A 52,276-nucleotide genomic window follows, 5' to 3' on the forward strand; every position below is an offset into this window, starting at 1 on the left:
ACGGACGGCTGGACGGTCAACCGGGCGAGCTACCAGGACAAGCCGGTCTTCGCCGGCCGGACGTGGATCCCGATGGGCGACATCGCGCGGTTCGACGTGATGGACGTCTCCTCGAACCGGGTGCTGGTCACCGTCAAGGTGCCGAGCTGAGGCGGGCGGAAGGAATCCGGGGCCGCCGTGGTTGCACCTGGCGATGACAGGCGTGTGGGTGGTGCTGGTCGTGCTGGCGCTCGGTACGGGGATCGGGGTGGTACGGCTGCGCCGCGACGGACGCATGCGCGACAGGGCCGGCGACCGGCTCACGGCCGACGTGCTGGGAGCACCCCTGGGGCCGAGGGCGACGCTCGTGCAGTTCTCCACCGCGTTCTGCCAGCCGTGCCGCGCGACGCGGCGGATCCTGGCGGACGTGAGCGCGCTCGTGCCGGGGGTCGCGCACGTCGAGATCGACGCGGAGTCACGCCTGGACCTGGTGCGGGAGCTGGACATCCTGCGCACGCCGACGGTCCTCGTCCTCGGCCCGTCGGGGGACATCGTGAAAAGGGCCTCCGGCCAGCCGCGCAAGGCCGACGTGCTGACCGCCCTCGCCATCGCCGTGCCACCGGGCGAAACGCCCTCCGGGACGCCGTCGTCTCAGGAATCGGACGAGATGTGACAGATGGCGAGACGACGAGTAGTGTCGTCGGCATGAACCTTTCGACAGAGCTGCTGACGAAGCGGCGGGCAGTTGATTTCTGCCGCGTCGCGACCGCGCTCTGTCGCGCTGCCTGAGGACGGTCTCGCGCGGACTTCCGATCCGCCCCAACCCGACCCCCTTCAGGGAGCATCTCTCGATGCGTGCCGACCCTAGAGCGCTGCGCTTCGGCGCGGCCGTCACCACCCTGGTCCTCGCTCTCGTCCTCGTGACGGGTAGCGCCTGGCTGCTCGCCGCGCAAGCGGTGGTGTTCGCGCTGGGTGTGGCCGGTCGCTCGCCGTACGGGATGGTCTTCCGGGCGCTCGTCAGGAGCGCGCCGAAGGTGACGGAGGACGCCCGCCCGCCGCGTTTCGCGCAGGGGGTGGGGCTCGTCTTCGCGGTCGCGGGACTGGCCGGACTTCTCGCCGGGATCACGCCGCTGGCCCTCGGGGCCACGGCAGCGGCTCTCCTCGCCGCATTCCTCAACGCAGCCTTCGGACTCTGTCTCGGCTGCGAAACGTACCTGCTGATTCGCCGTCTATCGCCCGCCGCCACATGGGAGGTTCACCAATGAGCCGCGCCGCCGTCCTGGTGGATGCCGACTGGGTCGAGGCCAACCTCGACACGCCAGGTGTCGTTCTCGTCGAAGTCGACGAGGACACCAGCGCCTACGACAAGGGCCACATTCGTGGCGCTGTCAAGATCGACTGGAGGCAGGACCTCCAGGACCCCGTCCGCCGTGACTTCGTCGACAAGACCGGGTTCGAGACGCTGCTGTCCGAGCGTGGCATCTCCAACGACGACACCGTCGTGCTCTACGGCGGCAACAACAACTGGTTCGCGTCCTACGCCTACTGGTACTTCAAGCTCTACGGCCACGACAACGTCAAGCTGCTCGACGGCGGCCGCAAGAAGTGGGAACTCGACTCCCGCGAGCTGGTCAAGGACGTCCCGCAGCGCGACAGGACGCAGTACGTCGCCCAGGACCAGGACGCCGCGATCCGCGCCTTCCGCGACGATGTCGTCTCGGCCATCGGCAAGCTCAACCTGGTCGACGTCCGCTCGCCCGACGAGTTCACCGGCAAGCTGCTCGCGCCCGCCCACCTGCCGCAGGAGCAGGCGCAGCGCGGCGGCCACGTGCCGACCGCCCGCAACATCCCGTGGTCCAAGGCGGCCAACGACGACGGCACGTTCAAGGCCGACGACGACCTGCGCGCCCTCTACCAGGAGGCCGGCGTCGACTTCGGCAAGGACACCATCGCCTACTGCCGCATCGGCGAGCGCTCGGCGCACACGTGGTTCGTGCTGCACGAGCTGCTCGACCAGGGCAACGTCAAGAACTACGACGGTTCGTGGACCGAGTACGGCTCGCTCGTGGGCGTGCCGATCGAGCTGGGGGAGGCCCGATGACCACCGCGCAGGGATGCGGAGCCCCGGAGCAGACGATCGCTCTGCCCGCCGGCATCGACCTGACCAACCAGGCTGTGATCCAGGGTGTGGTCACGGGCGTCGGCACGGCCTACGCCCGGCTGCTCGACCACTCCGGCGAGTTCACGGGTGAGGTCGTCGTGTCCGACGACGGCGTCTTCCGGTTCTTCGCCGCGCCGGGCGACTGGACCGTGCGCATCATCGCGGGCGGCGGCGTCACCCGTGACGTCCAGGTGGAGGCCAAGCTGGGCGAGGTCTCCCAGCTCGCCGTAGCCGTCTGAGCTCTTTGAACGCCGGCTGAGCCCGGTGAACGAAGGACCCGCGCCGACACCGGCGCGGGTCCTCTCGGTTTTCCGGCTCGGTTTTCCGGCGAAACAGCGGGTGCCGGGTGCCACCGAACGGGTCGTGGCGGTGTTCGTGTAGATGTGAGTCATATGGACTGTCTCGACCCGGTGCAGAAGGCGCTGCTCGACGACCTCGACGCGGGCTTCGCCGAGCTGTACGGCGCCCACCGCGACGTCGTCTTCTCGACGGCGCTGCGGCTGAGCGGGCGCTGGGCCGACGCCGAGGACCTCACGGCCGAGACGTTCCTGCGCGCGTACCGGGCGCTGGCCGGCTACGACCGGGAGCGTGTCGCGGCACTGCGGACGCGTCCCTGGCTCCTGACCATCCTCATGAACATCTGGCGCAACTGTGCCCGCGCCAGGTCCCGCAAGCCGCCACCCGACCTCCGTGAGGAGCCCGTCGACGTCGTCGATGCCCGTGAGGGCGTCGAGGACGCGGCGGTGCGCCGCGAGACCGGCGAGGAGCTGGCGGGGCTGCTCGCGCTGCTGCCGGACGAGCAGCGCGCCGCGGTGGTGCTCCGGCACGTCGCCGACCTGCCGGTCAGCGAGATCGCCACGATGCTGCGGATCCCGCAGGGCACGGTCAAGTCACACGTGTCGCGCGGGCTGAAGCGGCTGCGCGCGCTAGGAGGTGCCCGATGAACCAGGATCCCCTGCTCGACGAACTCGCCGGCCTGGCCGTGGAGGCGCCCGCGGGGCTGCTCGACCGGATCGCGGCGCGCTGGACGGTGCTGCCGAGCCCGATCGGGGAGCTGTCCGTGGCCTGGACCGGGCAGGGCGTGGCCTACGTGCACCACGGCGACGGGTTCGCCGCGGCCTTCCGGTCACGGTTCGGCCGGCCGCTGGTGGCCGCCGCGAGGCCGCCGGCGGGGCTGGGGCCCGCGCTGCGCACCGGGCGGCTGTCGGGGCTGCCGCTCGACCTGGGAGGGCTGGGCGGCTTCCAGAGGGACGTGCTGCGGGCCGTCCAGGAGATCCCGCGCGGCGAGGTCAGGCCGTACGCGTGGATCGCGGCCCGTGCCGGCCGGCCCAGGGCGGTGCGCGCGGTCGGCACGGCGCTCGCCCGCAACCCCGTGCCGTTGCTCATCCCCTGCCACCGGGTGACGCGCTCGGACGGGGTCGTGGGCGAGTACGTCTTCGGTGCGGCGGCCAAGGAGCGGCTGCTGCTGGCCGAGGGCGTGGACCTGGGGCGGCTCGGCGGGCTGGCCAAGGAGCGGGTGTTCTACCTGGCCAGTGACACCACGGGCGTGGTGTGCTTCCCGACCTGCCACAACGCCCGGCGCATCACGGCCGCGCACCGGCACGGCTTCCGCACGCTCGACGCGGCCCGCACGGCCGGCTACCGCCCGTGCCGCACGTGCCGTCCGGACGCCCTGGCCGGCTGAGCGCCGGCGGGGCGGCCGGGGCGGGCTGAGGGCGGACTGGGGGCGGTTGGGCGCGGGCTGGGGCTGCGGCGAAGGGGGCAGGCCGCTACGATTCACCAGATGTCAGGTTCGTCTGGTGTGGCGGCACCACCCCGACCTGCGCCTTCACCGGCCCGGAAGCTGCCGTCGCCGTTCTCGCTGCCCGTGCACGCCCTTCGCCTGCTCGGGCGCTGCGTGCTGCCACTCGTGCTGTGGTTCGCGGCGGGGGAGGCCGTCCGCTTCGCGCTGCTGTACGGCGCCACCGAGGTGGCCTACGGCGACTTCCGGCAGGTCCGGCTGGTGGCCACGATCACGCTGCTCACCCTGGTCGTCCTGGCGGCGCTGACCGTGGTCACGGGCATGCTGCACACACTGCGCGGCGCCCTGTGGGAGATGCGCGCACGGACCGCCGAGGGCGCGGAGGACGAGCGGTTCTTCACCGCCCTGGACCGGGTCGCCCCCGCCTTCGCCGTGCTCTACATGGCCTGGGGCTTCCAGACGGAGGACGCCCGCGACCTCCAGCAGATGGACCTGTTCCACCACTTCTACGACATGACCGACGCCGCGTTCTTCGGCGAGAAGTCGAGCGTCGGCCGCAGCCTCCTCGACCTCGACTGGCGGGTGTCGGTCGGCACGATGGTGGTCGCGTTCGGGCTGAAGACGCTGTTCGCCCGGCTGGTGGAGAAGGGCGGCGGGCGTTTCTACGGCTTCGCCGCCGCGTTCTCCGAGTTCGCGTTCGTCTTCTACGGGCTCAACGCCACCGTGGCCGTCGCGGACGCGCGGTCGGAGTGGGTGGACCACCGCACCGTGGTCGTCGGCACCGAGAGCCTCTGGACGAAGGCGCAGGACGCCGTGCCCGTCCTGAAGGCCGTCACGACCTGGTTCGGCGACGTGTGGCCGTTCCTCCTCGACTCCATCGCCATCCCGCTGGCCTGGCTGACCGTGGCGATGCTGGTGTTCGGCGCGTACGCCGACGACACCCGCACCATGGTCAGGGGGACCCGGTTCGAGCGCGGCATCGACCGCCTGGAGAGCAGCCACGACCTGACGAAGCGGTCGTTCGAGCGGGTCACCGGCGGGTTCCAGGAGCGCTGGGTGCCGCTGGTCAACTCCCTGCGACTGGTGATCAGGGGCGGGGCGCCGCTGTTCGGCATGATGTGCCTGTGCTACGTGGCCGTCGCGGTGGGCGCGCAGTACGCCGACCGCGCGGTCCGCACGCTCGTCGGGTCGGAGGTGGAGTGGGCGTGGGCCTACCTGGAGCCGCCGCTCTCCTTCGGCCGCGACCTGCTGGTGACCGTGGTCACCATGGCGCTGCTGGCCGCCACCTTCGACCTCGCCGCCACCCGGGCCCGCCTGCGCGGACAGGCGTTCACGACGGAGTGAGCCGCTAGCGCCGGAACCGCAGCACGTCCACGTCCGGCTTGGACGTCCTCCGCTTGAACAGGTCCTTGGTCGGCGTGTCGGCGCGGTAGCCGCTGGGCCGGAACGACAGCTCCACCTCGCCGGCCACCCCGGCGGGCACCACGGCGAGCCCCTCCAGCGCGTACTCCTTGCCGACCTCCAGCCGGTCGGTCGGCCGGTCGCCCGCCGCGAGCTCCACGACCCAGGTGCGGCCCGCGCGGTCCTGGAGCCGCACCTCGTCCGGCTTCGCGGTCATGGTGGCGCTCCCGGGGTCCACGACCTTCTCCGAGATGTCCACCTTGAGCCAGGCGACGCTGTCGCCGTGCTTGCTGCCCGGCGGGGCCTCGGTGGGCGCGAGCGACGCCTTCCACTCGATGCCGTACACGGTGCCGGCCTGCCCGGGCGCCACCGGCACGAGGCGCGTCTCCGTGGACGCGACCTTCTCGTAGAACAGGTAGCCGTCGTACGTGGTCGCGCCCACCGCCACGGCGACGCTCACCAGCGCGGCGGCGGCCACCAGCAGGAGCCGGCCGCGCCTCCGGGGACGCGACGCGGCCTCCTGGGGCGGGCCCTCCGGGGACGGGGCCTCCCGGGGCGGCGCCGGAGGGAGGCGAGGCGGAGGAGGAGGCGGGAGGGGCAGGCTGTCCGGTACGGCCGGCAGCGGCTGGGTGACCCCCTCGACGGGCTCGGGCGGCACCGGCGGCCACACCTGCCGGTCGGGCCAGATCCGCGACCCCGACCCGGGCCTCGGCCGCGCGGGCCGCAGCCCGCCTCCCTGACCGGGCGGGGCAGGCCGCGGCGGCATCCCCTGGGGCGGCATCCCCTGGGGCGGCGGTCCCTGGCCGTTCCGGGCCGCCCCGTTGGCGGGGCGGGGGTTGCGGGGCGCGAACCAGTCGCGGTCGTCTGCGCTCATGTGCCCGATCACTTCTTGACGAGGGAGTAGACGTCCTGGGGCTTGGCGGCGAGGTCGCGGGCGGCCTTCTCGTCGAGCCCCAGGTCGATCTCCACTTCCGGCTGGTACGGCTCGACCACGACCGACGGCGGCAGCCCGAACACCACCTTGGCCCCCGGCAGCGCCGAGGCGGGCACCTCGAAGAAGTACCGCCCGGTGACCCAGATGTCCGGCTGCACCCAGGTGGCGGCCATCGTGAGCGTGCCGTCCACCCGGTCGGTGGCGTCGAAGCGGTGGCCGTCGGCGGTCAGCAGCGTGGGCTGGCCGAGGTGGTACGGCTTGAGGCTGGACTTGGCGGCGGCGTTGACGACGAGGAACAGGTTGTCCGTCTCGACGGTCTCGGTGCTGCGGGTCTGGATCGCCCTGGCGACGGTGAAGGAGTCGAGCCGAACGTGGAAGCGCCGGGCGTCCACGTCCTGCCCCTTGTCGCCCGTGTACGTCAGCGGGGCCCCGGTGTCGTTCTCCGTCAGCGCGAGGGTCTGCAGGCCCACGGCGCCGCCGGCGAGGAGCAGGCCGAGCAGCGTGTTGAGCGCCCGCGAGCCGCCCCGCCCGGAGCCGGTGCGGCGGGCGCCCCGGCCGTCCGAGGCCGCCGCGCGGGGCTGGACGGCCGTCATGCCGTGGCGTCTTCCTGGACGGGCAGGGTCACCTGCGCCTTGACCTCGGGGACGAGCTTGTCCCCCTCGTCCTGGGTGATCATCGTCCACCTCTCGGACGGGTCGTTGAACCCGGCCACGTACTCGTACGAGCCCACGTCCAGCGTGACCTTCTCCGGCGGCTTCCGGCCATCCTTGAGCTGGTACCGGACGATGACCGTGGTCTTGATCCCCGGGTGGAGCTGCCCGGTCTCGCCGCCCTTGGCCAGGGCGAAGGCGAACGGCCCGGAGTCGGCCGGGAAGGGCGGGCTGATCTTGACCAGCGAGCTGCCGAACGAGTCGCCGTAGCCGGCGTTCTCCTGGCTCGGGGGCACGCCGACGGAGGCGGTGTCGTCGCCGCGGTTGGTCACCTCGAAGACCAGCTCCACGAACCGCTTGTCCTGGTCGAACTGCGTCTGGGCCTTCTCCAGCCGCACCCGCGACTCGACGAAGCGGGTGGCGAACCGGCCCTGGTCGAGCACGGCGCCCTTGCCGAGCTGGGGAGGGGCGTCCGGAGCCTCGCTGAGGCCGCCCGCGAGGGCGGTGACGCCGAGGGCCGTGACCAGCACCAGGGCCACCGCCGGCACCACGACCGGGCGCCTGGGCCTGCCGCTGCCGCCGGAGGGTTCGGTCATGGGTAAGGATGGTAATAGGTCACGCTTGTCCCATCCGCCGCTATCCTCCCAACGGGCCGGTCCAATTGCCGAGAACCCTGCCGTAGAAGGGGTTCTAGCTCATACGCTGTCACGGAGCGGGCGGGACAAGCCTCTACTACTAACGACATATCGCGGCCGGAGGGTCACGTGGTGGACGTGCATCCTGAGCATGCGCAGCTCCAGGCGGACCGCATCTACCTGGGCTGGCAGTACATCCTGCTGCACCCGGACCCCGGTCCGCCACCGAAACGCCCCTCGCCGGCCGAGGAGCCGCCGCCCGCGCGCCCCGACCCCGACGTGGCCCGCCGCAAGCGCATGCAGGAGGACATGCTCAACCGGCCGGTACGGGTCTTCCGGCTGTTCATGGTCGTGCTGACGCTGCTCATCCTCGCGCTGGCCGTGGCCGGCCTCCTCCAGTGGAAGTTCGCGTTGCTCGGCCTGGTCGCGGCCTGCGGCGTGGCGATCATCTGCAGCTACGCGCTCGTCCAGGGCGACCGGGCGGTCCGCTACCGGATCAGCGAGCAGCAGGCCCGCGATGACCGCCGGCGACAGGAACGTGACAAAGAGCTGTTCCGCGCCCAGGAGGAGCACGCCCAGCGCTACCGCGAATGGCAGCGGCTCAAGGAGCGCCATGACCGCCAGCTGAGCTGGTACGCCGTCGCCGTGCCCGACGAGATCGACCGCATCGACGTCGCCGGTGGCACGCTGCCCGGCTGGTCGGCGCTCGTCACCCTGCTCGGCGCCACCCGCCTCTACAGCGGCGGCCATCTGACCGTGCTCGACCTGTCCGAGGGCGCCATCGCCAAGGACCTCGTCGAGCTGGCCCGCCGGGGCGGCGACGACCCCCTGGTCTGGGTGCTGCCCGTGGACCTGCCCCGCCTCGACCTGGGGGCCACCCTCAAGCCCGAGGCGTTCGCGGACGTGCTCGCCCACGTCGTCAGCGTCAGCGAGGAGCACCGCACCACCCGCGACCTCAGCTTCGACAACGCCATCCTGGAGCGCGTCCTGGAGGTCCTGGGCGAGAACGCCACGATCAGCCAGGTCACCGCCGCGCTGCGGGCCCTGGCCCAGGTCGGCGACCCGCGCGACGACCTCAGGTACGGGCTGATCACCGCGACCCAGCTCGAACGCATCGGCACGCTGTTCGGGCGCGGCGTCAGCGACCGCGTCGTCATCGAGCGGGCCTGGGCGCTGGAGTCACAGCTGCGCAAGCTGGAGACGCTGGGCACGGAGGCCGTGCGGCTGCCGCCCGCCCGGCTGCGGGTGGTCAGCATGGACCGGCAGGCCGGCGTTTTCGGCAACCGGGTGCTCGGCACGTACGTGGCGACCGCGCTCACCCACATCCTGCGGCAGTCGCCCGCCTCCGACCGGCCCTGGTATCACACGATCATCGTCGCGGGGGCCGACAAGCTCCGCGGTGACGTGCTCGACCGGCTCATGGACGCCTGCGAGACCTCCCGTACGGGGCTCGTGCTGACGTACCGGTCGCTGACGCCGCCCGTGCGGGAGCGGCTGGGGCGCGGCCACGCCGCGGTCGCGTTCATGCGTCTCGGCAACGCCGAGGACGCCCGGGTGGCGAGCGAGCACGTCGGCACCGAGCACCGGCTGGAGCTGGCCCAGCTCACCGAGACGATCAGCGAGTCGCTGCCCGGGGTGGACGGCGGCTACACCTCCACGATCGCCGAGGTCGAGGGCCGGCACGAGGAGCACGGCGACAGCGCCACCGACCTGGCCGAGGACATCACCGAGTCCACCGAGTGGGGCCGCACGACCGGCAAGATCGGCGAGAAGGAGCGGGTGCTCCAGCGCTCCCGGGAGTTCCTCGTCGAGCCGCACCAGCTCCAGCAGCTCCCCACCACCTCCGTCATCGTCACCGACGCCACCGCGCAGGGCCGGCGGGTCCGCCTCGCCGACGCCAACCCGGCCATCCTGACCTTCCCCAAGACGACGCTCGGCGAGCTGGACGACGTGCGCGACGCCGTGCTGGCCCTCGACGGCGAGCCGGGGACCGGGGAGGGGCACCAGGAGGCCGGGCAGGAAGGCCGGCAGGGGAAGCCGCAGCGCGGCGCCGGGCGGCCGAGCGAGCACGCGGGGACGCCCGGACGCGACGCCTCCGAACCGCCGCCGAACCTCGGTCCGCCCCCGCCACGCCTCGACTGGCGCAAGGGCAGGCAATGAGATGGTCAATGTCAAGGCGACGGGCTGACGGTCGGCCGATTTTACTAAGAGCCGTCTGTGGGGGGATGCAATGCAGCCGAGTGTTTCGCTGAGCGGGCCGTGGTATCGGATCCAGTCCATCGCCGCACCCTCACGAAGCTCGTCGGCGGAGTGGGACTTCGTCACCGTGCTTCCCGCCGTGCTGTCCGCCGCCCAGCGGGACCGGCCGTTCGCCATCGGATGGCTCTCCCGCGGCTCCGGCGCGCCCCTGGAGCTCATCACGAACGCGGGCCCGCTGTCGCCGCCCCGGCAGCCGCGCCGCGCCACCGACACCCCGGAGGCGCCGACAGGGCCGCAGCCGCTGCTGTTCCCCGGCGGGGCGCGCGGGGTCCAGCTCGGCGAGGAGTACCTGGCCGACCTCGCCGACCTGGTGTGGACGCCGTGTCCGGGCCGGCAGGCGCCGCCGCTGGGCGGACGCCGGGAGTTCGACCCCGACGAGCTGAAGCGGCCCACGCTGTTCGAGTCGACGCTGATCACGCTCATGTCGCGGCCGTTCGCCTGGCTGGTCGTGGCGGAGCCGACCGGCCTGCTCGACGCCGAGGTGGCCCACCTGCGCACCCAGCTCAACGTGCTGCGCCAGTACGGCGACGCCTCCGAGCGCTCCCGCTTCGACGCCGAGCGGGCCGAGCGGCGCATGCAGGAGCTGGACGCGTTCCGCGAGGCCGGGCTGTGGAACGTCCGGGTGCTGGCCGGCGGCGCGACGGCCGAGGAGCTGCGGCAGATCGCGCCCGTCCTCGTCGGCTCCGTCGAGATGAGCCACCACCCCTACCGGCTGCGCAGCGCCCAGGGGGCCGTCCACACGCTGGCCGAGGCGCTGGCCATCACCATGCAGGACCCCGCCGACGGGGCCGCCGCGCCGTTCGCCGCCACGGCCGGGGCACTCGCCGCGCTGGCCGGGCTGCCCAGGCGCGAGGTGCCCGGCGTGCGGGTGCTCGACTCGGGCTTCTTCGACGTGACGTCCGAGGCCGACGGCGGGGAGCTGGAGCTGGGCGAGATCCTCGACGGGCAGGACCGGGGGGTCGGCTCGTTCCGGGTGCCGCTGGCCACGCTGAACCGGCACGCGTTCGTCACCGGCGCCACCGGCTCGGGCAAGTCGCAGACCGTCCGGCACCTGCTGGAGCAGCTCAGCGGGGCCCGCATCCCCTGGCTCGCGATCGAGCCCGCCAAGTCGGAGTACGCCGCCATGGCCGGCCGCGTCGAGCAGTTCGGGCCCGTCACCGTGATCAACCCGTCGGCGCCCGCCGGCGTGCCGTTCAGCATCAACCCCCTCGAACCCGAGCCCGGCTACCCCGTCCAGGCGCACATCGACATGGTCAGGGCGCTGTTCATGGCCGCCTTCGACGCCGAGGAGCCGTTCCCGCAGATCATGTCGCTGGCGTTGCAGCGCGTCTACGAGGCCACCGGCTGGGACGTCGTGACCGGCGGCGCCGTGCCCGGCTCCAAGGTGCCGCCCAGCGTGCCGACCCTGGAGCTGCTCCAGCAGCACGCGATGGACGTGATCAAGGAGATCGGCTACGGCCGCGAGGTCCAGGCCGACGTCGAGGGCTTCATCTCGCTGCGGCTGCGCTCGCTGCGCGTCGGCTCGGCCGGGCGCTTCTTCGAGGGCGGCCACCCGGCCGACATCGGCGGTCTGCTCCGGCGCAACGTGGTGCTCGCCATCGAGGACGTGGCCAACGACGAGGACAAGGCGTTCCTCATGGGCACGCTCATCATCCGCATCGTGGAGCACCTGCGGATGCGCGCCCGGCAGGAGAAGTCCACCGGGCTGCGCCACGTCATCGTCATCGAGGAGGCGCACCGGCTGCTGCGCGACCGCGGCGCCGGCCGGGCCGCCACGCACGCCGTGGAGCTGCTGGCCGGCATGCTGGCCGAGATCAGGGCGTACGGCGAGGGCATCGTCGTGGCCGAGCAGATCCCCACCAAGCTCGTCGCCGACGTGGTCAAGAACACCGCCCTCAAGGTCGTCCACCGGCTCCCGGCCGAGGACGACAGGCAGCTCGTCGGCGCCGCCATGAACCTCAGCGAGGAGCAGTCCCGCCAGGTCGTCTCGCTCCAGCCGGGCTCCGCGGCCGTGTTCGCCGACGGCATGGACCGGCCGCTGCGCGTGCGGGTGCCGCTCGGCGAGTCGCGCGAGCGGCTGGTTGCGAGCCCGCCCCCGCCGATACGGGGACGCCGGTCGGCCGCGTGCGGCAGCCAGTGCCGTACCGGGCAGGCGTGCACGCTCGTCGAGCTGCGCGAGGCCGACGTGCTGGCCGACGCGCCCGACTGGGCGTGGCTGCGCGTGTGGTGCGACACGGTCGTGCTCGCGTTCGTGACGAACCGCCCGATGCCCGGCGTGCCGCGCGCGCTCGCCGCCGCCTGGTCGGAGCTGCCGGTGCGGCGCGGCGAGTGCCTGCTCGCCACGCTGGTCGAGCGGTCGGTGCGGCGGCGCGCCTGGTCGCTGCGGAGCTGGCTCGACCCCGCCCTGCTCACGGAGAAGGCCGCGGAGCGCGCCACGCGGTTGCTCGCCGCGCTGGACCGGGGCGGCGAGCGTCCCGGCACGGCGTGGGTGATCCCGCAGGTGCGCTGGCTGCACGAGGTGGACCGCCTCTTCCCGTACGGCCGGCCCGCGCCGGACCTGCGCAGCCCGGCGCCGCCCATGGAGTACGCCCTGTTCGGCGACACGCCCGGCGGCACGTCCCGTGACACATTCCCCGGGACGCCCAACGGGACGCCTGCCGGCACGCCCAGGGACACGCCCGACGGAGTCGCCGGGAACCCCGCCGCGAGAGCCTCGGCGGTGGCCACCGCGGTGGCCGGCGCGGTGGCCGCCGTCCCGGGCGCCGCCGCCCCGCACGGCGAGCTGCTGGGCCACCGCGCCAAGGCGCTGCGCCACCACCCCCTGTCCATGGCCATCGAGCACAACAGGGCCCTGGCCTGGCGGGTCATCCTCGGCGACGACGAGAACGAGGGTTTCCAGCGCGACATCATGAACGTCGCGATCGGCATGGAGCCCGCCGCCCGGCTGCGGCACGTGGGCCAGACCATGGGAGCCGGGTGGCTGGAAGGCGTGCTGTCCTGGCCGGGCCGCTTCGTGCTGCCGTTCGACCACGGAGGCGTGCCCGAGCTGCCCTTCGCCGGCACGCCCTAGCCGTGACTCGCCGGACACGCCTCGCGCTCGCGGCTGTCCGGCTCCGGCCGCGCCGGGCCGCGTTTTCGCGTGCGTATCCAGACCAACGGCCGACGCGGACTAGGATTCTGTGCCATGACCCAGCTTCCACTGCGGGCCCAGCTCGCGAGCGCCCTGGGCCGCAGCGCCGCCACGCTGTCCAGGATGACCGGGCGCGGTGACGGCTCGGTGATCGGCGGCCGGGTGGGCCTCATGCTCGAGCCCGACCTTCTCCGCAAGCTGGCCCGCGACCGCAAGCTCGCCCTGGTCAGCGCCACCAACGGCAAGACGACCACCACCCGGCTGATCACCTCCGCGCTGCTGGAGATGGGCGAGGTCGCCACCAACGTGTACGGCGCCAACATGCCGGCCGGCCACGTCTCGGCGCTGTCGCAGCACAAGGACGCTCCCTACGGCGTGCTGGAGGTGGACGAGAAGTACCTCCCCGAGGTCCTCGACACCACGGGCGCCAGCGTGGTGTGCCTGATGAACCTCAGCCGCGACCAGATGGACCGCGCGGCCGAGATCTGGCTGCTGGCCCAGAAGTGGCGGCGGGCGCTGTCCGGCAAGCCCACCCACGTCATCGCCAACTGCGACGACCCCCTCGTCACCTGGGGCGCCTCCACGGCCGCCAAGGTCACCTGGGTCGCGGGCGGACAGCGGTGGAAGGAGGACTCGTGGTGCTGCCCCGAGTGCGGCGGCCCCCTGGACCGCAAGGACGCCGACTGGGCCTGCCGCGAGTGCACCTTCCACCGGCCGGAGCCGCAGTGGATCCTCGACGACGACGCGGTCGTCGACCCGCGCGGGCAGCGGTGGCTGCTCGACATCCAGCTTCCCGGCCTGGCCAACCGCTCCAACGCGGTCATGGCGCTGGCGGTGGCCGAGGCGTTCGACCTGCCGGTCGAGCGGGCGCTGCCCCGGCTGCGCGAGGTCACCTCGGTCGCCGGCCGCTACACCACGGTCGAGCGTGAGGGCCGCCAGGCGCGGCTGTTGCTGGCCAAGAACCCGGCGGGCTGGCTGGAGGCGTTCGACGTCGCCGACCCGCAGCTGCCGATCATCCTGTCGGTCAACGCCCAGGGCCCCGACGGGCGCGACACGTCCTGGCTGTGGGACGTCGACTACCGCGTGCTGCGCGGCCGGCCGGTGTTCGTCACCGGTGAGCGCCGCCTCGACCTGGCGCTCCGGCTGGACGTGGCGGACGTGCCGTTCGCGGTGTGCGAGACGTTCTCCGAGGCGCTCGCCATGCAGCCGCCCGGCCGCGTCGACGTGATCGCCAACTACACCGCCTTCCAGCAGATCCGATCGGAGTTCGGCCGTGCCGTCTGACAGCGCCCTGCGCATCGTCTGGATCTACCCCGACCTGCTGAGCACGTACGGCGACCAGGGCAACGTGCTGGTCCTGGAGCAGCGCGCGCAGCGGCGCGGCATCGAGACCGAGACCGTGCACGTGCGCTCGGCCGACCCGGTGCCGGAGACGGGCGACATCTACCTCATCGGCGGCGGCGAGGACCGCCCGCAGATCCTCGCGGCCGCGCGCCTGCGCCGCGACGGCGGCCTGCACCGCGCCGTCAACCGGGGCGCCACGCTGCTGGCGGTGTGCGCCGGCTACCAGATCATGGGCAGCACGTTCGGCGGCGAGGAAGGGCAGCCGGTCGACGGGCTCGGCATCCTCGACATCGCCAGCGTCCGCGGCCCGGCCCGCGCCGTGGGCGAGCTGGTGGCCGAGGTCGACGCCGGGCTCGGCCTGCCGACGCTGACGGGCTTCGAGAACCACATGGGCGTCACCCGGCTCGGCCCCGGCGTCAAGCCGCTGTCGCGCACGGTCAAGGGCGTGGGCAACGGCGACGGCTTCGAGGGCTGCTACGCGGGCCACGTCGTCGGCACCTACCTGCACGGCCCGGCACTGGCCCGCAACCCGGCGCTGGCCGACCTGCTGCTCTCCTGGCGGGTCGGCGGCCAGCTCGCCCCGCTCGACGACACCCGCTACGAACAGCTCCGCCAGGAGCGGCTCAACACGGTCCTCGCCGCCGGCTGACCCGTCCAGCGCGGGCCGCCGGAAGGAGTCCTGGAACCGGGCTAGTACACCAGCGCCTGGGCGCCCTCGGCGACGGCTTCCTCCACGAAGGTGGGCGCGCCCGCGATGCGGACACCCTCGATGAGGTCGTCGACCGTGATGTCGCGCCGGGCCGCGCACTGCGTGCAGACCGTGACCCGCCCGCCCGCGAGGACGGCGTCCAGCAGGTCCGTCAACGGAGCCGCGTGGGGCAGGCCGAACTCCTTGGCCCGCCCCGGGAGCGCGAACCAGGAGGACTCGCCGGTCAGCCACAGGGAGACCGGAACTCCGCTCGCCAGCGCGGCGGCCGCGACCGTGAACGCCTGGTTGCAGCGCTCGGGCGCGTCGGCCCCGGCGGTCACCTTGATCACCAGTGATCGTGCCATGCCCGCCACACTAACGCCCGCGCCCGCACGCGCGGCCACTAGGGTTGGGGGACATGGAAGAACCTGAGATGCATCCCGATCTGGAGCCGATCGCCTTTCTCATCGGCAGGTGGGAAGGCGCGGGTGTCGGGGGCTATCCGACGATCGACAGCTTCAACTTCGGCCAGGAGATCGAGTTCGGCCACAACGGCAAGCCGTTCCTGTCGTACGTGAGCCGGACCTGGCTGCTCGACCAGGACGGCAACCGGGTCAGGCCGCTCGCCACCGAGTCCGGATACTGGCGCCCGCAACCGAACCGGCAGGTCGAGGTGGTGCTCGCCCACCCCACCGGGGTGGTGGAGATCTACGTCGGCGAGGTCGTCTTCCACAAGATCGAGCTGCAGACCGACGTGGTGGCGCGCACCGTGACGGCCAAGGAGTACACCGCGGGGCGGCGTCTGTACGGGCTGGTCAAGGGCAACCTGATGTGGGCCTACGACATGGCGGCGATGGGGCACCCGCTCACGTCGCACATGTCGGCCGAGCTGAAGAAGGTGGCATGAGCGGCGGTCCGTTCACCGCGGAGGCGGTCGAGGCGATCAAGCGCCACATGAACGACGACCACGGCGACGACGCGCTGCTCATCGTGCGCGCGCTCGGCGGCCGGCCGGAGGCGAGCCGCGCGGTGACGAGCGGTGTCGACGGCGAGGCGATCGAGTTCACGGTCGACGGCGGCGAGCGGGTGCGCGTGCCGTGGCGCGAGCCGCTGACCGAGCGGGCGCAGGTGCGCACGGCCGTGGTGGAGCTCTACCGGCGGGCGTGCGAGGAGCTGGGCGCGGAGCCGCGCGGCGAGCACTGAACCCGGCCGGGAGGGACATGAAAAAAGGGCCCCCGGGCGTGCTCCGCTCCAGGTCGAGCGGGCTGGATGGACCATGGACGGGATGGGATTCCCGCCCTCCAGCCGCCGGGGGCCCCGGTGGTTGCCTCGTATTCGCCGAACGGCGCGAGACGGGGCGTCCGCGTCGTCAGCGGACAACCACCTCGCTAGCCCAACTATGAATCACCATTGTTTGGACCACCTCCTTTCCGCGTACTCACGAAGTTATGCGGTCCTCCGCGAGGAGGGCAAGCGATTAAAGCTGCGGCCGTAGACTCGGGGCATGACCGAGACGCAGTGGCACGAGGAGCTCCGCGCCAAGGGTTACCGGGTGACTCCCCAGCGGCAGCTGGTGCTGGAGGCGGTCAAGTCGCTGGAGCACGCCACCCCGGAGGAGATCTGCGCCAAGGTCCGGGAGACGGCGCGCGGCGTCAACATCTCCACCGTCTACCGCACGCTTGAGCTCCTGGAGGAGCTGGGCATGGTGACGCACACCCATCTCGGGCACGGCGCGCCGACCTACCACCTGGCGGCCGAGGCGGACCACGTCCACCTGGTGTGCCGGGGCTGCGGTGAGGTGATCGAGGTGCGGCCGGAGCTGGCGGAGGGGCTAGTGCGGGGGCTCGACGAGGAGCTGGGGTTCGCCGCGGACGTTCATCACCTGACGGTGTTCGGGCGCTGCCGCCGCTGCCGCTGACGGTTCGGCCAGCGGATAATCTGGACGGCATGCGTAGCCCTCTGCTGGACCTTCACGGAGCCGTCGCCGCCGAGGCCCCGGACGCCGACGTCGCCGCCCACTACGGTGACCTGTTCGCCGAGCAGCGCGCGCTGGTGCGGGGCGAGGCCGTGGTCGACCGCAGCAACCGCGAGGTGGTGCGGATCTCCGGCGCCGACCGGCTGAAGTGGCTCAACGACCTGACCTCGCAGAAGCTCGACACCCTGGTGCCCGGTCAGTGGACCCGGACGCTCGACCTCGACCTGCAGGGCCACATCCTTCACCACCTGACGCTGGTCGACGACGGCGAGAGCGTGCTGGCGCACGTCGAGCCGGGCACCGCCGACAGCCTGGTGGGCTACCTCGACCGGATGCGGTTCATGCTGCGGGTGGAGGTGTCGCGGGCCGACGACCTCGCGGTGCTGTCCACGGCCACCGAGGACTTCCTGGTGCCCCGCAGCGAGCTGCCGGAGCACCTGGGCCGGCCGCTGGCGGGGCTGTGGGCGTACGAGGCGCTGCGGATCGAGCGGTTCGAGCCGCGGCTGGGCTTCGAGACGGACCACAGGACGATCCCGCACGAGATCGGCCTCATCGGCACCGCCGTGCAGCTCGGCAAGGGCTGCTACCGCGGTCAGGAGACGGTGGCCCGGGTCCACAACCTCGGGCACCCGCCGCGGCGGCTGGTGTTCCTGCACCTGGACGGCAGCGTCGACACGCTGCCGCCGCACGGGGCGCCGGTGATCTTCGAGAGCCAGGAGGTGGGCACGGTCGGCTCGTCCGCGCGCCACCACGAGCTCGGGCCGATCGCGCTGGCGGTGGTCAAGCGCACGGTGCCGGTGGACGCGCCGCTGCTCGCGGGCGGCGTCGCCGCGTCACAGGAGGTCGTCGTCCCCCCGGACGCGGGCCGCAACGTGCAGATCGATCCGGCGCTCAGGCGTCGTGTTCGATAGACCCTTTTCTGCCACGGCGCAGCTATCTGCCACGGCGCAGCTTTCCGTTAGGGCACAGCTATCTGTTACGGCACGGCCAAGGAAGGCGCCACCCGCCGCACGGGGCTGAGGGCCTCCAGGGGAACGGCCGCTGACCGGGTGACGGCGGGCCGCCGTCACGTGCGCATCCTGGGCCGTCGCAGCCGATCATGGCTTGGCCACGTCCATGCGCCTGCATGAGGCGGCGGTGCAGGGTCAGCGGGTCGCGTCGGGCATGCGGACCGTCACCCAGGGATGCGGCTGCACCAGCCACTCGCTGGTCAGCCGCGCCCCGGCGGTGCGGTCGATCACCGCGAGGCAGGCGGCCTGCCAGTCGTAGTCGGCGCGGTCATCGAAGTCGTCCTCGTCCTCGTCGAGGTCCTCGGGCGCGGGCTCGGCGAAGAAGTCCGTCATCGCCTGCAGCTCGGGCCATCGGGCCAGGCCGGCATGGTGTTCCTGCCGCCCGGGGAAGAGCGCGTCGATCGCCAGGACGTGCTCGCCTCCGGCCGCGAAGCTCAGCCGATTGTTGGCGTTGACGTTCCACCAGGCGCTGTAGACGCGCGCTCCCTCACTGAGCCGCCGGAGCGCCGCGGGGGTTGCCCCGAGGTAGTCCCACTCGAAGAGAACGGTGGTCGAGCCGCACCGGTCGACGAGTACGGGGTAGGCGTCGTGTTCGGGCGGCCCGATGGCTTCGAGCGGCATCGGCGCGTGCAGCCGGTAGGGCGTGTTCCCAGCGAGCCGGGTGGCGATCTGGTCCAGGGTGAGCGCTCGCCCGTCGTCGGGGACCACCGCCGTCCAGCACATGCCCACGCCGAGCCACTGCGTGCTGCTCATCAGCCGCCGGTAGTGCTCGCGCAGGTCGGCGGTCGGCGGCTGTCCGGTGGTCAAGCAGGGCTCCTTCGCTGGGCGGGAACAGATCGTGAAGATCATCCCAGAGGCGCGGCGGAGTGCAGGTGTCCGCGACTCCGGGTGCCGCGCCTTCTCACCGACGTCTCCGGCCGGTGGAGGCTGCGGGTCACAGGGTACCGGCGGTGATGTCGCCGTTGGAGGTGGTGGCGTGGATGTCGAGTTCGGCGGTGCCGTCGTTCTTGAGGGCGTTGCTGATGCGGCCGTTGGAGGTGCCGGCGTCCAGGGCGGCCGAGACGCCGGTGGCGGCGTTGATCGTGATGTCGCCGGACTGGGTGCGGAGCACGACCTTGCCGCCGGTGGCCTCGGCGATCCGGATGTCGCCTCTTGCGGTGCTGATCTCCGCGGGGCCGCCCAGGCGGCCGACCTCGACATCGCCGTCGGTCGCGGTGAGGCGGAGGCTCGCGGCCTCGTCGATGGTGATCTGGTGGTAGGCGCCTTCGAAGGCGACGTCGCCGAGGCGCCCGACGGTCCGGAGCTCGGCGCTGGCCGTCTTCGCGTCGACCTGGGAGCCGGCGGGCAGTTTGATCGTCACCTCGATGGCTCCGGTGGGGCCGAGGTACTGGTTCTTCGCCGCGGCGGTCTCGATCCGCAGGACGCCGTCGGCGTACTCGACCGTGGTGTGCTCGGCGGCCTTGACGTCGCGGGTCTTGGAGGTGCTGGCGGGCAGGACCTCGACGGTGGTGTCGGCCCGGTCGGCGGCGATGAGCTGGACGCGTCCGGCGGGGATGTGGAGGACGGCGGTGATCGGGGCGGAGGTGTCGAACTTCTGCATCATGTGCTCCTTGTGCTGTGTTCTTTCGATGTCCACCATCGCCGACCGCTCTGATACCGGGCCGTCGCCGTCCTGACACGGCCGCTGACATACGGCGGGATGCAGCACCGGCCCGCGCCAGTGGTGCGGGCCGCCGTCACGTGCGTGTCCTGGGCCGTCGCCGGGGTGACGACCGGGACCCGGCCGTCAGGCGTCAGACGTCGACGATCAGCGTGATGGGGCCGTCGTTGACCAGGGAGACCTTCATGTCGGCACCGAAGCTGCCCGTCTCCACGTGGGCTCCGAGAGCCCTCAGCTCCTCCACCACGGCCTCCACCAGCGGCTCGGCCACGGGTCCCGGGGCGGCGGCCTGCCAGGTGGGTCGCCGGCCCTTGCGCGCGTCGCCGTACAGGGTGAACTGGCTGATGACCAGGAGCGGCGCCGACACGTCGGAGCAGGACTTCTCGCCGTGCAGGACGCGCAGCCCCCACAGCTTGGCGGCGAGCCTGCGGGCCTCGGCGGCCGTGTCGGTGTGCGTGACGCCGACCAGCACCATGAGGCCGGGCTCGTCGATGGCCCCGATCGTCTGCCCGTCCACCGCCACGGAAGCCGACGTCACCCGCTGTACCACTGCTCGCATGGGATCCCATTCTGGCGTAGGACGGGCGCTTCGTAGACTCATGGCCGGAAAGGGGCGCGAAATGTCGCTGGTGGTAGAGGTTGTCCGGTCTGGGTTCGTCGAGTCGAGGCATCATGCGCGGATGCTGGCCGTCGGCGCGGACGGCGGCCCGGTGGAGGCGCACGGCGCGGTGCACGTGCCGGCGTCGCCGCGCTCGTCGATGAAGCCCCTCCAGGTGCTCGGCATGCTGCGCAGCGGGCTCGACCTGGCGGGCGAGCTGCTGGCGCTGGCCTGCGCCTCGCACGCCGGCGAGCCGTTCCACGTGGAGGGGGTACGGAAGATCCTCGCCGGGGCGGGCCTGGACGAGTCGGCGCTGCGGTGCCCGGAGGATCACCCCGAGGACCGGACGGTGTCCGAGCGGGCCCGCGTCTTCATGAACTGCTCGGGCAAGCACGCCGCCATGCTGGCCACCTGCGCGGCGAACGGCTGGCCGCTCGACACGTACCTGGAGGTCACCCACCCGCTCCAGCGGGCGATCCGCGCCACGGTGGAGGAGCTGACGGGGGAGCGGATGGCGGCCTCCGGCGTGGACGGCTGCGGCGCGCCGCTGTACTTCGTGTCGATGCTGGGGATGACGCGGGCCTTCCGGGCGTTCCCGCTGGGGGAGGCGGGGTCGTACGAGCGGCGGATCTTCGAGGCCGTGACCGCGTACCCGGAGTGGACGTCGGGCACCAGCCGGGTGGAGGTCTCGCTCATGCGCGCCGTGCCGGGGCTGATGCTGAAGTCGGGGGCGGAGGGGTTCGAGGTCTTCGTGTTCGAGGACGGCCGGGCGGGGGCGGTCAAGGTGGAGGACGGGGCGCAGCGGGCCCGCACGCCGGTGACGGTGGCGGCGCTGCGCTCGCTGGGCCTGGACGCGCCGGGCCTGCCCTCCTCGACGCCGGTGCTGGGCGGCGGCCGGGCCGTCGGCGAGCTGCGCCTGGCGTCCTCGCCGGCCTGACGACTCCAGCCGGTCCCGCGCCGGACGGCTCTCAGTCGGCCTCGGGCCAGTCCCAGGCGAGCTGGAAGAACAGGCCCAGGCGGTCGCTGACCGCGCGGATCTCGCTGATCCTCCCGTCGCGCACCGTGAAGATGAAGATCGCCTCGACGGCGAAGCTCTTCCCGGTCGGCTTCGGCATGCGCGGGTGGTGGCCGGTGTGCGTGCCTGTCATGAGCAGCCGCGCCACGACCCGGTCGCCCTCCTCGACGAGCTCGTTTCAGCCCCACCGACGCGCTCCATGTGATCACCACGCTGGCCACGTTCGTCATCGGGCAGGTGCTCGCGGAGGCCGGCCGGACGCCGGGACACGACGGGCCCGACCCCGAGCCGCGGTTCGACCCTGCGCGCCACCCCGTCGTCGGACAGGCGCTGGCGGCCGGGCTGGGCACCGCGCGGGACCACGAGGACCGCTTCACCTACGCCCTCGACGCGCTCCTGTCGGGGCTGGCCCCGCGATAGCGCCCGGAGGGTTTCCGCGGGCTCACAGGCGGGGGTGCGTGGCGTCGCGCAGGACGGCGGCGATCTCCAGCTGCCCCCTGACGACCGCGTGCTCGAACGCCGAGACCCCGTCCCGGTCGGTCCGGCGCGGGTCGGCCCCGGCCGCGAGCAGCAGCCGGACGATCTCCTGGTAGCCCTCCGAGCCGTCGCCCGCGATGACCGCCTTCAGCAGCGCCGTCCGGCCCACGTCGTCAGTGTGGTCCACGTCGGCGCCCGTCTCCAGCACCGCGCGCACGTAGCCGGTGTGGCCGCGCTCACAGGCCGTGATGAGCGCCGTGGCTCCGTTGCGGTCGCTGCTGTTCACATCGGGCCCGGCGCGCAGCAGCACGCGCAGCATGGCCACACTGCCCGTCACCCCGCTGACCAGCCATGGGGTGTCGCCCTGGAGGTCGGCCGCGCCGGGGTCGGCCCGCGCGGACACGAGGAGCTGCGCCACCTCGACGTGGTCGGCGGCGGCCGCCAGCAGCAGCGGGGTGCGGCCCCGGGCGTCGCGGGCCTCCAGATCGGCGCCCTCGGTCACGGCCTCGCGCACGGCGACGGGGTCGCCACTGGCCGCGGCTGTCAGCAGTTCCTCGTCGCGCACGCCTGATCCTTTCACGCCGGCGTCCGCCGGCCGCGGCAGGCCCGCCCGGAGCCGTCGGCGCGCCGTCCGTTCCCGCCGTCCACCGGGTCGCCTACCCTCCGGTACGCCCTCCGCACCCCGCTGACCAGGCGAATCGGAGGGAGAAGGCCGGCGGCGACCGGTCAGAGGGTGCGGAACTGGCGGGTCGCCGAGATGGCGCCCGAGGTGGTGGTCGTGAACGTGCGCATCGAGCCCGCGAACTTCGACAGGTCCCACTCCGCCGGCCCGTGGTACCAGTACAGGTTGTCGGCCTCCCGCCCGTTGCCCGTGACCGAGGCGACGATCCGCGACCAGTGCTCCACCCCGTCGAAGATCACCGCGTACGGGAGGTAACGGGAGAACAGCTCCACCCGGTGCTGCTCCGGCACCTCGCCCAGGTCGCCCGAGAACAGGTACTCCCGGAACGCCAGCGTGTGCGCCAGCGCCGCCGACCCGCGGGCCGTCTTGGCCGGCATGTACTGCCCGCCCACGGCCAGCGCCCCACCCGCGATGACCAGGGCCAGACCCAGCAGGCCGTACGTCGTGAGCCAGGCGAGCGCCACGGTGGCGAGCAGGCCCACGCCGATGAGCACCACGCCGGCCAGCGTCCACCGGGTACGTTCGGTGTCGGGGCGGCGGGCGAACCAGCCCTGCCTGACCACGTCGGCGTACAGGGCGTCGCGCACCTCGCCGAGGTGGCTGGCGAACGAGCCGGACAGCTGTGACAGCATGACCGCGTCGCGCCCGTCGAAGATCGCGTCGTAGAGCGCCCGCTCGTACGGCAGCAGCGCGGCGGGGTGCCCGGACGGCACCCTGACCAGCATCCAGTCGGGCGCGTCGTAGGTCTCCCGGGGCTGCTCGTCGATCCGCAGGAACCCGCGCACGGCCAGGTCCACGATGGTCGCCGTCACGTCCACCACGTCGGCCTGCTCGTCCACGAGTGTGCCGATCTGACCGGGCCGCACCCCGTCGGGCGGCGAGAAGTGCCCGTTCTGCACCGGCACGGCCGCGCCCTGGTCGTGGTCCTTGCCGTGGGCCACCACCCTGGCGTCGCGCCCGCGCGTCCAGTACAGCAGCCCCAGGCCGCCGAGCAGCAGCACGAGGAGGGCGGCGAGCGCGCCGCCGGTGACGGTGTCCAGGGCGAACGCCGAGGTCAGCGAGAAGCGCCGGTCGAGGATCGGCCCCCCGGCGGCGGAGTCCTCGGGGTAGGCGACGACGACGGTGAGCGCCTGGCCGGGCGCCAGGTTCGCCTGCTCGAAGTCGGCCTCGGTGCCGGTGTGGTCCATGGACGCCGAGGTGCAGCCGACGGCCGAGGTGAGCTCCCCGGCGAAGCACGACAGGCTCTGCACCAGGCCGGGCCCGGCGACCTTGACCGTGGCCTTGGCGACGGGGGCGTTCCAGCCGTTCACCGCGAACCAGCGCAGCTCCCGCACGCCGCCGGCGGGCGTCACCGTGCCCTTGACGTCGTACTCCACCGTGGCGGGCGCGGTGACCGCCAGGACGTCGCCGGACAGCTTGCCGCCCTTGACGTTCGAGATCTGGTACAGCCGGTCGTCGGCGTCGTCGTGGCGGGTCCTGGTGAGGAACGTCCGCTGGAGCGGGCCCGTGGCGCCGGAGATCTTCTCGGAGACGTGCAGGGTGCCGTCCTTGCGGAGGGTCATCGTGATCTGGTCGACGATCCCCGCGGGGGCGGCCTGGGCCGGGGCCGGGGTGGTCGCGAGGAGCGCCGCCCCCAGGGCAGCTGATGCCAGAACGGCGGCGCTCGTGGCGGCCGGCGCACGCCTGAATCCCGTCATGGCCGGACATCGTAGCGGCAACCGGCGCGCCGCCTTCGCGGTGATCAGGGGGACCGGGTCAGCGGTCGAGGGAGATGGCCGTGGCCGCCCGCCGCACGCTCTCGTCGGAGGCGGGGCCGCCGGGGTTCTCCGTGGCCAGCTCCTGGTTGAGCCGGACGAACGGCCGCATCCGCTCCTCGTACCGGTCGAACGCCCCGTCCCGGTCCGCGCCCAGCTCCTCCGCCAGCACGTACGCCCCCACCATGGCCAGGCTGGTGCCCTGCCCCGAGAGCGGCGAGGCGCAGTAGCCCGCGTCGCCCAGCAGCGTCACCCGCCCCGTGGACCAGCGGTCCATGTGGATCTGGGCCATGGCGTCGAAGTAGAAGTCGTCCGCCTCCCACATGGCCTTCATCAGCCGCGGCGTCTCCCAGCGCAGCGCCGAGCAGTGCTCCTCGACCAGCCGCTTCTGCGCGTCGACGTCGCGGTGGTCGTACGCGATGGGGCCGGCGCCGAAGCCGGCGTTCACCCGGATCGTGGCGTTGCCGGGGGCGCTGTAGACGCCGTAGCCGGCGTCCCCCTCGCGGTGCCAGACCTGCCAGCGGTCGAGGTCGAGGAAGTTGGGCGCGCTGTAGATGGAGACGTACATGCCGAGGTGGCGCACGAACCGCGACTCGTCGCCGAACGCCAGCGCGCGCACGTTGGAGTGCAGCCCGTCGGCCCCGACGACGTGGCCGAACCGCCGCCGCCCGCCGCTCTCGAACGTCACGTCCACACCGTCGCCGTCCTGCTCCAGCGCGGTGATCGAGTCACCGTAGATCGTCTCGGCGTCGCGGGCGGCTCCGGTGACGACGGCGACGAGGTCGTCGCGCATGATCTCGATGTCGTCCCCGTCCAGCCGGCCGGCGCTGACGGTGCGCTCGGTGGTGCGCATGGTCTCGTTGCCGTCGCCGTCCACCATGGACATGCCGCGCATGTCGGTCTTCAGGGCGAGAGCCTGCTCCAGGATGCCCATCCGCTCCGCGACGGTGACGGCGGCGCCCCGGAGGTCGACGGCCTGGCCGCCCCGGCGCGGGGCGGGCGCGCGCTCCACGATCGTCACGTCGAAGCCGTGCCGCCCCAGCCAGTACGCGAGGACGGGGCCGCCGATGCCGGCGCCGGAGACGAGGACGGTGTTCATGTGATCCCCTTAACTGTATGGACGCTGTACGCAGCTGAATGTACGCCGTACTTTGACCACATACAACCAGGCCGATGCGCTATACTGTACTAGTACAGCTATGACCAGGAGGTTCGATGCCGGCTCCGCCGTACCTGCGGATCGTCGAGGACGTGAAGGCCCGCGTGGCTCGCGGTGAGCTCAAGGAGGGCGACCGCGTGCCCTCCACCCGGCGGCTCGCCCAGGACTGGGGTGTCGCGCTCGCCACGGCCGCCAAGGCGCTCACCGCGCTCGCCCAGGAAGGCGTGGTCAGGGCGGAGCCGCGCGTCGGCACGCTGGTGACCTCGTGGCGGCCGGGAGCCGCCCAGCGGGCCCCGATGCCGTCCGCCCGGCGGTCCGGTGGAGGGGAGCACGAGCTGACGCGCGAGCGCGTCGTCGGCGTGGCGGTCGAGATGGCCGACGCCGAGGGGCTGGCCGCCGTCTCCATGCGCGGCGTCGCCGGGCGGCTCGGCGTGTCCACCATGTCGCTCTACCGCCACGTGCGGAGCAAGGACGACCTCGTCGGGCTGATGACCGACGCGGTGATCGCGGAGTTCCCGCTGCCCGACGAGCCGCCGCCCGGCTGGCGGGCGCGGCTGGAGGTGTCCGCGCGCCTGCAGTGGGCCGCCTGCCGCCGGCACCCGTGGCTGGCGTGGGTCACCTCGCTCACCCGGCCGCGGCCCTCCGCAGGGCTGCTCCGGCACACCGAGTGGGCGCTGGCCGCCCTCGACGGCCGCGGCCTCGACCCGGTCACGATGATGCAGGTGCACATCCTGCTCTACAGCTACGTCCAGGGCATCGCGGCCAACCTGGAGCTGGAGCAGCAGGCGCAGGCCACCACCGGCCTGACCGACGAGGAGTGGATGGACCAGCACGCCGCCTACCCGGCGCTGACCGCGCTGGGCGGCTATCCCACGTTCACCCGGGTGGTCGAGGACATGGGCGGCGACTTCGAGCTGGACCTCGACCGGCTCTTCGAGTTCGGCCTGCGCCCGCTGCTCGACGGCCTGGCGCGGGTCGTCGAAGGGCGGTGAGGCGGCGGGCGGAGGTCAGTCGCAGATCTCGACGCGGACGCGGCGGAAGCCGCGGCCCTTGCTCTCGATCTTGGCCACCCGCAACCTGCCGATCTGCCTGGTGGAGGCCACGTGGGTGCCGCCGTCGGCCTGCGTGTCCAGCCCGACGATGTCCACGATCCGGACGTCGCTCACCGACTCCGGCACCAGGTTGGTCGCGGTGCGGATGATGTCGGGGATGGCGAACGCCTCCTGCCGGGGCAGGACCCGCACGTCGATGCGCCGGTCGGCCTGGATCTCGGCGTTGCACGCGGCCTCCACCGCGTCGCGGAACCCCGGCGGCACCTCCGGCATGTTGAAGTCCATGCGGGCCACGCCGACCGTGCCGCGCTCGGGCACGATCGCGGGCTCCATGTTGCCGCCCGTCACCAGCGAGCCGTAGTCGCGGAAGACCACCCCGCACAGCACGTGCAGCCCCGAATGGGTGCGCATGAGGGCGGAGCGGCGCTCGTCGGCCACGGCCGCCCGGACGGTCGTGCCCGCCGGCGGGATCGGGTCGCCCTCGGCGGGGACGAGCTGGAGGTCGTCGCCCTTGCGCACGCCGGCGATCCGCGTCTCCACGCCCTGCCAGAGCAGAACTCCGTGATCGGCGGGCTGGCCGCCCCCGCCCGGATAGAATGCCGACCGGTCCAAGACGATTCCGTCGGGCGTCGCTTCGAGGACGACCGCCTCGAAGTCGCGAAGGCTCTGGTCGGACAGCTCCAGCCTTCGCGTGCGTCCATGGAGGTCGATGGTCATGGCGGCAGCCTAGAGCTCCTGAGGTGGCGATGCGCGACCGGGTGCGTTCCCCCCTGACCGCATCGGCCGCGCTGCTCCTGGCGATATGTCCAGTGATATCGGGATGCGCGACTTCCGCGGAGTCGCAGGGCCCCACCAGCTCGCTCAGGGCGTCGTCAGGCGCCTCGTCCGCGCGCCCCGTGGACGCTTCCGCCCCCGCACCCGCCCCCGCAACCCCGCCCCGCCGCGCGGCCGCTTCCGCCCCCGCGCCCCCGCCCCGCCGCGAGCCCGGTGCGGCGCCGGTGATGATGGTCGTGGGCGACAGCTTCACGGTCGGCTCCGGCCCGGTGCCGCAGTGGCGGGCCTACGCGTGCCAGGCCGCCCGCCTGCTCGGCTGGCAGCCGGTCGTCGCCGGCGCGGGCGGCACCGGCTTCCTCAACCGGGGGCGCGCCGGGCGCACGTTCCAGCAGTCGTACGAGGAGGAGCTGTCCTGGCGCCCGGCCCCTGACGTGCTCGTCGTCTCCGGCGGCCACAACGACCAGCGCTGGACCACCGGGCAGCTCGGCCGGGCGGCCACCACCCTCGTGCGCGACGCCCGCGAGCACTGGCCCGCCACGAGGATCGTCGTCGTCGGCCCCATCTGGCTGGGGAAGGTCCCGCCCAAGGCCCTGCGGGTGCGCGACACCCTGGCCGGGGTCGCCCGGGAGGAGGGCGTGGAGTTCCTCGACCCGTTGCGGAGCCGGTGGGCCGGCGGCGACCCGTCGGGCGTGGTGCTGCCCGACGGCGTCCACCCGACGCGGGCCGGACACCTCATGCTGGCCCGCTGGCTGGCCAGCGCGCTGCGCAGCTAGCCGTGCCGAGGCGGACGGCCCGGGGTCACCAGGGTCCGTAGGGGCCGTTGTTGCCGCCGCGACCCATGCCCTTGACGGCCGGCTTCACGTCCACGATGTAGACCACGGCGGCGATCACCGCGATGATCGAGAAGAAGCTGACCGCGCCGAGCCCGATGAACTGCAGCCCGCCGACGAGCAGGAACGCGTTGAGGAACGACCACGCGCCCGCCAGCGAGAACAGCGTCGCCAGCGCGAGGATGATCAGCCAGATGTTCTTCTTCAGCTTGCCCGCGGCGACGAACGCGGCCGGCGGCACCCGCAGCGCGTGCAGCAGCCCGTAGGCCGACATGCCGAGGATGGCGACGGCGAGCAGCAGGAAGAGGAAGTTCAGGCCGCCGTTGACGATGTCCATGTGTGCGCTCCGCCTCACGCTCGCGATGAATCGGGCCCCAGCCTAATAGCCGGGGCGGCCCGCCGAGCACCCGCGCGACGGCCATCGCCCCGGAACGGGGCGCCACGGCATGCGAGAGGCCCGTCCCCGTGACGGGGACGGGCCTCAGGCGGCAGGCGTCAGGACTTGGCCTTGGGGGTGGTGCGGGTCTTGCGGGCCGGGGTGACCGGGGTGGCGACGGGCGGCTCGGCGGCCTCCGACACCTCCTCCAGCTCCAGCGCGGCCTCGCCGCTCACCTTGCTGACGGCCTTGCGGCCCCGGGAGGCGAAGTCCTCGTAGGCCACGGTGGCGCGCTGGGTGAGCTGGTCGGCGTAGCCGCGGGCCTTCTCCGGCAGCTCCTTGGCGAAGCCCTCCGCCTTGTCGGCGTAGGAGCGGGCCAGCTCGGGCAGGTCCTTGCCGAGCTCGGGCCGGCGCGCCTGCAGCTTCTGGAGCTGCTCGGGGAGCTCGCGCAGCTTCTCGACGGCGTAGTCGCCGACGCCCGCGACGGCGTAGAACGGCTTGGACTCGGTGAGCTTCTTGACCTCGGTGGCGAGCGTCATGGGTTAACCTTCCTTGGTTTCCTGGTTGACGGTGCCGTTGTCGGTGGATGCCGCGTAGGGCTCAAGAGCGGCGAGAAGCTCCTCCGGCAGCGGCTGCTCGTCGTTCGTGACGGAGCCGCTCCGGGGATGAGCTTTCTGGGAGGTCTGCTCATCTCCGGCGCGCTTCTCCTTGCGGAACGACTCATAGATATCAATCAGCACCTGGCGTTGCCGCTCGGTGAGATGCGTGTCGGCCCTGATGGCGGTGACGACGTCGCTCGGGGTCTCACGGTCCTCGATGAGGCCGGCCTGCACGTAGAGCGCCTGGGCGGAGATGTGCAGGCCCTTGGCGATCTGGTTGAGGATCTCCGCGCTCGGCTTGCGCAGGCCGCGCTCGATCTGGCTGAGGTAGGGGTTGGAGACCCCCGCCGCCGCGGCGAGCTGACGCATCGAGATCTTCGCCTGCGTCCTCTGCTCGCGGATGTACTCGCCGATCGAACCGACCTTCGGTAGTGCCATGCCTCTATTGTGCGTCACCCTGCTTGCAATTGCAAACGAAGTGGCTAACACCAGCAAGCACTAGAGCTGGTAGATCCACAGGAGCGGAGCGGACGTGACCAACGTCACGGACAGCGCGACGGCGCCGTAGCGGAGGCTCGCCGGCAGCTCCGGCACCGGCTTGAGCAGCCGGTCGACCCGGGCCATGAGGTTCTGGGCGCCGACGCCCAGCATGCCGCTCGGCGTCGGCATCGCCCCGGCCGTACCGAACCTGAGCAGCGCGGTCGCGAGCCGGCGCGGCGAGCAGTAGCGCCGGGCGCGGTCGTCGGCGGCCATCTCGATGAGCAGCTCCACCTGGGCCTGCGCGTCGCAGACGACCTTCGACCAGGGCAGCGCCCTGCGCAGCGCACCGAACGGCAGCAGCACCAGGTCGTGCCGCTCGCGCACGTGGGCCGCCTCGTGGGCGAGCACCGCGGCCATCTCGTCCTTCGACAGCAGGCTCAGCGCGCCCTGGCTGACGACCACCTGCGAGCGCAGGCCCGGCACGCAGTAGGCGGCGGCGCTGGGGTGGTCGAGCACGCGGACGCCGGGCAGCACCGGGTCGTCGTGGGAGATCAGGGCCAGCAGCATGCGGTGCCGGCGGCGGGCCCGCAGCGCCTGCACGCCCGCGGTGAGCAGGACCGCGACCAGCACGGCCAGCGCGGTGAGGCCGGCGATCATCGCCACCACGTGCAGCGGGTCCCACGCCTCGCGCGGGGACCGGCCGGCGGCGAAGGAGACCAGCCCGTGCAGCACGCCCTCGCCGTACGGCTGGACGGCGAAGGCCAGCATCGAGCCGGTGGTGGCCATGCCCCAGGACACGCCCAGGGCCTGCCAGAGGAGGATCGCCGTCCTGGGGGCCCGGGAGGTCCAGCGGGCCGTGGTGAAACGCCAGGAGCCGAGCGCGCACGCCGTGGCGAGCGCTGCCAGCACCGCTGCCGTGGTCACTCGTCCTCCAGCTCCGTGAGGGCTCTTCGCAGGATCTCCGCCTCCGGGCCGGACACGGCCTGGGCGAAGCGGGCGAGGGCGGCCGAGCGGTCGCCCGTCATGTCGAGCGCTTCCAGCATAAGCTCCGCGACGTACGCGTCGCGGGTCGCCGCCGGTTCGTAGCGCCAAGCCCTGCCGTCACGGGTGCGCTGAAGGAACCCCTTGCGGGTGAGACGGTCGAGAACGGTCATGACCGTGGTGGGGGCGAGGTCGCGGTCGGCGATGAGCCGGCCCACCTCGCGGGCGGTCAGCGCCCCGCTCTGCGCCCAGAGGATGTCCATGATGCTGCGTTCCAGCTCGCCGAGACCCTTCACACTCTCCAGCGTAGTACTACGACCTGTCGAGCACGCATCCGATGTCGTGAGACCTCCGGCACACCGGTCGACGATCTCCTCACCAGCCGGCAAGGATCATGCGGAGGCGGTCAGCGGGGCCCCGTCAGGGGCGCGACGGCCTGCCACGGCAGGGTGACCTCGCCCAGCCGCCACCGCGCCACCCCGCCCAGCGGCGCACCGCGTGGGATGGGCCACGTCCGGCTCAGCATGCCCACCGCCGCCAGCCACCGCTGCCGCAGCCCGTGCACCCCGTACGGCGCGCAGACCGCCCAGGCGTGGTCGAAGTCGCGCAGGAAGGCATGGATGCGCTCACCCGGGACGTTGCGGTGGATGAGCGTCTTGGGCAGCCGGTCGGCCAGGTCGGAGGGCCGCTCGAAGGCGTCGAACCGGGCCGACAGCGTCAGCGTGCGCGGGCCCTCGGCGCTCAGCCCGGCCCAGACCGCGCGGTGGCCGACCTCGGACGAGGTGCCCTCCACCAGGACGCCCCCGGGGGCGAGCCGGCCGCGCAGCAGGTCCCAGTAGTGCCACGCCTCCGTCTCGTCGTACTGGCGCAGCACGTTGAAGGCGCGCACCAGGATCGGCGGGCGCGCCACGGGCAGCTCGAACCCGCCGAGCGCGAAGCTCAGCCCCGGCCGTTCGTACGGCTTGGCCAGCGCGACCCGCGCCGGGTCGATCTCGATGCCCGTGACCTCGACGTCGGGCCGCACCCGGCGCAGCCGCGTGAACAGCTCCAGCGTCGTCACGTGGGACGCGCCGTAGCCCAGGTCCACGACCAGGGGCCGCTCGGCGGCGCGGAGCAGGCCGCCGTGCGCCGCGACGATCCACCGGTCGGCCCGCCGCAGCCGGTTCTGCCCGGTCGTGCCCCGGGTGATCGAGCCGACCGGCCTGCCCGCCGAGCCGGCCGGCCTAGCCACCGACGCGGTGGACCTTGTGCTGGGCGGCCTGCGCGCGGGGACGTATGACGATCCGGTCGATGTTGACGTGGGCGGGCCGGGTGACGCACCAGACGATCGCGTCGGCCACGTCGTCCGCGCCCAGCGGGTCGGGCACGCCCTGGTACACCCGGGAGGCGGCGGCCTCGTCACCACGGAACCGGGTCACCGCGAACCCCTCGGTCCGCACCATGCCGGGAGCGATCTCCACCACCCGTACCGGCTGCCCGACCAGCTCCAGCCGGAGCGTGCCGGCCATGGACGACTGGGCGTGCTTGGCCGCGACGTACCCGCCGCCGCCCTCGTAGGGCGTCAGCCCGGCGGTCGAGGTGAGCAGCACGAGCACGCCGTCACCCGACTCGACCAGCTTGGGCAGCAGCGCCTGGGTCACGCGCAGCGTGCCGAGCACGTTCGTGTCGTACATGCTCTGCCAGTCGTCGAGCCGCGCCTCGGCGACGCTCTCCATGCCGAGGGCGCCGCCGGCGTTGTTGACGAGCACGTCGCAGCGCTCCAGCGAGGCGGCCAGCTCGTCCACCGACTCCTGCGAGGTCACGTCGAGTGTGACGGGCCTGATGGAGGGCACCTCTTCGGACAGCCGCTCCAGCCGCTCGCGCCGCCGGGCGCCCGCCACCACGTCGTAGCCCTCCGCGGCCAGCCGCCGCGCCGTCGCCTCGCCGATGCCGCTGCTCGCACCGGTCACCACAGCCGTTCTCCTCATGGGCCACATCCTGCCAGCCCCCTTCACGACCCCCTGCTGTGACCACATGTCGGGAATGCCGGAAAGACCCGGATGGTTACTTGCCTTTTGGAGGTGATGTCGGGTGAGGCGACGGCCGGTCAACCGGGTCGCGACGATCAGCATGCACACGTCACCGCTGGAGCAGCCCGGCACGGGCGACGCCGGCGGCATGAACGTGTACATCGTCGAGTCCGCCAAGCGGCTCGCCCAGCTCGGCGTGGAGGTGGACATCTTCACCCGCGCCACCGCCGGCGACCTGCCACCCGTGGCCGAGCTCGCCCCCGGCGTCCTCGTCCGCCACCTCACCGCGGGCCCGTACGAGGAGCTCGACCGGGCCGACATGCCGGCCCAGCTCTGCGCGTTCCTGTCCGGCGTCCTCCGCACCGAGGCCATGTACGACCCGGGCCGCTACGACGTCATCCACTCCCACTACTGGCTGTCGGGCCAGGTCGGCTGGCTGGCCAAGGAGCGCTGGGGCGTGCCCCTCGTCCACACCATGCACACCATGGCCAAGGTCAAGAACCGCCTGCTGGCCCGCGGCGACAAGCCGGAGCCGCAGGCCCGCGTCGTCGGCGAGCAGCAGGTCGTGGACATCGCCGACCGCCTCGTCGCGAACACCGCGGACGAGGCCCACGAGCTCATCGAGCTGTACGGTGCCCCCGAGGACCGGGTCGCCGTCGTGAACCCCGGCGTCAACCTCACCGTCTTCCAGCCCGCCTCCAAGGGCGCCTCCCGCCACCGGCTCGGCCTGCCGCAGGACGCCCACGTCCTGCTGTTCGTCGGCCGCATCCAGCCGCTGAAGGCCCCCGACGTGCTGCTGCGCGCCGCCTCCCGCATGCTCATCGAGGACCCGTCGCTGCGCGAGCGCCTCGTCGTCGCCTGCGTGGGCGGCCCCTCCGGCAACGGCCTGGCCAGGCCCTCGATCCTCACCGAGCTGGCCGCCGAGCTGGGCATCGCCGACGTGGTGCGGCTCGTGCCGCCCGCGCCGCAGCAGGAGCTGGCCGACTGGTACCGCGCCGCCGACGTCACGGTCGTGCCCTCCTACAGCGAGTCGTTCGGGCTGGTCGCGCTGGAGTCGCAGGCATGCGGCACCCCCGTCGCTGCGGCGGCCGTGGGCGGGCTGCGCACGGCCGTACGCGACGGGGTGTCCGGCGTCCTCGTGGACGGCCACGACTCCCACGAGTGGGCGCGCACCCTGCGCCGCTTCCTGACCTCGCCGCGCTGGCGCGAGGGCCTGTCGGCGGGCGCGCGCACGCACGCCGCCGCCTTCGGCTGGCAGGCCACCGGCTCCCGCCTCAGGGACGTCTACGCCGAAGCCGTCGGCCATCTCCACTCGGTGCCCCTGGCCGTCAACTCGTAGGGTGTACGGCATGCGCGATGTCGTCGAAGCCGCGCTCAAGGCCGCGGACGTCTCCTACGACGAGCCCCGGCCCGGAGCCTTCCTGGTGAAGCTGCCCGGCCAGCACAAGCTGGCCACCATGACCTGGCTGATCGTCGGCGAGCAGGCGCTGCACGTCGAGGCGTTCTTCTGCCGCCAGCCCGACGAGAACCACGCCGAGTTCTACAAGTGGCTCCTCGGCCGCAACGGCGGCATGTACGGCGTGCACTTCTCCGTCGACCCCGTGGGCGACGTCTACCTCGTGGGCCGGGTGCCGCTCACGGCCGTCAGCGAGGAGGAGGTGGACCGCGTCCTCGGCTGCGTGCTGACCTACTCCGACGACTGGTTCGACCGGGCGCTGGAGCTGGGCTTCGCCTCGTCGATCCGGCGCGAGTGGGAGTGGCGGGCCAGGCGGGGGGAGTCGCTGGCCAACCTCCAGGCGTTCGCCCGCTTCGCCGACCCGGACCGGGTGCGGACCTGACCCGGTGGGGTTCTGCGGGGGCCCCTAGGATTGGCGGCATGGCGACTTTGGTGCTGCTGCGGCACGGCGAGAGCGACTGGAACGCTAAGGGCCTGTTCACCGGCTGGGTGGACGTCAGCCTGTCGGCCAAGGGCGAGGACGAGGCCCGCCGGGGCGGCAGGCTGCTGGTGGAGGCCGGGCTGCGGCCCGACGTGGTCCACACCAGCCTGCTGACCAGGGCCATCCAGACGGCCCAGTTCGCGCTCGGCGAGGCCGACCTCCTCTGGCTGCCGGTGCGCCGCTCCTGGCGGCTCAACGAGCGCCACTACGGCGCCCTGCAGGGCAAGAACAAGGCGCAGACGCGCGAGGAGTTCGGCGAGGAGCAGTTCATGCTGTGGCGCCGCTCCTACGACGTGCCGCCGCCCCCGATCGCCGACGGCGACGAGTACTCCCAGGCAGGCGACCCCCGCTACGCGCTGCTGCCGCCGGAGCTCATGCCCCGCACGGAGTGCCTGAAGGACGTCGTGGACCGGATGCTGCCGTACTGGTACGACTCGATCGTCCCCGACCTGGCGGCCGGCCGCACGGTGCTCGTGGCCGCGCACGGCAACTCCCTGCGCGCGCTGGTCAAGCACCTCGACGGCATCGGCGACGAGGAGATCGCCGGCCTCAACATCCCCACCGGCATCCCGCTGCGCTACGAGCTGGACGAGTCGTTCCGGCCGCTGCGCCGGGGCGGCGAGTACCTCGACCCCGACGCGGCCGCGGCGGCCATCACGGCCGTCGCCAACCAGGGCCGCTGAGACCGGCTCACCGCAGAAAACCAGGGCCGCTGAGACCGGCTCACCGCAGAAAGAAGGTGCCGGCCCGCTCGGCGGGCCGGCACTCCAGCGGATGGGCTCAGGCCGGACGCGAGCCCGTCACCAGGTACACCACGGCCCCCGCGACGCGCACCGCGTGGTCGGCGTACCTCTCGTAGTAACGGCCGATGAGCGTGATGTCGATCGCCGGCTCCACGCCGTGCGCCCAGTCCTTGGCCAGGATCGTCCGGAACAACCTGCGGTGCAGCCTGTCCATGGCGTCGTCGTCCTGGTCCAGCTCCAGCGCCGCGTCGACGTCGCGGGAGGCGATGCAGCTCCCGGCCTTGGTGACCAGGCTCTCGGCGATCTGCCCCATCTCCACGATCGTGGAGCGCGCCTCGGCCGGGATGGCCGACTCGGGGTGGCGCAGCCGCGCCACCTTGGCCACGTGGACGGCCAGGTCGCCCATGCGCTCCAGGTCGGTGCCCATGCGCAGCGCGGTGATGACCATCCGGAGGTCCACCGCGACCGGTTGCTGGCGGGCCATCAGCTCGAAGATCGACGCCTCGACGTCCTCGAAGATGGCGTTCACCTCCTGGTCGCGGGAGATGACGCTCTCCGCGAGCTGGAGGTCGGAGTCCAGCAGGGCGGTCGTGGCCCGGGAGATGGCCGAGCGGACAAGCCTGGTCATCTCGACGAGCTTGTCAGTCAGGGAGTCAAGTTCCTCATGGTACGCGTCGCGCATGCCGTCACCGTATGTGCGCGTTGATGAACGAACCCCTACCGTCAGATGAACTTTCCGGGAAAGCGGTGTTCATGCCCAGGTGGAAGGTCTGTCGCCGGAAGTCGGCCGCCTACCATCGAAGGCATGAGTGAGATGGCCATGAGCTTCGCGGCCCTGGCGGGCTTCGTCGTGGGGGCCTTCGCGATCTTGTTCTATCGCAACCAGATCGAGGCGCCGCGACGAGCCGCCGAGCCTGAGGCGCCCGATCCGGGCGCGCTGCCGCAGGGCGTGGCGTCGGTGCTGGCCGTCCTGCCCTCCTCGGCCGTCGTCCTCGACGCGCACGACCGGGTGCTGCGCGCCAGCTCCGCCGCGCGCGCGTTCGGGCTGGTCAAGGGCGACAGGCTGATGGCCGCCGAGCTGCTAGCCCTGGCCCGGCAGGTACGCAGGGACGGTGAGATCCGGGAGACCGAGATCGACGTGGCCGGCCACAAGTTCGGCCAGGAGACCACCAGCTTCGCGGTCCGGGTGGCGCCTCTCGGCTCCTACGGCCAGGTGCTGGTGCTCGCCGAGGACCAGACCGAGCGGCGCCGGGTCGAGGCCGTGCGCCGCGACTTCGTCGCCAACGTCAGCCACGAGCTCAAGACCCCCGTGGGGGCTCTGAGCCTGCTCGCCGAGACCGTCCAGGACGCCGCCGACGACCCGGTGGCGGTCACCCGGTTCGCCGGCCGCATGCAGCACGAGGCGGCCCGGCTCACCTACCTCGTCCAGGACCTCATCACGCTGAGCCGCATCCAGGGCGCCGAGCCCATCCCCACCCCCGGCCAGGTGGTCGTCGACGAGGCCGTGCACGACGCCATCGACCACTGCAACACCCGCGCCAGCGCCAAGGACATCACCCTCGTCACCGGCGGCGCCGAGGGGCTGCGCGCCTGGGGCGACGACGAGCTGCTCGTCACCGCCCTGCGCAACCTCATCGACAACGCCATCGCCTACAGCCCCGAGCACACCCGCGTGGTCGTCAGCGTCAGACCGGCCGGCGACTCGGTCGAGATCAGCGTCAGCGACCAGGGCATCGGCATCCCCGAGGAGTCGCTGGAGCGCATCTTCGAGCGCTTCTTCCGCGTCGACGCGGCCAGGTCGCGCGCGACCGGCGGCACCGGCCTCGGCCTGGCGATCGTCAAGCACGTCGCCGCCGCGCACGCCGGCGAGGTCTCGGTCTGGAGCAAGGAAGGCTCCGGCTCCACGTTCACGCTGCGGCTGCCCGCCTTCGGCGGCACGGCAGTGCCCGTACCAACCGCTAACCCCCTGGAGGCGGCCCGATGACCCGAGTACTGGTGGTGGAGGACGAGGAGTCCTTCTCCGACGCGCTGTCCTACATGCTGCGCAAGGAGGGGTTCGAGGTCTCCATCGCGGCGACCGGCCCCGAGGCGCTGGAGACGTTCGACCGCAACGGCGCCGACCTGGTGCTGCTGGACCTCATGCTGCCCGGCCTGCCCGGCACCGAGGTCTGCCGCTCGCTGCGGCAGCGCTCCAAGGTCCCGGTCATCATGCTGACGGCCAAGGACAGCGAGATCGACAAGGTCGTGGGCCTGGAGCTGGGCGCCGACGACTACGTCACCAAGCCGTTCTCCTCGCGGGAGCTCGTGGCGCGCATCCGCGCCGTCCTGCGTCGGCAGGGCGACCCCGTGGAGGAGCTGGAGACCGCGGTCCTCGCGGTCGGCCCGGTCCGCATGGACGTCGACCGGCACGTCGTCGCGGTGCGGGGCGAGCAGGTGCAGCTTCCGCTGAAGGAGTTCGAGCTGCTGGAGGTGCTGCTGCGCAACGCCGGCCGCGTGCTGACGCGCGGACAGCTCATCGACCGGGTCTGGGGCGCCGACTACGTGGGCGACACCAAGACCCTGGACGTGCACGTCAAGCGGCTGCGCGCGAAGATCGAGGCGGACCCGTCCAACCCGCGCTGCATCCTGACGGTGCGGGGGCTCGGCTACAAGTTCGACGCCACCGACTCCTGAGCGGCCCCCGGCTCCTGGACAGCCCCCGGCTCCTGGAGAGCCCCCGGTTTCTGGACGGCTCCGACTCCTGAGCGGGCGCGGGCCGCCTCAGGCCACGGCGACACGCCCGGCGGCGCGCCCGCAGTCCGCGCCCGTCATCCGCGCCCGTCTTCCTGCGCATGGAAAACCCCGGCCCGCCTCGCGGCGCGGACCGGGGTCTCTCGTTGTGGAGCGTCGATGCGGACCGGCGCCGCGGACGGTCAGTGGGCGGCTTCGCTCTCCGTGGCGGAAGGCGTCGGCGTGGGCGTCGGGGCCGCCGTGGCGCCTGGGGCCGGCGGGTAGTCCTTGAACTCGCGGCTGCGCGTGACCACAGGCACGTTCAGGGACACGAGGCCGGCGTTGGCGAAGGTGAGGTCCAGCTTGACGGTCTCGCCGCCCCTGAGGCTCTTGGCGAGGCCCTCCAGGATGAGCTGCGGCGTCGGCTTGCCGGTGTTGACGAGCTGGTTGCTGGGGAGCTGGATCGGCGTGGCCACCTTCACGTTGCCGAGCGACCCCGCGGAGACCGCCGTGAGGGTGTCGGGCGCGCCGGCGGTGTTGATGATGTTGAGGTAGATCGGGGCGGAGCCGCGCCACGCGAGCTGGGCCCCCGAGTCGGGCCCGAGGACGAACGCCTGGGGGATCTGGATGCCACGCGAGCCGTACTTGCCCTGCTCGATGAGGACGCCTGCCTCGTTGGGTGCGTACGGTTTGGCGGTGTTGGCGCCGAATCCAGCCGAGCAGCCGGCAAGAACGGGAGCTGCCAGGAGCGCGGCGGTGGCGACAATCCAGCGACGGCTGGTCACGGGCGGGTTCTCCTTGTATCGCGCATGCATGATGGTGCAGCGCCTACCATATCGATCGATTCCATGGTCATTCCCGCGCCCCCGCAGGTCATTAGCCGTGCGGGCATATGCGATTCATACAGTTGACGGGTTGTCAACCCCTAATATGCGGCTTTGACCTGCAGTTATGGTGATTTCACTGTTCCGGGAGGCTGTGAACGCGTGGTACCCTGGAGTACAGCGGAAGGGGTACTTGTCACATGACTTTCCAGGTCGGCGACACTGTCGTCTACCCCCACCATGGGGCTGCTCGGATCGAGGCAATCACCAAGCGATCCATCAAGGGTGAGGAAAAGACCTACCTGGTGCTCAAGGTCGACAAGGGCGACCTTACCGTCCAGGTGCCAGCCGAAAACGCCGAACTCGTCGGCGTGCGTGATGTTGTAGGCCAGGAAGGCCTCGAGCGGGTTTTCGACGTCCTCCGGATGCCGCACACGGAGGAGCCGACCAACTGGTCCCGTCGCTACAAGGCCAATCTCGAGAAGCTCGCGTCGGGGGACGTGAACAAGGTCGCCGAGGTGGTCCGCGACCTGTGGCGGAGGGACCGCGAGCGCGGCCTGTCCGCCGGTGAGAAGCGCATGCTCGCCAAGGCGCGCCAGATCCTGGTGAGCGAGCTCGCGCTCGCCGAGAAGACCAACGAGGACAAGGCTGAGGCCCTGCTCGACGAGGTCCTCAACTCCTGAGCACGAGCATCCCCCGGGTGGGCGTCGGAGTCGACGTCCACCCGTTCGCATCCGGGCGCGAGCTGCACCTCGCCGGCCTGCACTGGCCGGGTCAGACGGGCCTCGCGGGCCACTCCGACGGCGACGCCGCCGCGCACGCGGCCTGCGACGCGCTGCTGTCCGCCGCCGGGCTCGGCGACCTGGGCGGCCTGTTCGGCACCGCCGACCCCCGTTGGGCGGGCGCCTCGGGCACCGTCCTGCTGGAGGAGACCGCCCGCCAGGTGCGCGCCGCCGGGTTCGAGATCGGCAACGTCGCGCTCCAGGTCATCGGCAACCGGCCCAAGCTCGCGCCACGCCGCGCCGAGGCCGAGAAGACGCTGTCGGCCGCCATCGGCGCGCCCGTGAGCGTCAGCGCCACCACCACCGACGGGCTTGGCCTCACCGGCCGGGGCGAGGGCGTCGCCGCCATCGCCACCGCGCTCGTCGTCAACCTCTCCACCTCTGAGCGCGTCTTCTAACGGGTCGCCGACTGAGCGGCGCCCCCGGCGGGCGCCGCCCCCACGCCCGCCGCGCCGACCGAGGCGACGGTCCGTCACTGGCGCGGTACGGACCGTCGCCTCTCGGCGGGGGTAATGCTGGATTATGCCGGGTACGTCCCCTTATGGCATGTGAACGTCTCGGGGGGAGTACACATGATCGGCGCCATCGTCTCTGCCGTCGTCATCGGTGCCATCATCGGCGCGCTGGCGAGACTCATCGTTCCCGGCAAGCAGAACATGAGCATCGGGCTGACGCTCATCGTCGGCATCGTGGCCGCTCTGCTGGGCACGCTCATCGCCCAACTCGCCGGCTGGGCCGACACCAAAGGCATCGACTGGATCGAGCACATCCTTCAGTTGGTGCTCGCCATCGCCGGGGTGCTGCTGGTGTCCCGGATGAGCACCGGGAGAACACACGGACCGGGCACTACAGGTGTCTGAGCAGGGCCAACGTAATTTCTACGCATAATCGTGCGGGCCTGGGTACTGATCTCACCGTGAGAGAGTGAACGGCTCACCCTCATGGGGAGGTTTCGTATCATGACAATCCAGTCCATCCTTGGCGCGATCGTCATCGGCGCCGTCGTCGGCGCCGTCGGCCGTCTGCTGCTTCCGGGCAGGCAGGCCATCGGGTGGATCCTCACCGTCGTCGTCGGCATCGTGGCCGCCCTGCTGGGCACCCTCATCGCGCAGGTTCTGGGCGTTGAGACCACTCCGGGCATCGACTGGATCGAGCTCGTGATGCAGGTCGTCCTGGCGATCGTGGGTGTCGGTCTCGTGGCGGGACTGCGCCGCGGCAGCGGTTCGCGGACCATCTAGGACCACGACCCCGCGCCTCTGAGTGAGGCGCGGCACACGGTATATGCGGAAAGACCCGCTCGGTTCGCCGAGCGGGTCTCCGTGTTGCCTGGGGCCTCGCATTGCCCCTTGGGAGGGCCTGTGAGCCTCTCAGGGGCTCTCTGGTGCCTCTTTCGTGTCGGAGTCCTCCGGTGGGAGCGGCGTGCTGCGCATGCGGCCCGCAGGAGCGTCGTACGCCGCGGCGGGCTCCTCGTGGACGACGGGATGGGGGGCGGTGTCCACCATGGACTCGTCACGCTCCCCGGAGATCCCGCGCCGGGCGGTGGGGCCGCCGTGCGAGGCGTCCTGGCGATCCTGCGGGTCGTGGGCGTCGCCCGGATCGGCCTCTGGAGCGTCGCCTGCCGCGGTGTTCCGAGCGGCGGCCCGGGAGGCGTGCTGAGGTGCGGCCGTCTCGGGCGCGGCGGTGGAGCGGGAGCGGGCGCGGGCGGTGTCGTCGGAGAACACCTGGACGGGCTGGGTGTCGGCGTCCTTGCCCGCCGGGGTGCGGGGATGGACGAGCACGTCGGCGGGCCTCACCCGATCCCCCCAGCGCACCGGACGCCGCGGAGCCTCCTCCCGAGGTGCGGCCTCCTCGGGCGCGACCTCCTCCGCAGATGCCTGCTGCTGCGGCGCGTCCCCCTCCTGGGAGACGGCATGGGCCACGGCCTCCTCCCGGGGCGCGAGGTCCTGCGGAGGCACGGGCTCCTCACGAGACACCGCCTGTTCCCCGGTCGCCGTGTCCTCGCGGGGCGCGGCTTCCGTGCTGGGGACCGGGGACTCCCGGGGGGCGACCGCCTCATGCGGCGACTCCGCGGCCTCGTGCGGCGACTCCGCCGCCTCCTCCTCGGTGCGCTCGGAACGGCCGGCATCGCCGGGTCGGTCCGAGGCCGCCGGGTCGGGCGTCGGCCAGCTGGTGACGCGCTCCGAGATCGGCGGCGTCTCGGGCGCAGGGGTCGGGCCGACGACCGGCGTCGGCTCCAGCACCTGCTGCACCGGCTCGGTGAGCGGCGGCGTCTCGGAGAGGGGCGGCGGCGTGTCGGCCGCGCGACCCCGGGGGAAGGGGACGAGATCCGTGTCACCACCCTGCTCCCCGTCGTCGGCCCGGTCGCCGTCGCGTACGGAGTCACGCGCGGAGCGGCGACCCTGGACGTGCTTGATCAGCAGCAGCCACAGCCACAGCGCCACCGCGAGCATCACCCACGGCGCCACGGCCACGCCGACGGCGGCCTGCCGTGCGTCCGGCTCCAGCCGCAGCGCGGTCGAGACGTTGGTCGCGGCGGCGGCCACCAGCAGCACGACCAGGACGATCGCCGTCTGGATCCGCACGAGCAGCCGCGCCGAGCGCAGCAGCAGCAGGCTGATCAGCGCGACCGCGAGCACCGCGTCGAACGCCGCGGGATAGAGGTAGGCGAGGTCGGCCCGCGCCTCGCCGCGCAGGGCCAGCGAGCGCAGGTCGTCGAAGGAGAGCGCGCACGCGGCGCCGGTCAGCGCGGCGACCGCGACACCGGCCAGGGCGATGCCGAGGCGGCGGAGCGTAGAGGGGGGAGTCACGTCCATGGCGCTGTCGAGCCTACAGAAGAATGGCGTTCACGACTGATCGAGGAGAGACCATGGCCGAGCTTTCGGATGGCGTGCGCGAGTTGTTCGACGGACCGAACTACGCGACGGTGACCAGCCTCAACGCGGACGGATCACCGCAGAACACTGTGGTCTGGGTGCGTACGGACGGGAACGACGTGCTGTTCTCGACCGCCGCGGGACGTGTGAAGCCCCGCAACTTCGAGCGTGACCCGCGCACCAGCCTGCTCGTGATCGACCCCGCGAACCCCTTCAGGTACGCCGAGGTGCGCGGCCGGGTGACCCTGGAGGACGACCCTGAAGGCAAGCTGATCCAGGAGCTCTCGCACAAGTACTCCGGACAGCCGTGGGAGGACCAGCCGGGGGTTCGGCGCCTGATCGTCAGGGTCACTCCCGAACGCGTCATCCTGCGGGGGTGATTTATTCGGCATGTGAGCGTGCCTGAGGCGTTAGCCTTTCACCGTGAGCCTGCACTTGTACGACACCAGCACACGCGCCGTTCGCGAATTCGTTCCTGTGGAACCCGGCCGGGCGTCGATTTACCTGTGTGGCGCAACCGTGCAGGCTCCGCCGCATATCGGGCATATCCGCTCAGGTGTGAATTTCGACGTGCTGCGCCGCTGGCTGCTGCGCTCCGGGTACGAGGTGACGTTCTGCCGCAACGTCACCGACATCGACGACAAGATCATCAGGGTGTCGGCCGCGGAGGGCGTGCCCTGGTTCGTGGTGGCCGAGCGCAACCAGCGGGCGTTCACCTGGGCGTACGACACGCTCGGCTGCCTGCCCCCGACCGTCGAGCCGCGCGCGACCGGCCACGTGCCCGAGATGATCACGCTCATGGAGCGGCTGATCGAGCGCGGCCACGCCTACGCCTCCGGCGGCGACGTCTACTTCGACGTGGTCTCGTACGCCGACGAGTACGGCAAGCTCTCCAACCAGAAGCTGGAGAACATGCGGCCGGCCGCCGACACCGACGACGAGACGTCCAAGCACGACCCCCGCGACTTCGCCCTGTGGAAGGGCGCGAAGCCCGGCGAGCCCACGTGGCCGACGCCGTGGGGGCTCGGCCGTCCCGGCTGGCACCTGGAGTGCTCGGCGATGGCGACCAAGTACCTGGGGCCGACGTTCGACATCCACGGCGGCGGCCTCGACCTGATCTTCCCGCACCACGAGAACGAGATCGCCCAGTCCCAGGCGGCGGGCGACGGGTTCGCGCGTTACTGGATGCACAACGGCCTGGTCAAGATCGGCGCCGAGAAGATGAGCAAGTCGCTCGGCAACTCGCTGCTGATCCCGGAGATGGTGCAGAAGGTACGGCCGGTGGAGCTGCGCTACTACCTGGCGGCGCCGCACTACCGTTCCTCGATCGAGTACTCGGAGGAGGCGCTGCAGGAGGCCGCGGCCGCCTACCAGCGCATCGAGGGGTTCGTGACGCGGGCGGCCGAGGTCATCCACGACGTGGACGCCGACGCGCCGCTGCCGCAGGCGTTCGTGGACGCGCTCAACGACGACCTGGGCACGCCGCAGGCGCTCGCCGTCGTCCACGAGGTCGTGCGCGAGGGCAACGTGGCGCTGTCGCGCGGCGACAAGGAGGCCGTGGCCCGGCTGCTCGCCGAGACGCAGAACATGCTCGACGTCCTCGGCCTCGATCCGCGCTCGCCCCAGTGGCGCGAGGCCGGCTCCGACCTCAAGCCGGTGGTGGACGCGCTGGTGGCGGTGGCGCTGGAGCAGCGTACGGCGGCACGGGCGCGCAAGGACTACGCGGCGGCGGACGCCATCAGGGACGGGCTGGCGGCGGCGGGCATCACGGTCGAGGACACCCCGCACGGCGCCCGCTGGGAACTGACTCGCTGACCGACCCCTTCGACGGCCAGGTCGTGCCGGATCACCTGGCGATGGGCCCGAACACCCGTCGCTCCAGCCGTACGTACGCGCGCGCGGACAACACCCGCAGGAGCCGCCTCCCGATCCCGGCCTCCCGCAGGAGCCGGTGCCGTTCCTCCCGGGTCGCCAGTCTGGCGGCCCAGGGCAGCACCAAGGGGACGCGGTCGAAGGAGATGGTCCTGCACATCTGCCGCTCGGCCACCGCGAAGTCCTCCACGGAGACGTACCGTGCGATCAGGGGCAGGACGTCGTGGTCCAGATGGTCGATGTGCTGGTCGACCCGGTCCCTGACCGCCCGCAGCAGGGCGGCGAGCAGAGCCGCCCCCGACTCGGGATCGACGGTGAACTGGTCGGCCGCCGCCCGCAGCCCCGCCAGAATCGGCGTCAGCAGCTCACGGTTCTCCCGGTACGGTCGCATGTCGATGGCGGCTCCGGCGGACTCGGCGATGAGCGGCCACAGGAACTGCGCCGCGCAGTAGTGGTGCCGGTCCATCTCATCGCACACCAGCGTGACGTAGTCCCGCACGGCCTCGGCCCGCCGCCGGGACATCAACGCCGGGTCCGGACGCCTCCCAGGGAGCCGGTACGACCTGCCTCGCGGGCCTTCCGACCCACCACCGGGCTCCGACGTACCCCAGGACCTCTCCCCGGCGTCGGCCACCGCTGTGGAGACGGGCGGCACGGCTGACGCGTCGACGGTGTCCGCCAGGCCGCCGATCAGCTCGGCAAGCCTGTGCAGGTCGTCGCGCAGGGAACGATGCATGAGCCGCACGACGGTGTAGTCCGCCTCATTGTCCTGCTTCGGCCCCTGCACGACCCCCACCTTGCAGCCCTCGGACACGCCGGCATGCACGCCCGCCGCCGACCGACGAGCGGGATCCACCCAGCCGCCCCGCGGCCGCGCGCTCACGCGGGCATCGCAGGTGCAGCGCTGCTGTTCGACCGTGATCGGCAAGCCCTCATGCGTTCGGCGTGTGGCGTGTCCGGCGCCGTTCCTGTGCTTGTACGTCATGGATGTCCTTCCCGTTCGTCTCGTCTGCCGACTCCTCCTGCTCGGAGTGGGATGAGTGAAGATTTCGCAATATCTGGCGGGTTCCCCGCCGTTGGCGCGTGGTGATGCGCGTACGTGGGACTGACGCGATTCGATTCCGCGGCGTGAGGTGCGATTCCGGCGCAATCTCCGCATTGAGCAGCCGCCGGCTTACTCGTCAGCGGCGTCCTGGCTTGGCCTTGAGCTTGTGGGCGCCATGAGCACGGAGCCCACCGGTCACGGCTTGCCGCGGAGCTGTGGCACTTTTCTGTCAGTGACGGCGGCCTTGACCGGAAGCCGAGCAGTTGTCAGCCCAGCAGTTGTCAGCTCTCCCGCTGACCCACATCCGCATACCCGCGGCGCCTGACGGTGCCGCGCACGTACTGCGCCATTCCCGCCCTTCCCAGTTGTTCCGAGAAGCGAGCCCGCAGACATGACGTGAAGGGAGTGGCTCGGAAGGGGAGCCGGGCGGTCCTGGTGACGCCCGACCTGACGTGGCTTCTTTCTGAAACGGTCCGTGACCTGCAGTTTGTTCCCACTGGCCCCGACCCCGACCCCGACGCCGACGCCGACGCCGACGCCGACGCCGACGCCGACCCCGACACCGACGCCGACGCCGACGCCGACACAGGCACCGACGCCGACACAGACGGCGACCTGCACCGCAAGCGGGCACCGTCCCCACAGTCCGGGTAAGGGTCCCCACGGCCCCGGGTAAGGACGGAAGCGCGCCCCGCGCCCGGAACCCCTTACACGGCGATCCCGTTGGCGCTCAGTGCCACGTCGATGTTCCCCCGCGTCGCGTTCGAGTACGGGCACACCAGGTGCGCCGTCCTGACGAGCTCGACTGCCTTGGCCGGGTCCGTCACGGACGGCAGCGTGACCGCCAGCTCCACGCCGAGCCGGAACGTGCCGTCGGCGTTCGGGATGAGCATCACCGACGAGTCCACCGCGACGTCGCCCGTGTCGACCCGCTCGCGTCGCCCGAGCATGCTCACGACGGTTGAGAAGCAGGCCGCGTACCCGACCGCGAACAGCTGCTCGGGATTGGTCCCGTCGCCGTCCCCGCCCAGCTCCTCGGGCTGGCGAAGCACCACGTCCAGCATCCCGTCGCTGGTCCTGCCGTGCCCGTTGGCGCGCCCGCCGGTGACGTTGGCCTTGGCGGTGTAGAGCGGCTCAACCATGTCAGTCCTCCGGTCCGAAGTCTTCCCTATACCTGATTGTGAACCGTATACTTCAAAATCAGGAAGTCAATCGTTTACGATCAAGTCGTCTCCGGTTCTTGAGCCGCCCGACATGAGAGCGAGGGGAAACGCATGGACGAAGCAGCACCCGAGAAGGGCCCAGGTGCCGAGTTACGGATCGGCTACCTGCTGCCGACCCGTGACTGGGTCGTCATGGGCGATCGCGACCTCCCATCCCTGATCGGTCAGGCGCGGCTCGCGGAGGATCGCGGGTTCGACTCCGTCTGGGCGGGTGACAGCCCGGTGACACGTCCACGTTCCGATCCGCTGCTGGTGCTGGCCGCCGCGGCGGCCCTCACCGAACGCGTCACGCTCGGCACGGCGGTCCTGCTGCCTGCCTTGCGGCATCCGATCCTGCTGGCCCACCAGCTGGCCACGCTGGACCGCATGTCCGGGGGGCGACTGGTGGCGGGCATGGGCGCCGGTTTCCCGCACCCGAAGACGGAGGCCCAGTTCGAGGCGGTCGGCGTCGGGTTCAGAGGCCGGGTCAGCCGCATGGAGGAGTCGATCGCCGCGATGCGCCGCCTCTGGAGTGAGGAGGAGGTGTCGTTCCAGGGAACGCACTTCGCCTTCCACGACGTACGCCTCGCTCCGGAACCCGCACAACGCGGAGGTCCGCCGATCTGGCTCGCCGGAGGCGGTTCTGATGCGACCCTGCGCCGTGTGGCCAGGCTGGCGGACGGCTGGCTCCCCTACCCACCCGACCATCAGACGTACGCCGACGAATGGACCTCCATCCTGCGTACCGCCGCCGCCCACGGCAGCGCGGAGGTCACCGACAACCCTGGCGGGTCCTGTCGAGCCGACACAGCCTCCCGCACCGACGGGGCGAGCGGCGACTGCTCCCCGCGTCGCCGGACCGATGGCGGCATCAAGCCCTCCCGCACCACCGCTGACGGGGGCGCTCGGAGTCCGGGCCCGACACCTGCCCTGTACGCCACGATCTGCCTGGACGACGACCCCGAGCGGGCCCGGTCCCGCCTCCGTACCAGCGTCGAGCGCTACTACAACGCCCCCTTGGAGGTCGTCGAGGGGATCCAGGCCATGTTCGCCGGAACAGCGGCGGACGCCGCCGGGTGGCTCCGGGGATACGCGGCCGCAGGGGCGCGGCACGTGGTGATCCGGCTTGCCGTGGACGACCACCGCGCGGCGCTGGAGGAGTTCGCCGCCCGGACCCTGCCCCTGCTACGAAACGGAGCACAATCATGACCACGTTCGTCCTCGTCCCCGGCGCCTGGCACGGCCCCTCGGCATGGGACCGTGTCGTCCCCCTGCTCGAAAGGGCCGGCGCCCGTACCGTGACGCCCGACCTCGCCGCCACACCCGAGACCGGTCTACGCGACCACGTGGAGACCGTCGTCGCCGCGCTCGACGCCGTGGGCGAGCCGGTCGTGCTCGCCGGCCACAGCTACGCGGGCCTGGTCGTACGGCAGGCGGCCGACCGCAGTCCCGAACGCGTTGGGCACGTCGCCCTGATCGACGGCTGGGCCGGGCCGGACGGGGCGGGGATGTTCACCCTGGCGCCCGAGGCGTTCGTCAGCCGGATCAGGGCCGCCGCGGACGAGAAGGGGCTGGTGCCCGCACCGGCACCGGGGGCGTTCGGCATCGACGACCCCGACGACGCGGAGTGGCTGCGGCCCCGCCTGCGCCCCCACCCCCTCCGGACGTTCACCGACACCACCACCCTCACCGGAGCCGTGGACCGGATCCCCGGCACCGCCCTCTACTGCCGGCCCCGAACCATGCCCTTCGACGAGCTGGCCGAGAAGGTGGGCTATCGGACGGTCCCCGTGGACGGGCCGCACAACGTGATGCTGGCACTTCCGGAAGCCGTGGCCCGCTTCCTCCTCGACATCTCTGAGGTTCAGAATCGAGAAGCGTGAAGACTACAGTGGAGAAGTGGACCAGCGGACGTACAACCAGTACTGCGCGACGGCGCGAACCCTCGACCTCGTAGGGGAGCGATGGACCCTGCTGCTCGTGCGCGAGCTGCTGACCGGGCCCAAGCGGTTCGGTGACCTGCAGAGCAGCCTCCGCGGCCTCGGCACCGGACTGCTCGCGGCACGGCTGAAACACCTCGAACGCGAGGGCCTGGTCCGCAAGGTCGTGCTGCCGCCGCCCGCCCGCACTCCCGCGTACGCCCTGACACGGGCGGGCACGGAGCTGGGCCCCGCGGTCATGGCGCTGGCGCGGTGGGGGATGAAGTGGGCCATGGGGGAGCGCCGGGAGGACGAGGCGTTCCGGGCCGGCTGGGCCGTGCTGGGACTGCGGGCCTGCTTCGACGCGGAGGCGGCGTCAGGCGTGCGGGCGGTGTACGAGTTCCGGATCGCCGACGAGGTCTTCTACGCGCGGGTGGACGACGGGACGATCGAGACTGTGTTGGGGGCGGCGCAGCAGCCGGACGCCGTGATCGAGATGGACGACGAGACGCTGGTGGAGCTGGCCGCGGGGGAGAGGACGCTCGCGGACGGGATCAAGGACAGGGACATACGGGTGTCGGGCGACATGAAGGCGCTGGGCCGGCTGCACTCGCTGTTCCACCTCCCACGACCGGAATCGCGGGAAGCGGCGCACCAGGCTTGACGCTTGTGACGTGAGCCGCCGCCTTGCCGGGGCGCCGGCGGGCCCTGCTGCGACAGGTTCGGGGACAGGGGCGGAGCGGCCACGCGACCAGATCGGTACCCGGATCCCAGCCCTTGGCGGGCATGAGTGGGTGGCGCCCGCCAGTACCCTTGGAGGCATGGCAGCTGGTGGTAGGGCGTCGGGCAGGCCCGCGAAGAAGAAGGGCCCGTCCAAGGGCACCGGCGGGCAGGTCCGCCGGGGTCTTGAGGGCCGGGGCGCGACCCCGCCCGCCGAGATGCGCCACTGGTACAAGGACAAGGCGCGATCCGAGCGCGTCGCCCGCGAGGATCGGGGCGGTGGCGCCCGGCGTCCGGCGCAGGCGCGTCAGAGGCGTGCCGAGGACGCCCCCGAGTACATCGGCGGACGCAACCCCGTACTCGAGGCGCTGTCGGCCGGAGTGCCGGCCAACGCCCTGTACGTCGCGCAGCGCATCGACAACGACGACCGCGTCCGCGACTCCATCAAGATCGCGACCGAGCGTGGCATCGCCCTGCTGGAGTCCACCCGCGACAAGCTGGACCGTCTCACCGAGGGGGCCGTACACCAGGGGATCGCGCTGCAGATCCCGGCCTACGACTATGCGCACCCGTCGGAGCTCGTCGACCTGGCGCACGACGCGGCCGAGCCGCCGCTGATCGTCGCACTCGACAGCGTCACGGACCCCCGCAACCTCGGCGCCATCGCCCGCTCGGCCACCGCCTTCGGCGCACACGGGCTCCTCGTCCCCTCGCGCCGCTCGGCGGGCGTCACCGGCGGCGCCTGGAAGACGTCCGCGGGTACGCTCGCCAACCTCCGCGTCGCCCGCTCCGCCAACCTCACCGCCGCGCTCCGCGAGTACCGCGACGCCGGCCTGTTCGTGATCGGCCTGGACGGCGAGGGCCGCACCGACATCGGCGACGTCGACCTGCTGACGGAGCCCCTCGTGATCGTCGTCGGCTCGGAGGGCAAGGGTTTGTCCCGCCTGGTGCGCGAGCACTGCGACGTGGTGGCCCGCATCCCGATGCACGCGGCGGCGGAGTCCCTCAACGCGGGGGTGGCGGCCGGCGTGGCACTGTACGAAGTCGCTCGTCACAGGCGTCGCTAGGCCCTACACTGGTAGGCCGCGCCGACGTAGCTCAATCGGCAGAGCATCTGTCTTGTAAACAGAAGGTCAGGGGTTCGATTCCCCTCGTCGGCTCTGCGTCAGAAAGGCCCCTGAACAGGCATTACGCCGTCAGGGGCCTTCTGCTTTCCGATCTTCAACCGGTGTCTTCGGCGTCTTCGGGAGCCACCTTGGGAGCCACCGGGGCCTGTTTGCCCAGGAGAGCGCTGGAGATGGCCTCCGTGGCCGCGCGCCGGTCGCCCTCCAGCAGGTGGCCGTAGACGTCCTTCGTGATCGAGATGCTGGCGTGGCGGAGCACTTCGGACACGACGTGCAGCGGGGTGCCTTCGGCGAGCATGAGCGATGCGCCGGAGTGGCGAAGCTCGTGGGGGTGCCAGTGGCCGAGGCCCGCTTTCCTGGCCAGCAGGGAGACAGATGCGAGAAGGTGTCCAGGTCGGACGGGTTGCCGAAAGAATCTGCTTTCGCCCGCTTGATCACGTGGGGCTTGCTGCCTGATAGCAGTTTTGGCAGAGCAAGTATCGGGCCTGTTGTTGGTCTTCGCAACAACCTCGCCCGTAATACTGGCTCTCAGAAGTTAAAGCGGTCGGGTGTATATGAAGAAATTCCCGAACAACTTGGCAGTCCTCAACCTGGATCAGCTATTTGGGCTGGTTGAGAGCCGGCTGAAACGGATACTGTAACGCCGCCAACTGCTCAGCAGGCCTCGCCAGGACCGGCTTGGACCTCCAGCCTCCATAACCTCACGCGGGCGGAAGGTTGAGGCTTTGAGCATCTCCGGCCGCGGCGGGTGCCGAATTCTGGGTGCGGACCGCGTCTACACCATGTACGCGGACGACCCGTTCCTCAGTGAGGTGGCGAGGCACATCAGGGACGCCTTCCAAAACCCGCAGGCGACCGATCCGAAGCTGGACCGGAACGGCAATCCGATCACCAAGAGCTTCCCCGGCAACTATGACGTGATACCCAGACCGCCCCTGACCAGGCGGGCGAGAAACGGGCGCGCACCCGACGGCCCTCTCCTCAACTCGAAGAACCGCACGCAGATGACCTGGTACTGCCCCAACCTCCCCGGGGCCGGCCCGGGCAAGCAGTGCGACGAGTATCCGTTCGCCTCCACCAACCAGGCGATCGGTGTCGAAGGCCAGCTCATCAACAACGTCTGGACGCCCACCTTCAACGCCTCACTTCGTCAGGTGAGCACCGACCACAACCAAGCTGCAGGACGCGACCTGGCGGCCTTCTACGCCCGCTACCGTGTCTTCACCTCTGGCCAGCTTGAAGGCGGCGCGGGCAACTGGCCGTCCAATGCCTTCTGGGTCAGAATCCGCAACGGCGCACCACCGTCATAACGTCATAGCCGGGAGAGGGCCTCGCCCTCTCCCGGCTCCTCCACCATCGGAAGGTGAGCATGCAGTCGCCGACGCACCTGCACGATCTCCTAGTCTCGACCATCTTCACCGAGGGACTCGATGACGAGATGGACCTCTGGACGCTGGGATTCAGCGCCCTCTGGGTCAAAGGAATGGATCGCGACGCCGTCGCCGAGGCCTTCTCCCTGGACCTCGTCACCAGCACGCCGAGCCACCTGAACGAATTGCTCGACAACAGTGAGGAAGGCGGGCCCACCTGGGTGGGCGAGGCCGGAGGGTGGACCTGCATCATTCCAGGGCCGACCGACGACGATTTCCTGCTGCCGTTGACGGCGGGCGGGCGGGAGGCGCTCTGCTTCAGTATGGATATGGGCGGCCATGACCATTTCAAGTATCTGAAGGACGGGGAGGTGGTTGTCGCCTTCCAGCCCACCTGGCCCGACCCCGTGCACGGGAGCGATCCGCACGCGCTCGACCACCTCATGGAAGGGCTGCGCTTCCAGACCAGCGGCGACGACGTCATCGAGGATCGCGTGGACGAGGGCGAGAGCATCAGCTCCGTCCTGACGCTGATCGGCCGGATCACGGGGACGGACATCGCCGCTGACTGGCTTGAGGCGACGCACTCGCTCGCCTACCCTCGCTAGTGCGTTGACCACGATGGTTCAGCTGGGCAGCGGCTTCCTTCGGAACCGGACCTCGCGGAGCAGTACGGCATAGCCAGAATGACCGTTCGCCGTGCGATGAAGGAGCTACGCGAGCGTGGCCTCGTCCGGAGCGTTCATGGCAAGGGCACCTACGTGCAGCAGCCCGCCCCTCCTGAGAACGCCGACGGGTGACGG

61 protein-coding genes, 1 tRNA gene and 3 pseudogenes (1 of these 65 cut by a window edge) are annotated in these 52,276 nt (G+C 71.8%); 40 read left to right on the plus strand and 25 right to left on the minus strand.

Features of this window, described 5'->3' with window-relative positions; genetic code table 11:
- The 8 genes from ABZS51_RS02465 to ABZS51_RS02500 form a co-directional block, all read left to right on the plus strand.
- Nucleotides 1–150 carry the end of a zf-HC2 domain-containing protein gene (locus tag ABZS51_RS02465; protein ID WP_355435374.1) on the plus strand. The gene continues 696 nt to the left of window position 1, outside the view, so 150 of the gene's 846 nt are visible here — the last part of the coding sequence; its start codon lies off the left edge, out of view; it ends in the stop codon at nucleotides 148–150.
- Nucleotides 151–274: 124 nt separating this feature from the next.
- Nucleotides 275–652, plus strand: a complete 378-nt coding sequence (locus tag ABZS51_RS02470; RefSeq protein ID WP_355435377.1) for a thioredoxin family protein — start codon at nucleotides 275–277, stop codon at nucleotides 650–652.
- Between the two features lie 178 nt (nucleotides 653–830).
- Nucleotides 831–1,244, plus strand: coding sequence for a DUF4395 domain-containing protein (locus ABZS51_RS02475; RefSeq protein WP_310706930.1), 414 nt, complete (start codon nucleotides 831–833; stop codon nucleotides 1,242–1,244).
- Entirely contained in the window at nucleotides 1,241–2,080 is an 840-nt protein-coding gene (locus tag ABZS51_RS02480) for a sulfurtransferase (protein WP_355435151.1), read from the plus strand. The genes ABZS51_RS02475 and ABZS51_RS02480 overlap by 4 nt, the downstream gene beginning before the upstream one ends.
- Nucleotides 2,077–2,379 (plus strand): DUF1416 domain-containing protein, encoded by a 303-nt coding sequence (locus ABZS51_RS02485; RefSeq protein ID WP_310706928.1) that lies wholly within the window; start codon nucleotides 2,077–2,079, stop codon nucleotides 2,377–2,379. The genes ABZS51_RS02480 and ABZS51_RS02485 overlap by 4 nt, the downstream gene beginning before the upstream one ends.
- 153 nt (nucleotides 2,380–2,532) lie before the next feature.
- Nucleotides 2,533–3,084: a sigma-70 family RNA polymerase sigma factor gene (locus ABZS51_RS02490; RefSeq protein WP_355435156.1), complete on the plus strand. Its 552-nt coding sequence runs from the start codon at nucleotides 2,533–2,535 to the stop codon at nucleotides 3,082–3,084.
- Nucleotides 3,081–3,824 (plus strand): methylated-DNA--[protein]-cysteine S-methyltransferase, encoded by a 744-nt coding sequence (locus tag ABZS51_RS02495; protein ID WP_355435159.1) that lies wholly within the window; start codon nucleotides 3,081–3,083, stop codon nucleotides 3,822–3,824. The genes ABZS51_RS02490 and ABZS51_RS02495 overlap by 4 nt, the downstream gene beginning before the upstream one ends.
- A gap of 183 nt (nucleotides 3,825–4,007) precedes the next feature.
- The gene (locus ABZS51_RS02500) at nucleotides 4,008–5,225 is read left to right on the plus strand and encodes a hypothetical protein (RefSeq protein WP_355435162.1); all 1,218 of its coding nucleotides are present in this window, start codon (nucleotides 4,008–4,010) and stop codon (nucleotides 5,223–5,225) included.
- Between the two features lie 4 nt (nucleotides 5,226–5,229).
- Here the strand turns inward: ABZS51_RS02500 and ABZS51_RS02505 are convergent, their stop codons facing one another.
- The 3 genes from ABZS51_RS02505 to ABZS51_RS02515 are packed head-to-tail and all read right to left on the minus strand — an operon-like array spanning nucleotide 5,230 to nucleotide 7,462.
- Nucleotides 5,230–6,156 carry a hypothetical protein gene (locus tag ABZS51_RS02505; protein ID WP_355435164.1) on the minus strand — a complete coding sequence of 309 codons (927 nt, stop codon included), beginning with the start codon at nucleotides 6,154–6,156 and terminating at the stop codon, nucleotides 5,230–5,232.
- A gap of 8 nt (nucleotides 6,157–6,164) precedes the next feature.
- Nucleotides 6,165–6,809 carry a hypothetical protein gene (locus ABZS51_RS02510; RefSeq protein WP_355435166.1) on the minus strand — a complete coding sequence of 215 codons (645 nt, stop codon included), beginning with the start codon at nucleotides 6,807–6,809 and terminating at the stop codon, nucleotides 6,165–6,167.
- Nucleotides 6,806–7,462 carry a hypothetical protein gene (locus tag ABZS51_RS02515; RefSeq protein WP_355435169.1) on the minus strand — a complete coding sequence of 219 codons (657 nt, stop codon included), beginning with the start codon at nucleotides 7,460–7,462 and terminating at the stop codon, nucleotides 6,806–6,808. Before ABZS51_RS02515 ends, ABZS51_RS02510 begins: the two co-directional genes overlap by 4 nt.
- 177 nt (nucleotides 7,463–7,639) lie before the next feature.
- Here ABZS51_RS02515 and ABZS51_RS02520 point away from each other — a divergent pair, with 177 nt between their 5' ends.
- The 4 genes from ABZS51_RS02520 to ABZS51_RS02535 all read left to right on the plus strand — a co-directional run bounded on the left by ABZS51_RS02520 (nucleotide 7,640) and on the right by ABZS51_RS02535 (nucleotide 14,883).
- Nucleotides 7,640–9,661 (plus strand): hypothetical protein, encoded by a 2,022-nt coding sequence (locus ABZS51_RS02520; protein WP_355435172.1) that lies wholly within the window; start codon nucleotides 7,640–7,642, stop codon nucleotides 9,659–9,661.
- Nucleotides 9,662–9,731: 70 nt separating this feature from the next.
- Nucleotides 9,732–12,830 (plus strand): ATP-binding protein, encoded by a 3,099-nt coding sequence (locus ABZS51_RS02525; protein ID WP_355435175.1) that lies wholly within the window; start codon nucleotides 9,732–9,734, stop codon nucleotides 12,828–12,830.
- 114 nt (nucleotides 12,831–12,944) lie between these two features.
- Entirely contained in the window at nucleotides 12,945–14,174 is a 1,230-nt protein-coding gene (locus tag ABZS51_RS02530; protein WP_310706916.1) for a MurT ligase domain-containing protein, read from the plus strand.
- Nucleotides 14,164–14,883: a glutamine amidotransferase gene (locus ABZS51_RS02535; protein WP_310706915.1), complete on the plus strand. Its 720-nt coding sequence runs from the start codon at nucleotides 14,164–14,166 to the stop codon at nucleotides 14,881–14,883. Before ABZS51_RS02530 ends, ABZS51_RS02535 begins: the two co-directional genes overlap by 11 nt.
- A gap of 41 nt (nucleotides 14,884–14,924) precedes the next feature.
- On the opposite strand, the gene ABZS51_RS02540 is transcribed toward ABZS51_RS02535, so the two are convergent.
- Complete coding sequence (locus tag ABZS51_RS02540; RefSeq protein ID WP_355435180.1) at nucleotides 14,925–15,287, minus strand: DsrE family protein; 363 nt, start codon at nucleotides 15,285–15,287, stop codon at nucleotides 14,925–14,927.
- A gap of 53 nt (nucleotides 15,288–15,340) precedes the next feature.
- Here ABZS51_RS02540 and ABZS51_RS02545 point away from each other — a divergent pair, with 53 nt between their 5' ends.
- The 4 genes from ABZS51_RS02545 (at nucleotide 15,341) to ABZS51_RS02560 (ending at nucleotide 17,808) form a co-directional block, all read left to right on the plus strand.
- Nucleotides 15,341–15,829, plus strand: coding sequence for an FABP family protein (locus ABZS51_RS02545; protein WP_310706913.1), 489 nt, complete (start codon nucleotides 15,341–15,343; stop codon nucleotides 15,827–15,829).
- Nucleotides 15,826–16,125: a DUF2470 domain-containing protein gene (locus ABZS51_RS02550; protein WP_310706912.1), complete on the plus strand. Its 300-nt coding sequence runs from the start codon at nucleotides 15,826–15,828 to the stop codon at nucleotides 16,123–16,125. Before ABZS51_RS02545 ends, ABZS51_RS02550 begins: the two co-directional genes overlap by 4 nt.
- A 301-nt stretch (nucleotides 16,126–16,426) precedes the next feature.
- A complete protein-coding gene (locus ABZS51_RS02555; protein ID WP_355435184.1) occupies nucleotides 16,427–16,840 on the plus strand; it encodes a Fur family transcriptional regulator in 414 nt (137 codons plus the stop codon).
- Nucleotides 16,841–16,869: 29 nt separating this feature from the next.
- Entirely contained in the window at nucleotides 16,870–17,808 is a 939-nt protein-coding gene (locus ABZS51_RS02560; protein WP_355435187.1) for a glycine cleavage T C-terminal barrel domain-containing protein, read from the plus strand.
- Between the two features lie 234 nt (nucleotides 17,809–18,042).
- Here ABZS51_RS02560 and ABZS51_RS02565 read toward each other — a convergent pair whose 3' ends face one another.
- From ABZS51_RS02565 to dtd, 3 genes are all read right to left on the minus strand, one after another.
- Entirely contained in the window at nucleotides 18,043–18,714 is a 672-nt protein-coding gene (locus ABZS51_RS02565; protein WP_355435190.1) for a DUF6461 domain-containing protein, read from the minus strand.
- Nucleotides 18,715–18,841: 127 nt separating this feature from the next.
- Nucleotides 18,842–19,507 (minus strand): DUF4097 family beta strand repeat-containing protein, encoded by a 666-nt coding sequence (locus ABZS51_RS02570; protein ID WP_355435193.1) that lies wholly within the window; start codon nucleotides 19,505–19,507, stop codon nucleotides 18,842–18,844.
- Between the two features lie 193 nt (nucleotides 19,508–19,700).
- Nucleotides 19,701–20,126, minus strand: a complete 426-nt coding sequence (dtd, locus tag ABZS51_RS02575; protein WP_355435196.1) for a D-aminoacyl-tRNA deacylase — start codon at nucleotides 20,124–20,126, stop codon at nucleotides 19,701–19,703.
- A 61-nt stretch (nucleotides 20,127–20,187) separates the two neighbouring features.
- On the opposite strand from dtd, the gene ABZS51_RS02580 reads away from it, so the two are divergent.
- The gene (locus ABZS51_RS02580; protein ID WP_355435199.1) at nucleotides 20,188–21,102 is read left to right on the plus strand and encodes an asparaginase; all 915 of its coding nucleotides are present in this window, start codon (nucleotides 20,188–20,190) and stop codon (nucleotides 21,100–21,102) included.
- A gap of 31 nt (nucleotides 21,103–21,133) precedes the next feature.
- On the opposite strand, the pseudogene ABZS51_RS02585 reads toward ABZS51_RS02580, so the two are convergent.
- Nucleotides 21,134–21,343 (minus strand): annotated as a pseudogene (locus tag ABZS51_RS02585) (ester cyclase); the annotation flags it as partial.
- A 17-nt stretch (nucleotides 21,344–21,360) separates the two neighbouring features.
- Here ABZS51_RS02585 and ABZS51_RS02590 point away from each other — a divergent pair.
- Nucleotides 21,361–21,600 (plus strand): annotated as a pseudogene (locus tag ABZS51_RS02590) (TetR/AcrR family transcriptional regulator C-terminal domain-containing protein); the annotation flags it as partial.
- 22 nt (nucleotides 21,601–21,622) lie between these two features.
- Here ABZS51_RS02590 and ABZS51_RS02595 read toward each other — a convergent pair.
- The 3 genes from ABZS51_RS02595 to ABZS51_RS02605 all read right to left on the minus strand — a co-directional run bounded on the left by ABZS51_RS02595 (nucleotide 21,623) and on the right by ABZS51_RS02605 (nucleotide 25,192).
- Nucleotides 21,623–22,222 (minus strand): ankyrin repeat domain-containing protein, encoded by a 600-nt coding sequence (locus tag ABZS51_RS02595; RefSeq protein ID WP_355435202.1) that lies wholly within the window; start codon nucleotides 22,220–22,222, stop codon nucleotides 21,623–21,625.
- A gap of 161 nt (nucleotides 22,223–22,383) precedes the next feature.
- Nucleotides 22,384–24,036 carry a DUF2207 domain-containing protein gene (locus ABZS51_RS02600; protein ID WP_355435205.1) on the minus strand — a complete coding sequence of 551 codons (1,653 nt, stop codon included), beginning with the start codon at nucleotides 24,034–24,036 and terminating at the stop codon, nucleotides 22,384–22,386.
- Between the two features lie 58 nt (nucleotides 24,037–24,094).
- Nucleotides 24,095–25,192 (minus strand): FAD-dependent monooxygenase, encoded by a 1,098-nt coding sequence (locus ABZS51_RS02605; protein ID WP_355435208.1) that lies wholly within the window; start codon nucleotides 25,190–25,192, stop codon nucleotides 24,095–24,097.
- A 116-nt stretch (nucleotides 25,193–25,308) separates the two neighbouring features.
- Here ABZS51_RS02605 and ABZS51_RS02610 point away from each other — a divergent pair, with 116 nt between their 5' ends.
- Nucleotides 25,309–26,244: a TetR/AcrR family transcriptional regulator C-terminal domain-containing protein gene (locus ABZS51_RS02610; RefSeq protein ID WP_355435211.1), complete on the plus strand. Its 936-nt coding sequence runs from the start codon at nucleotides 25,309–25,311 to the stop codon at nucleotides 26,242–26,244.
- 15 nt (nucleotides 26,245–26,259) lie between these two features.
- Here ABZS51_RS02610 and ABZS51_RS02615 read toward each other — a convergent pair whose 3' ends face one another.
- Complete coding sequence (locus ABZS51_RS02615; protein ID WP_355435214.1) at nucleotides 26,260–27,021, minus strand: alanyl-tRNA editing protein; 762 nt, start codon at nucleotides 27,019–27,021, stop codon at nucleotides 26,260–26,262.
- A gap of 284 nt (nucleotides 27,022–27,305) precedes the next feature.
- Here ABZS51_RS02615 and ABZS51_RS02620 point away from each other — a divergent pair, with 284 nt between their 5' ends.
- Nucleotides 27,306–27,851 carry an SGNH/GDSL hydrolase family protein gene (locus ABZS51_RS02620; RefSeq protein ID WP_355435380.1) on the plus strand — a complete coding sequence of 182 codons (546 nt, stop codon included), beginning with the start codon at nucleotides 27,306–27,308 and terminating at the stop codon, nucleotides 27,849–27,851.
- Nucleotides 27,852–27,876: 25 nt separating this feature from the next.
- On the opposite strand, the gene ABZS51_RS02625 is transcribed toward ABZS51_RS02620, so the two are convergent.
- The 7 genes from ABZS51_RS02625 to ABZS51_RS02655 all read right to left on the minus strand — a co-directional run bounded on the left by ABZS51_RS02625 (nucleotide 27,877) and on the right by ABZS51_RS02655 (nucleotide 32,311).
- A complete protein-coding gene (locus tag ABZS51_RS02625) occupies nucleotides 27,877–28,245 on the minus strand; it encodes a DUF2516 family protein (RefSeq protein ID WP_310706898.1) in 369 nt (122 codons plus the stop codon).
- A 158-nt stretch (nucleotides 28,246–28,403) separates the two neighbouring features.
- Nucleotides 28,404–28,823, minus strand: a complete 420-nt coding sequence (locus ABZS51_RS02630; protein ID WP_355435217.1) for a hypothetical protein — start codon at nucleotides 28,821–28,823, stop codon at nucleotides 28,404–28,406.
- Nucleotides 28,824–28,826: 3 nt separating this feature from the next.
- Entirely contained in the window at nucleotides 28,827–29,321 is a 495-nt protein-coding gene (locus ABZS51_RS02635; RefSeq protein ID WP_355435220.1) for a helix-turn-helix domain-containing protein, read from the minus strand.
- A gap of 60 nt (nucleotides 29,322–29,381) precedes the next feature.
- Nucleotides 29,382–30,287, minus strand: a complete 906-nt coding sequence (locus ABZS51_RS02640; protein ID WP_355435223.1) for a M56 family metallopeptidase — start codon at nucleotides 30,285–30,287, stop codon at nucleotides 29,382–29,384.
- A complete protein-coding gene (locus ABZS51_RS02645) occupies nucleotides 30,284–30,640 on the minus strand; it encodes a BlaI/MecI/CopY family transcriptional regulator (RefSeq protein ID WP_310706894.1) in 357 nt (118 codons plus the stop codon). Before ABZS51_RS02645 ends, ABZS51_RS02640 begins: the two co-directional genes overlap by 4 nt.
- Before the next feature lie 110 nt (nucleotides 30,641–30,750).
- On the minus strand, nucleotides 30,751–31,575 hold the full coding sequence (locus ABZS51_RS02650) for a class I SAM-dependent methyltransferase (protein ID WP_355435226.1): 825 nt from the start codon (nucleotides 31,573–31,575) through the stop codon (nucleotides 30,751–30,753).
- A complete protein-coding gene (locus ABZS51_RS02655) occupies nucleotides 31,568–32,311 on the minus strand; it encodes an SDR family NAD(P)-dependent oxidoreductase (protein ID WP_310706892.1) in 744 nt (247 codons plus the stop codon). Before ABZS51_RS02655 ends, ABZS51_RS02650 begins: the two co-directional genes overlap by 8 nt.
- Nucleotides 32,312–32,453: 142 nt before the next feature.
- Here ABZS51_RS02655 and mshA point away from each other — a divergent pair, with 142 nt between their 5' ends.
- From mshA to ABZS51_RS02670, 3 genes are read left to right on the plus strand one after another with little or no spacing between them, the layout of a single operon-like run.
- A complete protein-coding gene (gene mshA / locus ABZS51_RS02660) occupies nucleotides 32,454–33,692 on the plus strand; it encodes a D-inositol-3-phosphate glycosyltransferase (RefSeq protein WP_355435383.1) in 1,239 nt (412 codons plus the stop codon).
- A gap of 10 nt (nucleotides 33,693–33,702) precedes the next feature.
- The gene (locus tag ABZS51_RS02665; RefSeq protein ID WP_310706891.1) at nucleotides 33,703–34,191 is read left to right on the plus strand and encodes a YbjN domain-containing protein; all 489 of its coding nucleotides are present in this window, start codon (nucleotides 33,703–33,705) and stop codon (nucleotides 34,189–34,191) included.
- A gap of 38 nt (nucleotides 34,192–34,229) precedes the next feature.
- Entirely contained in the window at nucleotides 34,230–34,973 is a 744-nt protein-coding gene (locus tag ABZS51_RS02670; protein WP_355435229.1) for a phosphoglyceromutase, read from the plus strand.
- A 97-nt stretch (nucleotides 34,974–35,070) separates the two neighbouring features.
- Here ABZS51_RS02670 and phoU read toward each other — a convergent pair whose 3' ends face one another.
- Entirely contained in the window at nucleotides 35,071–35,715 is a 645-nt protein-coding gene (gene phoU / locus ABZS51_RS02675; RefSeq protein ID WP_310706889.1) for a phosphate signaling complex protein PhoU, read from the minus strand.
- A gap of 132 nt (nucleotides 35,716–35,847) precedes the next feature.
- On the opposite strand from phoU, the gene ABZS51_RS02680 reads away from it, so the two are divergent.
- Both ABZS51_RS02680 and ABZS51_RS02685 read left to right on the plus strand, forming a co-directional pair.
- Nucleotides 35,848–37,017 carry an ATP-binding protein gene (locus ABZS51_RS02680; RefSeq protein WP_310707513.1) on the plus strand — a complete coding sequence of 390 codons (1,170 nt, stop codon included), beginning with the start codon at nucleotides 35,848–35,850 and terminating at the stop codon, nucleotides 37,015–37,017.
- Nucleotides 37,014–37,706, plus strand: coding sequence for a response regulator transcription factor (locus ABZS51_RS02685; protein WP_310706888.1), 693 nt, complete (start codon nucleotides 37,014–37,016; stop codon nucleotides 37,704–37,706). The genes ABZS51_RS02680 and ABZS51_RS02685 overlap by 4 nt, the downstream gene beginning before the upstream one ends.
- Before the next feature lie 239 nt (nucleotides 37,707–37,945).
- Here the strand turns inward: ABZS51_RS02685 and ABZS51_RS02690 are convergent, their stop codons facing one another.
- The gene (locus ABZS51_RS02690) at nucleotides 37,946–38,527 is read right to left on the minus strand and encodes a copper chaperone PCu(A)C (protein ID WP_355435233.1); all 582 of its coding nucleotides are present in this window, start codon (nucleotides 38,525–38,527) and stop codon (nucleotides 37,946–37,948) included.
- A gap of 239 nt (nucleotides 38,528–38,766) precedes the next feature.
- On the opposite strand from ABZS51_RS02690, the gene ABZS51_RS02695 reads away from it, so the two are divergent.
- The 4 genes from ABZS51_RS02695 to ABZS51_RS02710 all read left to right on the plus strand — a co-directional run bounded on the left by ABZS51_RS02695 (nucleotide 38,767) and on the right by ABZS51_RS02710 (nucleotide 40,586).
- Complete coding sequence (locus ABZS51_RS02695; protein WP_043624891.1) at nucleotides 38,767–39,249, plus strand: CarD family transcriptional regulator; 483 nt, start codon at nucleotides 38,767–38,769, stop codon at nucleotides 39,247–39,249.
- A gap of 17 nt (nucleotides 39,250–39,266) precedes the next feature.
- A complete protein-coding gene (gene ispF / locus ABZS51_RS02700; protein ID WP_355435236.1) occupies nucleotides 39,267–39,746 on the plus strand; it encodes a 2-C-methyl-D-erythritol 2,4-cyclodiphosphate synthase in 480 nt (159 codons plus the stop codon).
- Between the two features lie 174 nt (nucleotides 39,747–39,920).
- Complete coding sequence (locus tag ABZS51_RS02705) at nucleotides 39,921–40,208, plus strand: GlsB/YeaQ/YmgE family stress response membrane protein (protein ID WP_355435239.1); 288 nt, start codon at nucleotides 39,921–39,923, stop codon at nucleotides 40,206–40,208.
- Nucleotides 40,209–40,307: 99 nt separating this feature from the next.
- Nucleotides 40,308–40,586: a GlsB/YeaQ/YmgE family stress response membrane protein gene (locus tag ABZS51_RS02710; protein WP_355435241.1), complete on the plus strand. Its 279-nt coding sequence runs from the start codon at nucleotides 40,308–40,310 to the stop codon at nucleotides 40,584–40,586.
- Between the two features lie 129 nt (nucleotides 40,587–40,715).
- On the opposite strand, the gene ABZS51_RS02715 is transcribed toward ABZS51_RS02710, so the two are convergent.
- Nucleotides 40,716–42,161: a DUF2637 domain-containing protein gene (locus ABZS51_RS02715; protein ID WP_355435244.1), complete on the minus strand. Its 1,446-nt coding sequence runs from the start codon at nucleotides 42,159–42,161 to the stop codon at nucleotides 40,716–40,718.
- Between the two features lie 53 nt (nucleotides 42,162–42,214).
- On the opposite strand from ABZS51_RS02715, the gene ABZS51_RS02720 reads away from it, so the two are divergent.
- Together ABZS51_RS02720 and cysS are read left to right on the plus strand one after the other, a co-directional pair.
- Nucleotides 42,215–42,601 carry a PPOX class F420-dependent oxidoreductase gene (locus ABZS51_RS02720; RefSeq protein ID WP_310706882.1) on the plus strand — a complete coding sequence of 129 codons (387 nt, stop codon included), beginning with the start codon at nucleotides 42,215–42,217 and terminating at the stop codon, nucleotides 42,599–42,601.
- Between the two features lie 43 nt (nucleotides 42,602–42,644).
- Nucleotides 42,645–44,036: a cysteine--tRNA ligase gene (gene cysS / locus ABZS51_RS02725; RefSeq protein ID WP_355435247.1), complete on the plus strand. Its 1,392-nt coding sequence runs from the start codon at nucleotides 42,645–42,647 to the stop codon at nucleotides 44,034–44,036.
- Between the two features lie 31 nt (nucleotides 44,037–44,067).
- On the opposite strand, the gene ABZS51_RS02730 is transcribed toward cysS, so the two are convergent.
- Complete coding sequence (locus tag ABZS51_RS02730; protein ID WP_355435250.1) at nucleotides 44,068–44,976, minus strand: hypothetical protein; 909 nt, start codon at nucleotides 44,974–44,976, stop codon at nucleotides 44,068–44,070.
- Between the two features lie 597 nt (nucleotides 44,977–45,573).
- Between ABZS51_RS02730 and ABZS51_RS02735 the strand changes: the two genes are divergently transcribed.
- Nucleotides 45,574–45,792, plus strand: a complete 219-nt coding sequence (locus ABZS51_RS02735) for a hypothetical protein (RefSeq protein WP_355435253.1) — start codon at nucleotides 45,574–45,576, stop codon at nucleotides 45,790–45,792.
- Nucleotides 45,793–45,845: 53 nt separating this feature from the next.
- On the opposite strand, the gene ABZS51_RS02740 is transcribed toward ABZS51_RS02735, so the two are convergent.
- Nucleotides 45,846–46,280, minus strand: coding sequence for an organic hydroperoxide resistance protein (locus ABZS51_RS02740; RefSeq protein WP_355435256.1), 435 nt, complete (start codon nucleotides 46,278–46,280; stop codon nucleotides 45,846–45,848).
- A gap of 132 nt (nucleotides 46,281–46,412) precedes the next feature.
- Here ABZS51_RS02740 and ABZS51_RS02745 point away from each other — a divergent pair, with 132 nt between their 5' ends.
- The 5 genes from ABZS51_RS02745 to ABZS51_RS02765 all read left to right on the plus strand — a co-directional run bounded on the left by ABZS51_RS02745 (nucleotide 46,413) and on the right by ABZS51_RS02765 (nucleotide 50,139).
- Nucleotides 46,413–47,549, plus strand: coding sequence for a TIGR03619 family F420-dependent LLM class oxidoreductase (locus tag ABZS51_RS02745; RefSeq protein WP_355435259.1), 1,137 nt, complete (start codon nucleotides 46,413–46,415; stop codon nucleotides 47,547–47,549).
- Nucleotides 47,546–48,223 carry an alpha/beta hydrolase gene (locus ABZS51_RS02750; RefSeq protein ID WP_355435262.1) on the plus strand — a complete coding sequence of 226 codons (678 nt, stop codon included), beginning with the start codon at nucleotides 47,546–47,548 and terminating at the stop codon, nucleotides 48,221–48,223. The genes ABZS51_RS02745 and ABZS51_RS02750 overlap by 4 nt, the downstream gene beginning before the upstream one ends.
- A 16-nt stretch (nucleotides 48,224–48,239) precedes the next feature.
- The gene (locus ABZS51_RS02755) at nucleotides 48,240–48,923 is read left to right on the plus strand and encodes a winged helix-turn-helix transcriptional regulator (RefSeq protein ID WP_355435265.1); all 684 of its coding nucleotides are present in this window, start codon (nucleotides 48,240–48,242) and stop codon (nucleotides 48,921–48,923) included.
- 157 nt (nucleotides 48,924–49,080) lie between these two features.
- Nucleotides 49,081–50,046, plus strand: a complete 966-nt coding sequence (rlmB, locus tag ABZS51_RS02760; RefSeq protein ID WP_355435268.1) for a 23S rRNA (guanosine(2251)-2'-O)-methyltransferase RlmB — start codon at nucleotides 49,081–49,083, stop codon at nucleotides 50,044–50,046.
- 20 nt (nucleotides 50,047–50,066) lie between these two features.
- A tRNA-Thr gene (locus ABZS51_RS02765) sits at nucleotides 50,067–50,139 on the plus strand.
- A 61-nt stretch (nucleotides 50,140–50,200) separates the two neighbouring features.
- On the opposite strand, the gene ABZS51_RS02770 is transcribed toward ABZS51_RS02765, so the two are convergent.
- On the minus strand, nucleotides 50,201–50,635 hold the full coding sequence (locus tag ABZS51_RS02770) for a tyrosine-type recombinase/integrase (RefSeq protein WP_355435386.1): 435 nt from the start codon (nucleotides 50,633–50,635) through the stop codon (nucleotides 50,201–50,203).
- Nucleotides 50,636–50,828: 193 nt separating this feature from the next.
- On the opposite strand from ABZS51_RS02770, the gene ABZS51_RS02775 reads away from it, so the two are divergent.
- The 3 genes and pseudogenes from ABZS51_RS02775 to ABZS51_RS02785 all read left to right on the plus strand — a co-directional run.
- Nucleotides 50,829–51,413, plus strand: a complete 585-nt coding sequence (locus ABZS51_RS02775) for a hypothetical protein (RefSeq protein ID WP_355435271.1) — start codon at nucleotides 50,829–50,831, stop codon at nucleotides 51,411–51,413.
- Nucleotides 51,414–51,472: 59 nt separating this feature from the next.
- Entirely contained in the window at nucleotides 51,473–52,081 is a 609-nt protein-coding gene (locus ABZS51_RS02780; RefSeq protein ID WP_355435389.1) for a DUF6461 domain-containing protein, read from the plus strand.
- A gap of 30 nt (nucleotides 52,082–52,111) precedes the next feature.
- Nucleotides 52,112–52,273: pseudogene (locus ABZS51_RS02785) on the plus strand (GntR family transcriptional regulator); the annotation flags it as partial.
- Between the last annotated feature and the right edge of the window lie 3 nt (nucleotides 52,274–52,276).

The organism is Nonomuraea sp. NPDC005501, from assembly GCF_040605905.1.
GTDB lineage: Bacteria > Actinomycetota > Actinomycetes > Streptosporangiales > Streptosporangiaceae > Nonomuraea.

Bases quoted from the DNA above. Each gene is read 5' to 3' on its own strand.
- ABZS51_RS02560 (WP_355435187.1), top strand. From the start codon at position 16,870: ATGCGTAGCCCTCTGCTGGACCTTCACGGAGCCGTCGCCGCCGAGGCC.
- ABZS51_RS02670 (WP_355435229.1), top strand. From the start codon at position 34,230: ATGGCGACTTTGGTGCTGCTGCGGCACGGCGAGAGCGACTGGAACGCT.
- ABZS51_RS02555 (WP_355435184.1), top strand. From the start codon at position 16,427: ATGACCGAGACGCAGTGGCACGAGGAGCTCCGCGCCAAGGGTTACCGG.
- ABZS51_RS02615 (WP_355435214.1), bottom strand. From the start codon at position 27,021: ATGACCATCGACCTCCATGGACGCACGCGAAGGCTGGAGCTGTCCGAC.
- ABZS51_RS02610 (WP_355435211.1), top strand. From the start codon at position 25,309: ATGCCGGCTCCGCCGTACCTGCGGATCGTCGAGGACGTGAAGGCCCGC.
- ABZS51_RS02515 (WP_355435169.1), bottom strand. From the start codon at position 7,462: ATGACCGAACCCTCCGGCGGCAGCGGCAGGCCCAGGCGCCCGGTCGTG.
- ABZS51_RS02620 (WP_355435380.1), top strand. From the start codon at position 27,306: ATGATGGTCGTGGGCGACAGCTTCACGGTCGGCTCCGGCCCGGTGCCG.
- ABZS51_RS02540 (WP_355435180.1), bottom strand. From the start codon at position 15,287: ATGGCACGATCACTGGTGATCAAGGTGACCGCCGGGGCCGACGCGCCC.
- ABZS51_RS02635 (WP_355435220.1), bottom strand. From the start codon at position 29,321: ATGGCACTACCGAAGGTCGGTTCGATCGGCGAGTACATCCGCGAGCAG.
- ABZS51_RS02605 (WP_355435208.1), bottom strand. From the start codon at position 25,192: ATGAACACCGTCCTCGTCTCCGGCGCCGGCATCGGCGGCCCCGTCCTC.
- ABZS51_RS02625 (WP_310706898.1), bottom strand. From the start codon at position 28,245: ATGGACATCGTCAACGGCGGCCTGAACTTCCTCTTCCTGCTGCTCGCC.
- ABZS51_RS02580 (WP_355435199.1), top strand. From the start codon at position 20,188: ATGTCGCTGGTGGTAGAGGTTGTCCGGTCTGGGTTCGTCGAGTCGAGG.
- ABZS51_RS02495 (WP_355435159.1), top strand. From the start codon at position 3,081: ATGAACCAGGATCCCCTGCTCGACGAACTCGCCGGCCTGGCCGTGGAG.
- ABZS51_RS02705 (WP_355435239.1), top strand. From the start codon at position 39,921: ATGATCGGCGCCATCGTCTCTGCCGTCGTCATCGGTGCCATCATCGGC.
- ABZS51_RS02485 (WP_310706928.1), top strand. From the start codon at position 2,077: ATGACCACCGCGCAGGGATGCGGAGCCCCGGAGCAGACGATCGCTCTG.
- ABZS51_RS02490 (WP_355435156.1), top strand. From the start codon at position 2,533: ATGGACTGTCTCGACCCGGTGCAGAAGGCGCTGCTCGACGACCTCGAC.
- ABZS51_RS02740 (WP_355435256.1), bottom strand. From the start codon at position 46,280: ATGGTTGAGCCGCTCTACACCGCCAAGGCCAACGTCACCGGCGGGCGC.
- ABZS51_RS02525 (WP_355435175.1), top strand. From the start codon at position 9,732: ATGCAGCCGAGTGTTTCGCTGAGCGGGCCGTGGTATCGGATCCAGTCC.
- ABZS51_RS02680 (WP_310707513.1), top strand. From the start codon at position 35,848: ATGGCCATGAGCTTCGCGGCCCTGGCGGGCTTCGTCGTGGGGGCCTTC.
- ABZS51_RS02715 (WP_355435244.1), bottom strand. From the start codon at position 42,161: ATGGACGTGACTCCCCCCTCTACGCTCCGCCGCCTCGGCATCGCCCTG.
- ABZS51_RS02665 (WP_310706891.1), top strand. From the start codon at position 33,703: ATGCGCGATGTCGTCGAAGCCGCGCTCAAGGCCGCGGACGTCTCCTAC.
- ABZS51_RS02530 (WP_310706916.1), top strand. From the start codon at position 12,945: ATGACCCAGCTTCCACTGCGGGCCCAGCTCGCGAGCGCCCTGGGCCGC.
- ABZS51_RS02550 (WP_310706912.1), top strand. From the start codon at position 15,826: ATGAGCGGCGGTCCGTTCACCGCGGAGGCGGTCGAGGCGATCAAGCGC.
- dtd (WP_355435196.1), bottom strand. From the start codon at position 20,126: ATGCGAGCAGTGGTACAGCGGGTGACGTCGGCTTCCGTGGCGGTGGAC.
- ABZS51_RS02480 (WP_355435151.1), top strand. From the start codon at position 1,241: ATGAGCCGCGCCGCCGTCCTGGTGGATGCCGACTGGGTCGAGGCCAAC.
- mshA (WP_355435383.1), top strand. From the start codon at position 32,454: ATGCACACGTCACCGCTGGAGCAGCCCGGCACGGGCGACGCCGGCGGC.
- ABZS51_RS02475 (WP_310706930.1), top strand. From the start codon at position 831: ATGCGTGCCGACCCTAGAGCGCTGCGCTTCGGCGCGGCCGTCACCACC.
- ABZS51_RS02745 (WP_355435259.1), top strand. From the start codon at position 46,413: ATGGACGAAGCAGCACCCGAGAAGGGCCCAGGTGCCGAGTTACGGATC.
- ABZS51_RS02780 (WP_355435389.1), top strand. From the start codon at position 51,473: ATGCAGTCGCCGACGCACCTGCACGATCTCCTAGTCTCGACCATCTTC.
- ABZS51_RS02570 (WP_355435193.1), bottom strand. From the start codon at position 19,507: ATGCAGAAGTTCGACACCTCCGCCCCGATCACCGCCGTCCTCCACATC.
- ABZS51_RS02545 (WP_310706913.1), top strand. From the start codon at position 15,341: ATGGAAGAACCTGAGATGCATCCCGATCTGGAGCCGATCGCCTTTCTC.
- ABZS51_RS02720 (WP_310706882.1), top strand. From the start codon at position 42,215: ATGGCCGAGCTTTCGGATGGCGTGCGCGAGTTGTTCGACGGACCGAAC.
- ABZS51_RS02655 (WP_310706892.1), bottom strand. From the start codon at position 32,311: ATGAGGAGAACGGCTGTGGTGACCGGTGCGAGCAGCGGCATCGGCGAG.
- phoU (WP_310706889.1), bottom strand. From the start codon at position 35,715: ATGCGCGACGCGTACCATGAGGAACTTGACTCCCTGACTGACAAGCTC.
- ABZS51_RS02510 (WP_355435166.1), bottom strand. From the start codon at position 6,809: ATGACGGCCGTCCAGCCCCGCGCGGCGGCCTCGGACGGCCGGGGCGCC.
- ABZS51_RS02750 (WP_355435262.1), top strand. From the start codon at position 47,546: ATGACCACGTTCGTCCTCGTCCCCGGCGCCTGGCACGGCCCCTCGGCA.
- rlmB (WP_355435268.1), top strand. From the start codon at position 49,081: ATGGCAGCTGGTGGTAGGGCGTCGGGCAGGCCCGCGAAGAAGAAGGGC.
- ABZS51_RS02695 (WP_043624891.1), top strand. From the start codon at position 38,767: ATGACTTTCCAGGTCGGCGACACTGTCGTCTACCCCCACCATGGGGCT.
- ABZS51_RS02710 (WP_355435241.1), top strand. From the start codon at position 40,308: ATGACAATCCAGTCCATCCTTGGCGCGATCGTCATCGGCGCCGTCGTC.
- ABZS51_RS02600 (WP_355435205.1), bottom strand. From the start codon at position 24,036: ATGACGGGATTCAGGCGTGCGCCGGCCGCCACGAGCGCCGCCGTTCTG.
- ABZS51_RS02470 (WP_355435377.1), top strand. From the start codon at position 275: ATGCGCGACAGGGCCGGCGACCGGCTCACGGCCGACGTGCTGGGAGCA.
- ABZS51_RS02685 (WP_310706888.1), top strand. From the start codon at position 37,014: ATGACCCGAGTACTGGTGGTGGAGGACGAGGAGTCCTTCTCCGACGCG.
- ABZS51_RS02505 (WP_355435164.1), bottom strand. From the start codon at position 6,156: ATGAGCGCAGACGACCGCGACTGGTTCGCGCCCCGCAACCCCCGCCCC.
- ABZS51_RS02630 (WP_355435217.1), bottom strand. From the start codon at position 28,823: ATGACGCTCGCCACCGAGGTCAAGAAGCTCACCGAGTCCAAGCCGTTC.